At 51.4% G+C, this 55,699-nt stretch carries 62 protein-coding genes (1 of these 62 cut by a window edge); 29 read left to right on the forward strand and 33 right to left on the reverse strand.

Annotation, left to right across the window (positions count from 1 at the left end; all coding sequences use genetic code 11):
* From QLH52_RS16975 to QLH52_RS16985, 3 genes are all read left to right on the forward strand, one after another.
* The coding region (locus QLH52_RS16975) for a hypothetical protein (RefSeq protein WP_319962337.1) at nt 1–367 on the forward strand (367 nt) is incomplete at its 5' end.
* Nucleotides 364–1,245, forward strand: a complete 882-nt coding sequence (locus QLH52_RS16980; protein ID WP_319962338.1) for a LysR substrate-binding domain-containing protein — start codon at nt 364–366, stop codon at nt 1,243–1,245. The genes QLH52_RS16975 and QLH52_RS16980, both read left to right, overlap by 4 nt.
* Nucleotides 1,246–1,673: 428 nt before the next feature.
* Complete coding sequence (locus QLH52_RS16985; protein ID WP_319962339.1) at nt 1,674–2,342, forward strand: laminin B domain-containing protein; 669 nt, start codon at nt 1,674–1,676, stop codon at nt 2,340–2,342.
* 455 nt (nt 2,343–2,797) lie between these two features.
* Here QLH52_RS16985 and QLH52_RS16990 read toward each other — a convergent pair whose 3' ends face one another.
* The 4 genes from QLH52_RS16990 to QLH52_RS17005 all read right to left on the reverse strand — a co-directional run bounded on the left by QLH52_RS16990 (nt 2,798) and on the right by QLH52_RS17005 (nt 5,054).
* Nucleotides 2,798–3,301, reverse strand: coding sequence for a type II toxin-antitoxin system VapC family toxin (locus QLH52_RS16990; protein WP_319962340.1), 504 nt, complete (start codon nt 3,299–3,301; stop codon nt 2,798–2,800).
* Nucleotides 3,298–4,071 carry a hypothetical protein gene (locus tag QLH52_RS16995; protein WP_319962341.1) on the reverse strand — a complete coding sequence of 258 codons (774 nt, stop codon included), beginning with the start codon at nt 4,069–4,071 and terminating at the stop codon, nt 3,298–3,300. The genes QLH52_RS16990 and QLH52_RS16995 overlap by 4 nt, the downstream gene beginning before the upstream one ends.
* A gap of 385 nt (nt 4,072–4,456) precedes the next feature.
* Entirely contained in the window at nt 4,457–4,765 is a 309-nt protein-coding gene (locus QLH52_RS17000) for a helix-turn-helix domain-containing protein (protein WP_026603142.1), read from the reverse strand.
* Complete coding sequence (locus tag QLH52_RS17005; protein ID WP_319962342.1) at nt 4,755–5,054, reverse strand: BrnT family toxin; 300 nt, start codon at nt 5,052–5,054, stop codon at nt 4,755–4,757. Before QLH52_RS17005 ends, QLH52_RS17000 begins: the two co-directional genes overlap by 11 nt.
* A 255-nt stretch (nt 5,055–5,309) precedes the next feature.
* Between QLH52_RS17005 and QLH52_RS17010 the strand changes: the two genes are divergently transcribed.
* Together QLH52_RS17010 and QLH52_RS17015 are read left to right on the forward strand one after the other, a co-directional pair.
* Nucleotides 5,310–5,588, forward strand: a complete 279-nt coding sequence (locus QLH52_RS17010; RefSeq protein WP_319962343.1) for a BrnT family toxin — start codon at nt 5,310–5,312, stop codon at nt 5,586–5,588.
* Nucleotides 5,563–5,859, forward strand: a complete 297-nt coding sequence (locus QLH52_RS17015) for a BrnA antitoxin family protein (RefSeq protein WP_319962344.1) — start codon at nt 5,563–5,565, stop codon at nt 5,857–5,859. The genes QLH52_RS17010 and QLH52_RS17015 overlap by 26 nt, the downstream gene beginning before the upstream one ends.
* A 50-nt stretch (nt 5,860–5,909) precedes the next feature.
* Here the strand turns inward: QLH52_RS17015 and hisD are convergent, their stop codons facing one another.
* Genes hisD through QLH52_RS17050 form a run of 7 tightly spaced genes read right to left on the reverse strand, consistent with a single transcriptional unit; the run spans nt 5,910 to nt 11,553 of the window.
* Nucleotides 5,910–7,211, reverse strand: a complete 1,302-nt coding sequence (gene hisD / locus QLH52_RS17020) for a histidinol dehydrogenase (protein ID WP_319962345.1) — start codon at nt 7,209–7,211, stop codon at nt 5,910–5,912.
* 2 nt (nt 7,212–7,213) lie between these two features.
* A complete protein-coding gene (gene hisG, locus QLH52_RS17025) occupies nt 7,214–7,843 on the reverse strand; it encodes an ATP phosphoribosyltransferase (protein ID WP_205451478.1) in 630 nt (209 codons plus the stop codon).
* A gap of 15 nt (nt 7,844–7,858) precedes the next feature.
* Entirely contained in the window at nt 7,859–9,124 is a 1,266-nt protein-coding gene (murA, locus tag QLH52_RS17030) for a UDP-N-acetylglucosamine 1-carboxyvinyltransferase (protein WP_205451477.1), read from the reverse strand.
* 33 nt (nt 9,125–9,157) lie between these two features.
* Nucleotides 9,158–9,469, reverse strand: a complete 312-nt coding sequence (locus tag QLH52_RS17035) for an STAS domain-containing protein (RefSeq protein WP_033157731.1) — start codon at nt 9,467–9,469, stop codon at nt 9,158–9,160.
* Nucleotides 9,469–9,933: an outer membrane lipid asymmetry maintenance protein MlaD gene (mlaD, locus tag QLH52_RS17040; protein ID WP_033157732.1), complete on the reverse strand. Its 465-nt coding sequence runs from the start codon at nt 9,931–9,933 to the stop codon at nt 9,469–9,471. Before mlaD ends, QLH52_RS17035 begins: the two co-directional genes overlap by 1 nt.
* 1 nt (nt 9,934) lies before the next feature.
* On the reverse strand, nt 9,935–10,717 hold the full coding sequence (mlaE, locus tag QLH52_RS17045; RefSeq protein ID WP_205451476.1) for a lipid asymmetry maintenance ABC transporter permease subunit MlaE: 783 nt from the start codon (nt 10,715–10,717) through the stop codon (nt 9,935–9,937).
* Nucleotides 10,718–10,734: 17 nt separating this feature from the next.
* Nucleotides 10,735–11,553 carry an ABC transporter ATP-binding protein gene (locus QLH52_RS17050; protein ID WP_205451475.1) on the reverse strand — a complete coding sequence of 273 codons (819 nt, stop codon included), beginning with the start codon at nt 11,551–11,553 and terminating at the stop codon, nt 10,735–10,737.
* Nucleotides 11,554–11,697: 144 nt separating this feature from the next.
* Here QLH52_RS17050 and QLH52_RS17055 point away from each other — a divergent pair, with 144 nt between their 5' ends.
* The 16 genes from QLH52_RS17055 to QLH52_RS17130 all read left to right on the forward strand — a co-directional run bounded on the left by QLH52_RS17055 (nt 11,698) and on the right by QLH52_RS17130 (nt 28,539).
* Nucleotides 11,698–12,672: a KpsF/GutQ family sugar-phosphate isomerase gene (locus tag QLH52_RS17055; protein ID WP_171697417.1), complete on the forward strand. Its 975-nt coding sequence runs from the start codon at nt 11,698–11,700 to the stop codon at nt 12,670–12,672.
* Nucleotides 12,673–12,684: 12 nt separating this feature from the next.
* A complete protein-coding gene (gene kdsC, locus QLH52_RS17060) occupies nt 12,685–13,218 on the forward strand; it encodes a 3-deoxy-manno-octulosonate-8-phosphatase KdsC (RefSeq protein ID WP_205451474.1) in 534 nt (177 codons plus the stop codon).
* On the forward strand, nt 13,215–13,781 hold the full coding sequence (gene lptC, locus QLH52_RS17065; protein ID WP_205451473.1) for an LPS export ABC transporter periplasmic protein LptC: 567 nt from the start codon (nt 13,215–13,217) through the stop codon (nt 13,779–13,781). Before kdsC ends, lptC begins: the two co-directional genes overlap by 4 nt.
* Nucleotides 13,768–14,268, forward strand: coding sequence for a lipopolysaccharide transport periplasmic protein LptA (gene lptA / locus QLH52_RS17070; RefSeq protein WP_171697419.1), 501 nt, complete (start codon nt 13,768–13,770; stop codon nt 14,266–14,268). Before lptC ends, lptA begins: the two co-directional genes overlap by 14 nt.
* Nucleotides 14,268–14,993 carry an LPS export ABC transporter ATP-binding protein gene (gene lptB, locus QLH52_RS17075; RefSeq protein WP_205451472.1) on the forward strand — a complete coding sequence of 242 codons (726 nt, stop codon included), beginning with the start codon at nt 14,268–14,270 and terminating at the stop codon, nt 14,991–14,993. Before lptA ends, lptB begins: the two co-directional genes overlap by 1 nt.
* Before the next feature lie 13 nt (nt 14,994–15,006).
* Complete coding sequence (locus QLH52_RS17080) at nt 15,007–16,443, forward strand: RNA polymerase factor sigma-54 (RefSeq protein ID WP_171697420.1); 1,437 nt, start codon at nt 15,007–15,009, stop codon at nt 16,441–16,443.
* 39 nt (nt 16,444–16,482) lie between these two features.
* Entirely contained in the window at nt 16,483–16,773 is a 291-nt protein-coding gene (gene hpf, locus QLH52_RS17085) for a ribosome hibernation-promoting factor, HPF/YfiA family (protein ID WP_020483551.1), read from the forward strand.
* 56 nt (nt 16,774–16,829) lie between these two features.
* Nucleotides 16,830–17,687 (forward strand): RNase adapter RapZ, encoded by an 858-nt coding sequence (rapZ, locus tag QLH52_RS17090; protein WP_205451471.1) that lies wholly within the window; start codon nt 16,830–16,832, stop codon nt 17,685–17,687.
* 35 nt (nt 17,688–17,722) lie between these two features.
* Nucleotides 17,723–19,081 carry a magnesium transporter gene (mgtE, locus tag QLH52_RS17095; RefSeq protein WP_319962346.1) on the forward strand — a complete coding sequence of 453 codons (1,359 nt, stop codon included), beginning with the start codon at nt 17,723–17,725 and terminating at the stop codon, nt 19,079–19,081.
* A 68-nt stretch (nt 19,082–19,149) separates the two neighbouring features.
* Complete coding sequence (minC, locus tag QLH52_RS17100; protein ID WP_319962347.1) at nt 19,150–19,890, forward strand: septum site-determining protein MinC; 741 nt, start codon at nt 19,150–19,152, stop codon at nt 19,888–19,890.
* 21 nt (nt 19,891–19,911) lie between these two features.
* Nucleotides 19,912–20,724 carry a septum site-determining protein MinD gene (gene minD / locus QLH52_RS17105; RefSeq protein WP_033157742.1) on the forward strand — a complete coding sequence of 271 codons (813 nt, stop codon included), beginning with the start codon at nt 19,912–19,914 and terminating at the stop codon, nt 20,722–20,724.
* Nucleotides 20,724–20,978, forward strand: a complete 255-nt coding sequence (minE, locus tag QLH52_RS17110) for a cell division topological specificity factor MinE (protein WP_020483546.1) — start codon at nt 20,724–20,726, stop codon at nt 20,976–20,978. Before minD ends, minE begins: the two co-directional genes overlap by 1 nt.
* A 101-nt stretch (nt 20,979–21,079) precedes the next feature.
* Nucleotides 21,080–21,277, forward strand: a complete 198-nt coding sequence (locus QLH52_RS17115) for a winged helix-turn-helix domain-containing protein (protein WP_020483545.1) — start codon at nt 21,080–21,082, stop codon at nt 21,275–21,277.
* 300 nt (nt 21,278–21,577) lie between these two features.
* Nucleotides 21,578–24,379 (forward strand): glycosyltransferase, encoded by a 2,802-nt coding sequence (locus tag QLH52_RS17120; protein WP_319962348.1) that lies wholly within the window; start codon nt 21,578–21,580, stop codon nt 24,377–24,379.
* A gap of 415 nt (nt 24,380–24,794) precedes the next feature.
* A complete protein-coding gene (locus QLH52_RS17125; RefSeq protein ID WP_319962349.1) occupies nt 24,795–27,158 on the forward strand; it encodes a TonB-dependent receptor in 2,364 nt (787 codons plus the stop codon).
* A 136-nt stretch (nt 27,159–27,294) separates the two neighbouring features.
* The gene (locus QLH52_RS17130) at nt 27,295–28,539 is read left to right on the forward strand and encodes a sialidase family protein (protein ID WP_319962350.1); all 1,245 of its coding nucleotides are present in this window, start codon (nt 27,295–27,297) and stop codon (nt 28,537–28,539) included.
* Nucleotides 28,540–28,599: 60 nt separating this feature from the next.
* On the opposite strand, the gene QLH52_RS17135 is transcribed toward QLH52_RS17130, so the two are convergent.
* Complete coding sequence (locus tag QLH52_RS17135) at nt 28,600–29,496, reverse strand: phosphoribosylaminoimidazolesuccinocarboxamide synthase (RefSeq protein ID WP_319962351.1); 897 nt, start codon at nt 29,494–29,496, stop codon at nt 28,600–28,602.
* Between the two features lie 69 nt (nt 29,497–29,565).
* On the opposite strand from QLH52_RS17135, the gene djlA reads away from it, so the two are divergent.
* The gene (gene djlA / locus QLH52_RS17140; protein WP_319962352.1) at nt 29,566–30,369 is read left to right on the forward strand and encodes a co-chaperone DjlA; all 804 of its coding nucleotides are present in this window, start codon (nt 29,566–29,568) and stop codon (nt 30,367–30,369) included.
* An 84-nt stretch (nt 30,370–30,453) separates the two neighbouring features.
* Here djlA and QLH52_RS17145 read toward each other — a convergent pair whose 3' ends face one another.
* The 14 genes from QLH52_RS17145 to QLH52_RS17210 form a co-directional block, all read right to left on the reverse strand.
* Nucleotides 30,454–30,615 (reverse strand): hypothetical protein, encoded by a 162-nt coding sequence (locus tag QLH52_RS17145; RefSeq protein ID WP_020483539.1) that lies wholly within the window; start codon nt 30,613–30,615, stop codon nt 30,454–30,456.
* A 156-nt stretch (nt 30,616–30,771) separates the two neighbouring features.
* The gene (locus tag QLH52_RS17150) at nt 30,772–31,332 is read right to left on the reverse strand and encodes a YigZ family protein (RefSeq protein WP_319962353.1); all 561 of its coding nucleotides are present in this window, start codon (nt 31,330–31,332) and stop codon (nt 30,772–30,774) included.
* A 1-nt stretch (nt 31,333) separates the two neighbouring features.
* Nucleotides 31,334–32,077, reverse strand: a complete 744-nt coding sequence (locus QLH52_RS17155; protein ID WP_319962409.1) for an ABC transporter ATP-binding protein — start codon at nt 32,075–32,077, stop codon at nt 31,334–31,336.
* Entirely contained in the window at nt 32,074–32,835 is a 762-nt protein-coding gene (locus QLH52_RS17160; protein WP_319962354.1) for an ABC transporter permease, read from the reverse strand. Before QLH52_RS17160 ends, QLH52_RS17155 begins: the two co-directional genes overlap by 4 nt.
* Complete coding sequence (locus QLH52_RS17165) at nt 32,835–33,800, reverse strand: ABC transporter substrate-binding protein (protein ID WP_319962355.1); 966 nt, start codon at nt 33,798–33,800, stop codon at nt 32,835–32,837. The genes QLH52_RS17160 and QLH52_RS17165 overlap by 1 nt, the downstream gene beginning before the upstream one ends.
* Before the next feature lie 347 nt (nt 33,801–34,147).
* Complete coding sequence (locus QLH52_RS17170) at nt 34,148–37,450, reverse strand: EAL domain-containing protein (protein ID WP_319962356.1); 3,303 nt, start codon at nt 37,448–37,450, stop codon at nt 34,148–34,150.
* Between the two features lie 51 nt (nt 37,451–37,501).
* The gene (locus QLH52_RS17175; RefSeq protein WP_033157752.1) at nt 37,502–37,981 is read right to left on the reverse strand and encodes a HugZ family pyridoxamine 5'-phosphate oxidase; all 480 of its coding nucleotides are present in this window, start codon (nt 37,979–37,981) and stop codon (nt 37,502–37,504) included.
* Nucleotides 37,978–38,556, reverse strand: coding sequence for a DNA-3-methyladenine glycosylase I (locus QLH52_RS17180; RefSeq protein ID WP_319962357.1), 579 nt, complete (start codon nt 38,554–38,556; stop codon nt 37,978–37,980). Before QLH52_RS17180 ends, QLH52_RS17175 begins: the two co-directional genes overlap by 4 nt.
* Nucleotides 38,556–38,915 carry a YajD family HNH nuclease gene (locus QLH52_RS17185; protein ID WP_033157754.1) on the reverse strand — a complete coding sequence of 120 codons (360 nt, stop codon included), beginning with the start codon at nt 38,913–38,915 and terminating at the stop codon, nt 38,556–38,558. Before QLH52_RS17185 ends, QLH52_RS17180 begins: the two co-directional genes overlap by 1 nt.
* A gap of 15 nt (nt 38,916–38,930) precedes the next feature.
* On the reverse strand, nt 38,931–39,935 hold the full coding sequence (moaA, locus tag QLH52_RS17190) for a GTP 3',8-cyclase MoaA (protein ID WP_319962358.1): 1,005 nt from the start codon (nt 39,933–39,935) through the stop codon (nt 38,931–38,933).
* Nucleotides 39,936–40,179: 244 nt separating this feature from the next.
* On the reverse strand, nt 40,180–40,506 hold the full coding sequence (locus QLH52_RS17195; protein WP_319962359.1) for a hypothetical protein: 327 nt from the start codon (nt 40,504–40,506) through the stop codon (nt 40,180–40,182).
* Nucleotides 40,506–40,958 (reverse strand): hypothetical protein, encoded by a 453-nt coding sequence (locus tag QLH52_RS17200; RefSeq protein WP_319962360.1) that lies wholly within the window; start codon nt 40,956–40,958, stop codon nt 40,506–40,508. Before QLH52_RS17200 ends, QLH52_RS17195 begins: the two co-directional genes overlap by 1 nt.
* A gap of 105 nt (nt 40,959–41,063) precedes the next feature.
* Nucleotides 41,064–42,329: a hypothetical protein gene (locus QLH52_RS17205; protein WP_319962361.1), complete on the reverse strand. Its 1,266-nt coding sequence runs from the start codon at nt 42,327–42,329 to the stop codon at nt 41,064–41,066.
* Nucleotides 42,330–42,715: 386 nt separating this feature from the next.
* Entirely contained in the window at nt 42,716–43,171 is a 456-nt protein-coding gene (locus QLH52_RS17210; RefSeq protein ID WP_319962362.1) for an arsenate reductase/protein-tyrosine-phosphatase family protein, read from the reverse strand.
* A gap of 86 nt (nt 43,172–43,257) precedes the next feature.
* Here QLH52_RS17210 and QLH52_RS17215 point away from each other — a divergent pair, with 86 nt between their 5' ends.
* From QLH52_RS17215 to QLH52_RS17225, 3 genes are all read left to right on the forward strand, one after another.
* Nucleotides 43,258–43,671 carry a putative toxin-antitoxin system toxin component, PIN family gene (locus QLH52_RS17215; RefSeq protein WP_319962363.1) on the forward strand — a complete coding sequence of 138 codons (414 nt, stop codon included), beginning with the start codon at nt 43,258–43,260 and terminating at the stop codon, nt 43,669–43,671.
* Nucleotides 43,668–43,904: a toxin-antitoxin system HicB family antitoxin gene (locus QLH52_RS17220; RefSeq protein WP_205451455.1), complete on the forward strand. Its 237-nt coding sequence runs from the start codon at nt 43,668–43,670 to the stop codon at nt 43,902–43,904. Before QLH52_RS17215 ends, QLH52_RS17220 begins: the two co-directional genes overlap by 4 nt.
* A 178-nt stretch (nt 43,905–44,082) precedes the next feature.
* A complete protein-coding gene (locus tag QLH52_RS17225) occupies nt 44,083–44,502 on the forward strand; it encodes a DUF1801 domain-containing protein (protein WP_319962364.1) in 420 nt (139 codons plus the stop codon).
* Between the two features lie 38 nt (nt 44,503–44,540).
* On the opposite strand, the gene QLH52_RS17230 is transcribed toward QLH52_RS17225, so the two are convergent.
* A complete protein-coding gene (locus QLH52_RS17230) occupies nt 44,541–45,539 on the reverse strand; it encodes a hydrolase (protein WP_319962365.1) in 999 nt (332 codons plus the stop codon).
* 157 nt (nt 45,540–45,696) lie between these two features.
* Between QLH52_RS17230 and QLH52_RS17235 the strand changes: the two genes are divergently transcribed.
* Nucleotides 45,697–46,770, forward strand: coding sequence for a transglycosylase SLT domain-containing protein (locus QLH52_RS17235; protein ID WP_319962366.1), 1,074 nt, complete (start codon nt 45,697–45,699; stop codon nt 46,768–46,770).
* Between the two features lie 53 nt (nt 46,771–46,823).
* Here the strand turns inward: QLH52_RS17235 and QLH52_RS17240 are convergent, their stop codons facing one another.
* The 6 genes from QLH52_RS17240 to QLH52_RS17265 all read right to left on the reverse strand — a co-directional run bounded on the left by QLH52_RS17240 (nt 46,824) and on the right by QLH52_RS17265 (nt 52,376).
* A complete protein-coding gene (locus QLH52_RS17240; RefSeq protein WP_033157761.1) occupies nt 46,824–47,120 on the reverse strand; it encodes a hypothetical protein in 297 nt (98 codons plus the stop codon).
* Nucleotides 47,121–47,652: 532 nt separating this feature from the next.
* Nucleotides 47,653–49,059 carry an esterase/lipase family protein gene (locus QLH52_RS17245; protein ID WP_319962367.1) on the reverse strand — a complete coding sequence of 469 codons (1,407 nt, stop codon included), beginning with the start codon at nt 49,057–49,059 and terminating at the stop codon, nt 47,653–47,655.
* A gap of 142 nt (nt 49,060–49,201) precedes the next feature.
* On the reverse strand, nt 49,202–49,882 hold the full coding sequence (locus QLH52_RS17250) for a hypothetical protein (RefSeq protein WP_319962368.1): 681 nt from the start codon (nt 49,880–49,882) through the stop codon (nt 49,202–49,204).
* 115 nt (nt 49,883–49,997) lie between these two features.
* On the reverse strand, nt 49,998–51,056 hold the full coding sequence (locus QLH52_RS17255) for a hypothetical protein (RefSeq protein WP_319962369.1): 1,059 nt from the start codon (nt 51,054–51,056) through the stop codon (nt 49,998–50,000).
* 2 nt (nt 51,057–51,058) lie between these two features.
* Nucleotides 51,059–51,376, reverse strand: coding sequence for a hypothetical protein (locus tag QLH52_RS17260; protein ID WP_319962370.1), 318 nt, complete (start codon nt 51,374–51,376; stop codon nt 51,059–51,061).
* Nucleotides 51,377–51,911: 535 nt separating this feature from the next.
* On the reverse strand, nt 51,912–52,376 hold the full coding sequence (locus tag QLH52_RS17265) for a hypothetical protein (RefSeq protein ID WP_319962371.1): 465 nt from the start codon (nt 52,374–52,376) through the stop codon (nt 51,912–51,914).
* Between the two features lie 353 nt (nt 52,377–52,729).
* On the opposite strand from QLH52_RS17265, the gene QLH52_RS17270 reads away from it, so the two are divergent.
* From QLH52_RS17270 to QLH52_RS17280, 3 genes are all read left to right on the forward strand, one after another.
* Nucleotides 52,730–53,317: a Pvc16 family protein gene (locus QLH52_RS17270; protein ID WP_171697442.1), complete on the forward strand. Its 588-nt coding sequence runs from the start codon at nt 52,730–52,732 to the stop codon at nt 53,315–53,317.
* Nucleotides 53,314–54,090 (forward strand): hypothetical protein, encoded by a 777-nt coding sequence (locus tag QLH52_RS17275; protein ID WP_319962372.1) that lies wholly within the window; start codon nt 53,314–53,316, stop codon nt 54,088–54,090. Before QLH52_RS17270 ends, QLH52_RS17275 begins: the two co-directional genes overlap by 4 nt.
* Nucleotides 54,091–54,152: 62 nt before the next feature.
* Nucleotides 54,153–55,699 carry the 5' portion of a phage tail sheath family protein gene (locus QLH52_RS17280; RefSeq protein ID WP_319962373.1) on the forward strand. It continues 631 nt past the right edge of the window, so 1,547 of the gene's 2,178 nt are visible here — the first part of the coding sequence; it begins with the start codon at nt 54,153–54,155; its stop codon lies beyond the right edge, outside the window.

Below are 55,699 nucleotides of genomic sequence, written 5' to 3' on the forward strand. Positions count from 1 at the left end.
TGCGCTGCAGATTTCATTGAAAACATGCGGATCGTTTTCGACGAACATCTACCGCGCTGGAACTATCGGGCTATTCCTCAAACCAACTAATTTCAGGAAGTTATTTTTGGCGGAATCCTTAGCGCGGCTTTTAACGGGTTGCCAACAGGCTTATCCACAGATTTTGTGGGAAAGTTACAGCGGTTGTGGAAATGTGACTATCCGCTTTGGGCAGTATATGCTGCTTGTGCGGGTAACCAAGGACTGCTTAGACTTTATTTTAAGTCGCGGCTTTGGCGGCCGAGGCGCGTTTCTGCGCGATGATCGACTTATAATCGATTGTTATCATTTAAACGATAGCTATTGGCTATTTACGGGGTGGCTATGAATCTGCGGGATTTACATTATTTGATCGCCGTTGCCGACTTGCGCAGCTTTGTGCAGGCTGCCGACCGTTGTTGCATCAGCCAGCCGACCTTGAGTACCCAGATTAAAAAGTTGGAAGACGAATTGGGTATCCAGATTTTCGAGCGCACCAATAAAAAGGTGTTGCCTACCGAGCTAGGCGAGCAGATCGTGGCGTCGGCAAGGCGCATCTTGAAGGAGCAAGACAATATCAAGGAACTGGCTGCGACGGCCCAAGACCCGTTGGCCGGCAATTTGCGCTTCGGTGCTTTTCCCACCCTGGCGACCTATTTGTTTCCGCCATTGGTACCGCTAATCAAGAAAGATTTACCACGCATCCGCCTGATTTTAGTCGAGGAAAAAACCGAGCAATTGTTACAGCAACTTCGCAGCGGGCAGATGGATTGTGCTTTGCTGGCTCTGCCGATTTACGAGGATTTCCTGGAAAGCCAGGCCTTGTTCGACGATGAGTTTTTGCTGGCCGTGGCGGACGGTCATCCGTTGGCGGCCAAGCCGCAAGTCGAGTCAGACGATCTAAACGGCGAACATTTGCTGTTGCTTGACGAAGGCCATTGCCTGCGTGGGCATGCCTTGCAAATCTGCCAAACAATCGGCGCCGACGAAGAACAGGATCTTCGCGCCACCAGCCTGGAAACCTTGCGGCAAATGGTTCGCGCCGGTACCGGCATCACCTTCATGCCACGTATCGCGGTGCGTGACGAACCGGGGCTACGTTATCTGCCATTCGCTGAGCCGGCGCCGAGCCGGAGCATAGGTATGGTTTGGCGCAAGACCAGTGCCAGAGGGGAGCTGATTCGGCGCTTGAGCGGCTTGGTGCAGGATGCTGCTAAGGACATTTAGGTATACACCGCTGGCGTGGCAACTATTTTATTGGCAGTTCGTGATCTGACGGCCAAATGACATTTTCCACGAAAACCTTTGATGTTCTTTTGCTCTGTATGGCAGCCTGTCGGCTGTGGGCGCTCGCTAGAAGTTAATTTGTATTTAGCCGACAAAATGGCGGGCCTTGTCTCGTATGTCCGTTTAAAAGCTGAGATAAGTACTTACTGCGGGATACTGGAGTAATCCCCGCCGGGAAATTACAAATCGTCTAATATTTGCAAGGTCCTTAAGCCTTATTGCGCCTGATAACAGCCTGATGCTTGGACTATTTGAAGGCGGAGATACGAGGCTCGACAAAAATTGCGACTATTTCCACCAATGCCTTGAGCCTTGTGGCGAAGCAAACACGTTGCCCGTGCCGGGCTTTTACCTTGGGAGTACCCATCATGAACAAAAAACAGTTATTACCTGTTGCTATCGCATTGTTGACGTCGCAGCCGATTCTCGCCAGCGTGTCCAGTTCATTCGATGTCGACAGCGAGAACTGGCAAATCGTCAGTTTTGCCGATTTCAGCCAGAACAATTATTCGATCATCGGCCAATACCAACCCAGTCATGTATCAGGTGGTGGCAATCCCGGCAATTATCTGGCCGCCACCGACCCTGACAGCGGCGATTTTACCTTCTCCGCTCCCGCTGCGTTCCTGGGGGCGCAGACCGGTGCTACCGGATTGTCCTACGATCTCACGTATCGCGATGGTGCTGTCAATTGGCAAACCACCGACGTCATGTTAGTTGGCAACGGCCAACGCCTACTCTGGAAACGCGACCCGAATATCGTGCCGGATAGTAGCTGGACTCATATCAGTCTGACTTTTGCGCCCTCCTCGGAATGGCGGTTGGGCAGCACAGGCGGGGTGTTCGCCAGTCAAAGTGATTTTCAAAATGTCCTATCCAATTTGAGTGGGTTGTACATTCACGGCGAATTTACCAACGGTATCATCGAAACCGCCGGCCTGGATAATGTGGTTTTGCAAACGGTGCCGTTGCCGGGGGCGTTTTGGTTATTTGGCGTGGGGGTTGCGGGGTTTTGGTCTTTTAGTCGCAGGGGATAATGCGCTGGGTCGTGGTGTGGTTGTGTCGCTGGTGCGCCGACTGGTTTTGAAGTCGGGTCTCGGCTCGACAGCCGAGTAACTTTCGCTACGAAAACCATCCTTGGTTTTCGCCCTTCGGGCCAGCCTATCGGCTGTTCAAATTCGTTTCAGACGAATTTGTGCTTGGCCAAAGAAAAGGCACCAAAAGAAACGCCATCCGGATGCCGCTTTGGTCTTGCGCTCCGAAGCTTTTGGCGGGGGTTGGCGAAAGGGGGCTTCCTGCCCCTTTCGCCAACGTGCGGCATCCCTGCCGCACCCCTTCGGGCTATTCCCACCAAAAGCTCCGGTGCTCGGCACGGAATGCGAGAAAAAATGTGTGAGGAAGTTTTTACAGTCAGTTTAATGCGTCGCATACTTGAAGAGCAGCCTACGGGGCATTTTGTTTGTTCTTATTGTCAATTTAAAAATTACGCTTTTTAGTCTTCTTCGTCTGTAACGCTAAATATAGATTTCTGACCATCTATTCGAAGCAATGACGGGTCAAAACCGTCGGCTAATTTAATTGCTCTAACATTAAAGTTTCTAGCCTTTTGCAATCGTTCACAGTATTTAAAAAGTGTTGATCCATCTTCTGTCAAGATAAATTGGATGTTTTCATGAGAGGCTTGAGCCATTATCTTTACATCTTCTCGCACCACTGCCCTATTATCACCAGCGTCCTTGGGACCAAGTAGGTTGGATAGTCTCGCAGATTCGATTGAGTGTGTGATATTGAATGGAAGAATCCGAAAGTTTTTCAGTGGCAGGTCGGTAATTGGCTGTTTTATGGCAAACTCTGAAGCGACGATTGCCGATAAATATATTGCTGATCTTTGTTCAACTAGAAATTTATAGTATTGGCCGGCGGTTTTATGATTCGGGCGATTTCGGTCAACCAGAGAAATTAGAAAACCTGTGTCGAGTAGAACAGATATTGTCATGCAGGATTTCCACGCAACTCTTCAATCCACGCTGACGAACTCTGAACATCCGCCCAGGCGCGAGTTCCTTTCTCGATCATAATGTTGAATTCATCATCGTCATAACTGGGAAGATGATTGTCGAATGCGAGTAGCTTTAGCCCTCTCAACTCACCAGTCAGTAGATTTTCTTCAGCGGTAACATGAAGTAATGCTAGGCGATAGAGCCTATTTTGATTATCTTTTGCTAATAAGCTTTGTGTTGATGCAACGGTTAATATTTCTCCGTTTTCAAGCTCCAAATGAACGTTTGCCTTAGTCTTTCCGCCAATATCAACAATGGTTCCGTGCAAATATTTTTCCACATGAACCCACGCGCCTTCTGGTCTGAAATAATTTGACGTTGAATCAATTGCAAAAATCATTTGAGATGATGCGTCTTTAATCGAATAGTGCCTGTTGGGGTTTTTTTGAGCTAAAGCTTGCCATTTTTCTACAATCCTGGCTCGTTTAGCATCAATAAAGCTAAGTGCGTCTCTATGCTGTAAGTGTTCGATGTCATTCCACAATGTGCCTACAGCAAGCAGTCCAGAAGCTACTAAAGCCAGCGAGCCTTGCTCTATAGACACTATTGTTTTAGAAATGTCGACGTCACGATTTGAGCCTTTTAGAAAATCGCCAACGTCCTTTTGAAATTCAGCCAACAAGGACAAGGTCACGTGTGCTGGCGTAACCTCATCATCTCCGATGCGGTCACTAATGGCAAATCGTAACTGATCTGATGGGCTCACGGTTATTACCTTTCAATCTGAGAACGGTTCATGGATTCTTGGTGGTTGAGTTCAAAAAACTCAGCCGTAGCAGATACTACAAGCTTAGATTATTAAATCTAAAAACGTTCGCTTTCGGCAATCTATATTTTTGCGTACTCACTTGCAGCGCCTTGCTTATGGATGAGCTGACCGATCAATATGTGTGTCTTTGTTGCGCGTTCCGCAGCTAAGAACTACATTTTGGAACTTTACCTCTGTATATAGTTTTCCGTTCAAATTCGGGGTGGTTATGTTCCTGTTATTCCTCCCCGAGCATCCCAGCTTTTGGCCTAGAAAAAGTATGTATCGCGATTGCAGGCCTGAAACCGACATATAAAAATCCATCGCGAAAACGACACAAAAATTAGTCTAGCGCCGCCAAAGCCGCTTCCGGTGCCCTGTCCAATACTTTCAGCAACGCCTTGGCCGCTCCGGTGGGTGAGCGTTTGCCTTGTTCCCAGTTACGAATCGTCTCAAGCGATACGTCAATCCGTTTGGAGAATTCGGCTTGGCTCAAACCCAGGCGGTTACGGACTCGACGGGCGAAGCGGGCAGAATCCAGCATCGCATTGGTTTCGTCCTGGGCAATTTGTTGGGCTATATCGGCTTCCGTGGTGGTATCGATACGAGCAGGATCGACGCGGCCAACTTCTGAATCCGGTTCAATTGTCATGCGTACTATTTTCATAGAATTTGATCTCTCGTTGATTGGCTTTGCGGGCCGAGATAATCCGAAGGGACTCTGGGCGTGGGGTGTAGACCACGACAAATAGGCGCTGGTGAATCATTCCCATCAGTTGATACCTGTCTTCGCCGTAAACGCGGCGGTTATCGGCTCGAACCAGTCGATTGGGGTCAAAAAACGCCTTGGCCGCATAGGCAAAATCGAATCCACGTTCCCGAAAACAGGTTTCGCTTTTGGTGTCGTCCCATTCAAAGTGCATGGGATCAGTGTAGTTCATTGGCCTAGTGAGAGCAAGGTCGATGTGCTTTAGGTAGAAACTCTAAAATTGGCTTGCTGGTTTATGATTTTGCGAAGGGTTTGTCCTGTTATTTCGCACTGAGCATCGAAGCTTTTGGCCCCGCAAAAGAGAGTATTTCGGCCGTCGGGCCCAGCCCCGACTTCTAAAGAACCCCGTTGCGATAGCGATACAAAATTACTTTTCGTATAAACAAAAACTTGCTCTAACCAGTTTTTGTTTATACATTAATGCCTCATGATCATCGAGTTCGATCCTGTAAAAAACGCCAGAAACATCATCGAATGTGGCTTGAGCTTCGAGCGAGTGGCAGATTTTGACTGGTCTAGCGCCATTGCAACGGAAGATGTTCGTAAAGATTATCCAGAGCGACGTTTTGTTGCGATTGGTTATCTTGATGGGCGACTGCATGTCCTATGTTTTACTCCCGTGACCGGTGGAATCCGCGTCATTAGTTTCCGAAAAGCAAATTTAAGAGAGGCCCGCAAATATGGCAGAACCATTACCGTTAACTGATGCAGGCGGCGAAGTCCGAAATCTGACCGAAACCGATTTTAAACAAATGCGCCCCGCCGGCGAGGTGTTTGCCGAGTTATTTGGGACGGAGCAGGCGGTTGAAATGCTTAGGCCTAAAGGTGGCCGGCCACGTAAGGATTCACCGAAAGTATTTACCGGGATTAGGTTGGATGCAGAGGTGCTGGAGGCGTTTCGTGCTACCGGCAAAGGCTGGCAGACTAGGATGAACGATGCCTTGAAAGAATGGCTGAAGGATCATTCGCCAGCATAATTTGCAGGCCGGAAATACTTTCGCTTATCCGGCCTCCGCGAGTTTGTTGATTAAATCCTAAATTCCGCCGACCGAGCATGCGCAGTAAGACTCTCGCCCCGCGCCAACACTGAAGCAATCTTGCCCAAGTTCTGCGCGCCAACCGCTGAGCAATTGATCAAACTGCTGCGCTTTTGGAAATCGTAAACCCCTAAAGGCGATGAGTAGCGGGCCGTGCTGGAGGTGGGCAGGACATGGTTCGGTCCGGCGCAATAATCGCCCAGCGCTTCGGCGGTGAAGCGGCCCATGAAGATGGCGCCGGCATTATGAATTTGCTCGCACAAGGCTTCCGGTTCCGCTACGGACAACTCTAGATGCTCCGGGGCGATGCGGTTGGCGACTTGCGCGGCTTCGGACAAATTAGCGACTTTGATGAACGCGCCGCGACCGGTCAAGGATGCGCGGATGATGTCGGCGCGTTCCATGTCTGGGAGCAATTTGTTGATGCTGGCTTCCACTTGCTGCAGAAACGCGGGATCATCGCTGATTAAAATGGCCTGGGCGTTTTCGTCGTGTTCGGCTTGCGAGAACATATCCATCGCGATCCAGTCCGGGTTGGTCTGGCCGTCGCAGATGATCAAAATTTCGGAAGGTCCGGCAATCATGTCGATACCGACTTGGCCGAATACCAGTTTCTTTGCGGTGGCGACATAGATGTTGCCGGGGCCGACGATTTTATCCACCGCCGGAATCGATTCGGTACCGTAAGCCAGAGCTGCAACCGCTTGGGCGCCGCCGATGGTGAATACGCGGTCTAAGCCGGCCACGTGCGCCGCCGCCAATACCAGGGCATTGGTTTCGCCGCGCGGGGTGGGGACGACCATGATCAATTCGCCGACGCCGGCGACTTTCGCCGGAATCGCGTTCATCAAGACCGAAGACGGATAAGCGGCTTTGCCGCCCGGCACGTAGAGGCCGGCTTTATCCAATGCGGTGACTTTTTGGCCCAGTACGGTGCCGTCTAGCTCGGTGTATTGCCAGGATTGCAGCTTCTGATGCTCGGCATAAGCACGGACGCGGTCGGCGGCGGTTTGCAAAGCAATGGCTTGGGTGCTGGGTAAAGTATCCCAGGCCTGTTGTAATGCAGCTCGGTCCAGTTCCAGTTCGGAGGTGGCTTTAAACGCGGTGCCGTCGAAGCGGTTGGTGTATTCCAGCAAGGCTTTGTCGCCGCGCTTTTTTACGTCGGCGATGATGTCCAATACCCGTTTGTGTATCTCTAAATCATCGCTGGCATCCCAGGCTAAACGGGCTTGCAATTGTTTGTCAAAGTCGATTGCCGCGCTATCTAGGCAGAGCATTTTGATCGCAGTCATGATTACGCCCTCTGGGCCAACGTGGTTTCGAACTGGTCGATGAGCGCTTGAATGGCTTGATGTTTCATTTTCATCGCTGCTTTATTCACCACTAGTCGAGAGGTGATGTTGGCGATTAGTTCCCGTGGCTCCAGGCCGTTGGCTTTTAGGGTGTTGCCGGTATCGACCAAATCGACGATGCAATCGGCCAATCCGACCAGCGGCGCTAACTCCATCGAACCGTAGAGCTTGATGATTTCGGCTTGTATCCCCAGGTTGGCGTAATAACGCTGTGCGGTTTTGACGTATTTGGTGGCGACCCGCAAGCGGCCTTTCACTTCCGGGGCATTAACCGGGCCGGCGGTCATCAAGCGGCAACCGGCAATGCCTAAATCCAAAGGTTCGTAAAGGCTCTCCGCGCCGTGTTCCATCAACACGTCCTTGCCGGCGATGCCCAAGTCCGCTGCGCCGTATTCCACAAAGGTGGGAACGTCGGTGGCGCGGATGATCACCAACTGCACGTCGGGGCGGGTGGTTTGCAGAATCAGCTTCCGGCTCTTGTCCGGATCGTCGATCGGCGTGATGCCGGCCTGTTCCAGAAACGGCAGGGCTTCTTCGTAAATACGGCCTTTGGATACGGCAATGGTCAACATGGTTTTGCTAGTAATTTAGTTAGGAACGCGGCGAATGGTAGCGCCCAGTTGTGACAATTTTTCTTCGATATGGTCGTAGCCACGGTCGATATGGTAAATCCGATCCACCAGGGTTTCGCCCTCTGCGACCAGAGCGGCTAAGACTAGGCTGGCAGAAGCCCGCAGATCGGTAGCCATGACCGGCGCTGCTTTCAATTGTCCGCTGCCTGTACAAATGGCGGTATTAGATTCCAATTTGATTTGTGCGCCCATGCGTTGCAGCTCCTGCACGTGCATGAAACGGTTTTCAAATACAGTTTCGGTGATCAGGCCTACGCCTTCGGCGACCGAATTTAGCGCGGTAAATTGCGCCTGCATGTCGGTCGGGAAAGCTGGATAGGGCGCGGTGCGCACGGTGACGGCTTTTGGACGCTTGCCGTGCATATTCAATTCAATCCAATTCTCGCCGCAGGTGATGTCGGCGCCAGCTTCTTTTAATTTGACCAATACCGCGTCTAGGGTATTGGGGTCGGTGTTTTTCAGTTTGACGTGGCCGCGGCTAATTGCGCCTGCCACCAGATACGTGCCGGTTTCGATGCGGTCGGGGAGGATGTCGTAATGCAAACCTTCGACGCCCAGTCTTTCCACGCCTTCCACTGTTAAAATATCGGTGCCGACGCCGGTGATTTTGGCGCCCATTTTATTTAGAAAATGCGCCAAATCGGTGACTTCCGGTTCTTTCGCGGCGTTTTCGATGATGGTCACGCCTTCGGCCAGTGTGGCGGCCATTAGAATGTTTTCGGTGCCGGTCACGGTGACTTTATCCAGCACCAGATGGCAGCCTTGCAAGCGTTTGACCTTGGCGTGGATATAGCCGGCTTCGACGGTAATGTCGGCGCCCATTTTCAGCAGCGAGTCGATGTGAATATCTACAGGCCGTGTGCCGATGGCGCAGCCGCCGGGCAACGAGACATACGCTTCGCCGAAACGCGCCAGCAAGGGGCCCAATACCAGAATCGAGGCGCGCATGGTTTTCACCAGCTCATAAGGCGCTTCGTATTTGTGAATGGTGCTGGTATCGACTTCGATGTTCATTTTTTCGTCGACGGTCAGTCCCACGCCCATTTGTCCCAACAATTCCATGGTAGTAGTAATGTCGTGCAAATGCGGAATGTTGCCGACGCTGACCGGCACATCGGACAACAAGGTGGCGGCAAGAATAGGCAGGGCGGCGTTTTTGGCACCGGAGATTCTCAGTTCGCCGTGTAGCGGTTGGCCGCCGGTAATCAGTAATTTATCCATGGATTTTTATTGGTTTGTAAATTGGAATGCAGCTTAATGCGTGTGGGTTGCAAAATATTCGGTTTCGTCCAAGCCGCTGAGTTTGGCCAATGCCAGCAGCTGAGCCGGAATGTTCTTGAAGGACAGCTTGACCCGGCCCATCCGGCTGAGCCTGATCCATTCGATCATCAAGGCCAGGCCGGCGCTATCGGTGGTCTGGACTTTAGCTAGATCGATGCACATGCTGTCCATGCCTTTCAGAAACTTGAAGGATTGCAAGGTTTGTTTGTCGATGCTGGCAAAAGTCAGGCTGCCTTCCACGGTAAAGTGGCCGGGCGACTGTTCGGTTAATGTCAGCTTGGACATTATTTGCCTTCCGCTTTGTTCAGCATGAATTTGCCTATCATTTCTTCCAGCACGATGGCGGAGCTGGTGATGTCGATGGTGCTTTTATCCTTTAAATATTCGTCCGACGAGCCTGGGTCCAGGCTGACGTACTGCTCACCCAGCAGGCCTGCGGTATAAATGCTCACGCCGGAATCGCTGGGTAGATTGTTGTATTGCGATTCGATGCGCATTTCCACGACCGATTCGTGGCTGTCCTTGTCCAGCCTGATTGCGGATACCCGGCCGATGCGCACGCCGGCAACCGACACCGGGGATTTGACTTTTAGACCGCCGCTGTTTTGAAAATGGGCGATGACCGTGTAGCTGTCGTCGCTGCTGTAGCTGCCGAGATTGCTGACTTGCAGCGCCATGTAAAACAAGGCGGCGATGCCGCTGGCGACAAAAAAACCGACCAGAGTATCCTGGGTTTTGGAATGCTGCATGTTAAATGTCTCCAAACATGAGTGCGGTTAAAATGAAATCGAGGGCCAGTACCGAGAAGGCCGAATTGACCACAGTGCGGGTGGTGGCGCGGCTGACGCCTTCTGAAGTGGGGATGGCATCGTAGCCTTCGAACAAGGCAATCCAGGACACTACGAAGCCGAACACCACGCTTTTCAGCACGCCGTTGATGATGTCTTCTTGAAAATCGATACTGGCCTGCATTTGCGCCCAAAACGCGCCGTCATCTACGCCGAGCATACCCACGCCGACCAGATGGCCGCCCATGATGCCAATGGCGCTAAACAAGGCGGCAAGTAAGGGCATGGACAGAAAGCCTGCCAAAAAACGCGGGGAAATGATGCGTTTGATCGGGTCTACGGCCATCATTTCCATGCCTGACAGTTGTTCGGTGGCCTTCATCAAGCCGATTTCGGCGGTCAATGCCGAGCCTGCCCGGCCGGCAAACAATAGTGCCGACACTACAGGGCCTAATTCGCGTACCAATGAGGCAGCCACCATCACGCCCAGCGATTCCTCTGCGCCGAAGTCGGACAGAATATTAAAACCTTGTAAACCTAAAACCATGCCGACGAACAGGCCGGAGATGGTGATAATCAAAAATGACAAAACCCCTACCGAATACACCTGTTTGATCAGCAGGTTGGGGCGTGGCAGCACGTCGCTAATGCCGGTCAGCGTGTGGCTCAGAAAAAACGAAGCGCGGCCGAGCTTGGCAAAGCTGCTGCGCGTGGCTTTTCCCAGATTTTGCAGGAATTGAAACATGGTTGAATACAAGGTGGTTATTTGCTCGCCAGCAGATCGTCTAGGTAATCAGGCGCCGAATAGTGAAAGTGTACAGGGCCGTCGGCATCACCGTGCATAAACTGTTGCACCCACTCCGAATCGGATTGTTGTAATTCTTGCGGGGTGCCTTGGCCGATGATTTTGCCTCCCGACAAGACATAGATGTAATCGGCGATGGCGGCGGTTTCTTGTACGTCGTGCGAGACGATGATACTGGTCAGGCCCAGAGTGGTGTTTAGCGCCTTGATCAAGTGTACCAGCGCGCCCTTGGAAATGGGGTCTTGGCCGGTAAACGGTTCGTCGTACATGATCATTAGCGGATCCAGAGCGATGGCACGTGCTAAAGCTACCCGCCTGGCCATGCCGCCGGACAACTCGTTGGGCATTAAATGGCGGGCACCGCGCAAACCGACGGCGTGCAGTTTCATCAATACCAAGGTGCGAATCATCGATTCCGGCAAGTGGGTATGTTCGCGCATCGGAAACGCCACATTGTCATAGACGCTCATATCCGTGAGCAGCGCGCCGCTTTGAAACAACATGCCCATGCGTTTGCGCAATTCGTAGAGTTCCCGAGGTTTCAGGCGGTGAACATTTTGCCCGTCCACGTGGATTTGGCCGCGATCCGGGGTTAACTGGCCGCCGATCAATTTCAACAGCGTGGTTTTGCCGGTGCCGCTGGGGCCCATGATGGCCGTGACTTTGCCGCGCTGAATCTCCAGGCTGACAGCGTCGAAAATTTTCCTGGGGCCTCTGGAAAAGCTCAAGTTGCTAATCGAAACGATATTGTCTTCAGGACTTGCGCTATTGGCCATTTACCGGAATCAAAAGAGTTTTTGGATTGGGAACAGGCTATTTTCTATGACTGGCCGAGAATAAGTCAATGACTTGGGGTGAAAAGTCGGTTAATAACATGCAATAATGGTTCCTTTTTGTTTGGGTGCGTGGAGTTAATTTCCGTGGGTTGTGATCAAGACATACAGGCGTTGGCGTTGGCGGTGATTCAGACCGAAATGCAGGCGGTTGCCGGCTTGGCTGCACGCATCGATGAGCAATTTGTCAGTGCCTGCCGGTTGCTGCTGGCTTGTAAAGGCCGGGTGGTGGTTACCGGTATGGGCAAATCCGGGCATATAGCGGGTAAAATTGCCGCCACGCTGGCCAGCACCGGCACCCCGGCTTTTTTTGTGCATCCAGGCGAAGCGAGTCACGGCGATTTGGGGATGATTACCCGGCAGGACGTGGTGCTGGCCTTGTCCAATTCCGGCGAAACCGAAGAAATCCTGACGATATTGCCTATTATTAAGCGACTCGGCGTGCCGCTGATTGCGTTGACGGGTAATCCCGAATCGGCCTTGGCTCGGTTTGCCAGCGTACACATCAATGTGGCTGTCGAGCATGAGGCTTGTCCGTTGGGTTTGGCGCCGACTGCCAGCACCACGGCGGCATTGGTCATGGGCGATGCGTTAGCCGTGTCACTATTGGAAACCAAGGGTTTTACCCGCGACGATTTTGCTTTATCGCATCCAGGCGGTAGCTTGGGTAAGCGCTTGTTGTTGCAGGTTAACGACATCATGCACCGCGGCAGTGAAGTGCCGGTGGTGACGGATAGTGTTTTAGTGAGCGATGCCTTGCTGGAAATGACCGGCAAGAAGCTGGGCATGACCGCAGTGGTCGATGGCGAAGGCCGGGTCGCCGGGATATTTACCGACGGTGATTTGCGGCGCATGTTGGAAAAAAATCTGGATGTGCATGCGACACGCATCGCCGAAGTCATGACGGGTCCTTGTAAAGTGATCGATGTGAATATGTTGGCGGCGGAAGCCATGCAAATCATGGAAAGTAAAAAAATCAATGCCCTGCTGGTCGTCGACAGCCAACAAAAATTGTTGGGCGCCTTGAATATGCACGACTTGCTGCGGGCCGGCATAGTCTGAGAGTGACGAGTGATGTTCGATTTAACCCCCCAATTACTGAGTGCTGTTAAGCGGCTAAAGCTGTTGATTCTGGATGTGGATGGCGTGCTGACCGACGGTCGTTTGTTTTTCGACGATAACGGCAAAGAATACAAATGTTTTCACGCGCGCGACGGGCATGGCATTAAATTGTTGCGTCAGACTGGTGTAGAAGTGGCGGTGATTTCCGGCCGCAAATCCAATTCGGTCGCGCTACGCATGCAGAGTCTTGGAGTCGAGCTTGTCTACCAAGGTCACGAGAACAAGCGCGCGGCATTCGCGGAAATTTTGCAGCGTCTGGCGCTAACGGCGGAACAAGTGGCTTATGTAGGCGACGATATTCTGGATTTGCCGGTGATGCGTCAAGTGGGTTTTGCGGTGGCAGTGCAAGATGCCAATTTCGTGCTAAAGAATTATGCTCATTGGCAAACACAGACAGCCGGCGGTTTAGGCGCGGTTCGGGAAGTATGCGATTTAATCATGCAAGTCCAGGATAGCTTTGACGGCGTACTGCAAACCTATTTATGACCGTACTGAAAAATCTACAGATTTTTATTTATGTTGGCTTGGCCGCATTGTTGTCATGGTGGCTGGTACAGCTGAATGAACAGCGTGACGCCGAAATGAAAATTGTCGAAAATAGCCCGGATTTTTTTAGCTTGGGTTATTTCAAAAAGGAAATGAATATCGACGGTGTGCCGAAAAGCGAATTGGCCGCGGAAAAAATGCAGCACTTTAAAGCCGACGGCAGCACGCATCTGGAAAAGCCGGTGATGACTTTGTATAACCCCAACCAGATGCCTTGGCTAATCAAGGCCGACAGCGGCGTGATGGCGGTGGACGGCGATAATTTGCAACTTAACGGTAGTGCTTATATCAACCGGGAAGCCTCGAAAACCAATTCGGCGCTGACCATCAATACATCGGATTTGCGAGTAAAACTCGCCAGCCATTATGCGGAGACACAGGCGTGGACGGAGATCATCAGCCCACCCAACAAAACGGCGGGAGTAGGAATGGAAGCGACTTTTGTTAGTCCGATTCACCTGAAATTGTTGTCCAAAGTGAAAGGTCGCTATGAAATTAAGTAAAATGGTCGGTGTAGGCCTGTTATTCTCGGCGCGGATGGCGTTTGGTCTGGAGTCGGATTCCGAACAACCCATCTATATCGACTCGGATAATGCGGTTTACGACGAAAAGGCGCAGATCAGCACCTATACCGGCAATGTGGTCGCTACGCAGGGGACGATCAGAATCGATGGCGACAAATTGGTGGTTTATCTGAAAGATGGCGCGATTATCAAATTGATTGCTACAGGTAAACCGTCGCGATTCAAACAGTTGCCGGCGGTGGGCAAGGAAGAAATGCACGGGGAGGGCTTGATCAACGAATTTTACCCCGACCAGAATTTGCTGAAATTTATGAAAAATGCCTCGGTCTGGCAGGGCGATGCTAAACAATCCAGTGAGTATATCGAGTACGATACCAAGAACTCCTTGCTGAAAGCTGGTGAAGCGCAATCCGACGGCAAGCGCGTGCACTCGGTGATTAAACCCAAGCCTAAGCAGGCGCAATAATGGCGCGATTGGTTGCGGAACAGCTGTTTAAACGCTACAACAATCGAAATGTGGTCGATGGGGTCAGCCTGAGGGTGGACACCGGGGAAGTCGTAGGTTTGTTGGGTCCGAACGGAGCCGGGAAAACCACCAGCTTTTACATGATGGTGGGCTTGGTCAAAGCCGATAGCGGCGAGATTTTTTTTGACGAGCAGCGCATCACGCATCATCCGATGCACCGGCGCGCGCGCTTGGGAATCGGTTATCTGGCGCAAGAGGCTTCGGTCTTTCGTAAATTGAGTGTGGCCGATAATTTACGCGCGGTATTGCAGATTCGGGTCGATTTGACCGATGGGCAAATCGAGTTGTTGATCGATGAGTTATTGACAGAGTTTAATATCAACCACTTACGTAATCAGGTGGCGCTTGGTTTGTCAGGTGGGGAGCGGCGCAGGGTGGAAATCGCCAGGGCGTTGGCTAGTGAGCCGCAATTTATTCTGCTAGACGAACCGTTTGCCGGCGTCGATCCTATTTCGGTGCTGGAGTTGCAAAAAATCATTGCGCACTTGAAGCATCGCGGTATCGGGATTTTGATTACCGAGCACAAAGTGCGGGAGACTTTGGAGATTTGCGATCGCGCTTATATTTTGAACAATGGGAAGGTTATCGCCGAAGGCCAGTCGCGCCAGTTGGTGGATAACGAAGAGGTGCGTAGAGTGTATCTGGGCGAGAAATTTAGTTTATGAAATTCGAATAGTCATGAAGCAATCTCTACAACTCCGTATCGGTCAGAGTCTGACCATGACGCCGCAATTGCAACAGGCTATTAAGCTGTTGCAGATGTCGACTTTGGACTTACAACAGGAAATTCAGCAAGCCTTGGAATCCAACATGATGTTGGAGATCGACGAAGAGGAGCTGCCTAATCTGGAGTTTCGCGATAAAAAACTCGAAAACACCGATCAGCAAACCAGCGAAGGCTCGCAAACCGATATGCCGGACGAATTACCGGTCGATGTCAGTTGGGACGATGTCTACGAAAGCTCTTTGCCCAGCGGTGGCGATGAGGGCGATAGTCCGGAATTCGAGGCCTTTCGCGGCAAATCCGAGTCTTTACGCGATCATCTGGTTTGGCAGCTGGAGCTGATTCCGATTTCTGACCGCGATTATGCGATAGCTACCGCTATCATCGACGCGATTAACGATGACGGTTATGTGACCAGCGAATTGGCGGATATTTTTCAGGGACTCCAGGATCAACTGGAAGGCTTGGAAATGGATGAAGTCCTGGCCGTGTTGCATAGGGTGCAAAACTTTGATCCCGTCGGTGTGGCGGCGTTGGATTTGGCTGACTGCCTGGGTTTGCAATTGCAACAGTTACCGGCTACGACGCCTTATCGGTCGGAGGCTTTGGAGTTTGTGCACAGGCATTTGGATTTGTTGGCCAGTTGCGATCAAGCGCGCTTGATGAAGAGGATAGGGATGACCGAGGATGTATTAAAGGGGGTGCTGGCGTTAATCAGAACCCTGGATCCCAAGCCTGGCGCTCGCTTGCAGGATTCGGATGTCGAATATGTGGTGCCTGATGTGTTCGTCGCCAAAGTCAACGGACAGTGGCTGGTTAATCTGAACCCGGAGATAGCGCCCAAATTGCGCGTCAATCCTTTTTATTCTGGGATGATCAAACGCGCCGACAATAGTCATGACAATGTCAGCATGAAAAACCATCTGCAGGAAGCGCGCTGGTTTATTAAAAGTTTGCATAGCCGCAACGACACTTTGTTGAGAGTGGCGAGAAGCATCGTCGAAAAACAAGGCGATTTTTTCGAGCACGGCGCGATTGCGATGAAGCCGATGGTATTGCGCGATATCGCCGAGGAATTGGAATTGCACGAATCCACCATCTCCAGGGTCACCACGCAAAAATACATGCACACTCCACACGGTGTGATCGAATTTAAATATTTTTTCTCCAGCCATGTCAGTACCGATGGCGGGGGAGAGTGTTCGGCGACCGCAATTCGGGCGCTGATAAAAGAGTTGGTCGGCAGTGAAAACCCGGCCAAGCCATTGAGCGATAGTAAAATATCGGACTTATTGAATGAGAAGGGCATTAATGTCGCGCGCCGCACCATTGCCAAATATCGGGAAGCGATGTCCATTCCTTCAACCAGCCAGCGGAAAAGGCATATTTGATCAATCTGGAAGAATAATTTTTAAAAACAGGAGTATTCCATGCAAGTCAGTATCACAGGTCATCACGTAGAAGTCACCGAAGCATTAAAAGCCTACGTGGATGAAAAAATCAGCAAAATCAAACGTCATTTCGACAATGTCGTTGATGTTCACGTCATTTTGACCGTTGAGAAATTGGAGCAAAAAGCCGAAGCGGCGGTACAAATCAGCGGTGCCAAACTGTATGCCGAAGACGTACAAGAAGATATGTACGCGGCTATCGACAACATGGTCGACAAACTCGACAGACAAATCGTCAAACATAAAGAAAAAAATCAAAACCATCGTTAATTATGGGCTTGCGCGGTACAGGGTGAACGCGATTTTCGCTCTGTATCGTTTTGCATATGAAACTAGTCATCGTCAGCGGCTTATCGGGATCGGGTAAAAGTATCGCGTTGGATACTTTGGAAGATTGCGGCTATTACTGTATCGACAATCTTCCCGTGACCTTGCTTGAGGATTTTGTCGATCATGTCATGCTGAAAGACCCGGCGACCTATAGTAAAACCGCTATCGGTATCGATGCCAGAAACCGTAACCAGAAGTTAGCCGATTTCCCGGATAGCCTGACTTTTATTCGCAGCAAAGGTATCGATTGCGAACTGGTTTTCATGGAAGCGGATGAGAGCATCATTCTGAAGCGCTACAGTGAAACGCGCCGCCGCCATCCGTTGACCACCGAAAGTAGGCCGCTGCGCGAGGCTTTGGAAATCGAACGGGAAATGCTGCGACCCCTGGCAGCTCGTGCCGATATACTTATAGATACCAGTTTCACCCACTATCATCAGTTACGGGATTTGCTGAAAAACCGTTTGGGCGAAAAAGGCAAAAGTTCTTTGTCGATTTTGTTTCAGTCTTTCGGTTTTAAATACGGTATCCCGTTGGATGCCGACTTCGTGTTCGATGCCCGCAGTTTGCCCAATCCCTATTGGGCGCCGGAGCTGCGAGGATTGACCGGTAAACACGCCGAGGTCATCGATTTTTTGCAGAATGAAGTGATCGTCAAAGAGTTTCTGCATGATATAGGTTATTTCATCGGTCGCTGGGCGCCGCGCTTCGAATCGGATAATCGCAGTTATTTAACCATAGCGATCGGCTGTACCGGCGGGCAACATCGTTCGGTTTATCTGGTCGAGGCATTGAGTAAGCACTTTCAAACTATTACTCCTAACGTTATCGTCAGGCATAGGGAATTGCGTTAACGCAATTGCCTGGCCCAATTTCTTGGTTTTTACCCATGACATCAGCAGCAAAGCTTGAAAATACCGAGCATCTTTTAGATCGCGCCATCGAAGTGCTGACAAAAGACTCTCTGATCGAGATTAGGAACCTAGTGCGTTCCTTATACCCGGCGGAAGCGGCGCATATTCTCGAGTCATTGGAGCCGGAACTGCGAGCCAAGCTGTGGGCGTTGATTCCGCCCAGCGTGATCGGCGAAATTCTGGTCGAGATAAATGTCGAAGTGGGTAGCAGCTTGCTGAAAATTACCGACAGGAAAGATTTGATTGCCGCAACTGAATCCATGGGCCATGACGGTATGGTCGATCTGCTGCATGTATTGCCTGAGCCTTTGCTGTCGCAAGTGATGGAATCTATCGGTGTACATAACCGCAATCGCATCGAAAAGGCGCTTAGCTATGACGAGCATACCGCCGGCGGCTTGATGTCTGACGATGTGTTAACCATTCGCGCCGATGTAACGCTGGATGTCGTGACGCGATATTTGCGCTTGCGCGGTAATATGCCGACTGCAACAGACAGTCTAATCGTGGTGGATCGCAAAGAGCAGTTTCAGGGCTTGTTGCCGATTAATCAATTGTTGACCCACGACCCGCATACCAAAGTTGAGTCGATCATGGATACCCGTAGCTCAGGTATTCCCTACGGTATGCCTAGCCGGGATGTGGCTGGTTTGTTCGAGCGCCGAAAATTGTTGTCCGCGCCCGTGTTAGCCAATGACGGTAAGGTTTTGGGGCGCGTCACTATCGACGATGTCGTGGGTTTGATTCGCGAAGAAGCCAATCACTCCTTAATGAGCATGGCCGGCTTGAGCGAAGAGCAGGATATGTTTGCGCCGGTATTTAGTAGTGCCAAGCGTCGTGCGCTTTGGTTGGGCGTGAATTTGCTTACCGCATTCTTGGCGGCTTCAGTCATCGATTTGTTTGAGGCTACTATTCAACAGATCGTCGCATTGGCGGTATTGATGCCGATTGTAGCGTCTATGGGGGGTATCGCCGGCAGTCAGACTTTGACACTGGTTGTCAGGGGCTTGGCCTTGCGACAAGTCACCACCGGTAACGCCGTGAGTTTATTGTTTAAAGAGGTCTCGGTCGGCCTGCTAAACGGCTTGGTTTGGGCTTCTGTGGTGGCGGTAGTGGCTGGGCTGTGGTTCCACAATCCGCATATCGGTATGTTGCTCGGCGTGGCGATGATGATCAATTTAGTGTGCGCGGCTTTGTCCGGCGTGGCGATTCCGGTGTTGTTGGATAAGATCGGTGTAGACCCTGCGCTGGCTGGCGGTGTGTTGCTGACCACAGTTACCGATGTGGTTGGATTCATGGCCTTTTTGGGCTTAGCAACCTTGTTTTTACTGTAAGGAACTGTGCTTTTTGTCACGGAAAATGATAGTATTTCGGGCATTCAGTAGCGGATTTTCCAAACTCGATGTCAACCGGCGCACCTACTTCGCAAAAAATAGCTTTGGAGTTTAAAAGCACGTCACTGACCGTGCCGGTGTTGCTGCTAGCCAGTAACGACATCTCTCTGATCGATCAGCAGCTCAAGGAAAAAGTGGTTCAAGCTCCCGAGTTTTTTAAAAACTCGCCCTTGCTGATCGATCTGCAAAAACTTAACGCTCAAAATCTGCCAATTGATTTCACCGAAATAGTCACTATCGTCCGTCAGCACGGCTTCATGCCGATAGGGGTACGCGGGGGTAACGAACATCAGAACGGCGACGCCTTGGCTATGAATTTGCCCCAGCATTCCCTGCACGGCAGCAATGTGCCCTTAGTCAATAAAGCACCGGCAAAAACCTTGCCGACACCGGTTGCGGAAGAGCAAAAGCAAGCTAATCAGTCAATTGAAAATAAGTTGGTGACACAGCCGATACGCTCGGGCCAGCGGGTTTATGCCAAAGGCGACTTGATCGTCACAGCAACCGTTAGTGCCGGCGCGGAAATCATGGCGGAAGGTAATATTCATATATACGGATCCCTGCGCGGACGAGCGCTTGCCGGCGTGCTGGGTAATGTCAATAGCCGTATTTTTTGTTCGGATTTGCAAGCCGAACTGATTTCGATAGCCGGCATTTACCAGCTCAGCGACGATTTGAGCAAGTATCCAGCACACAAGCCCGTACAGATCAGTCTGGATAACCAGACGCTGATTATCAAAGATATTTAAGCTTTTCTTGGAGGAACAACATTGGCCAGAATTATCGTAGTAACATCGGGAAAAGGTGGTGTGGGCAAGACCACAACCAGCGCTGCTATCGCGATGGGCTTAGCGAAGCGCGGACATAAAACCGCTGTGATCGATTTCGATGTGGGGCTGCGTAATCTCGACTTGATCATGGGATGCGAGCGTCGCGTTGTTTATGATTTGGTCAATGTGATCAACAACGAAGCCACCCTAAATCAGGCCCTGATCAAGGACAAGCGTTGCGACCAGTTATTTATATTGCCGGCATCGCAAACCCGTGATAAAGATGCTTTAACAACGGAAGGTGTCGGCAAAATTCTGGAAGAGTTGTCTAAAGACTTTAAATACATCGTTTGCGACTCTCCGGCAGGAATAGAGCGCGGTGCTACACTTGCCATGTACTTTGCTGATGATGCATTTGTGGTAACCAACCCGGAAGTCTCCTCCGTTAGGGATTCGGATCGTATGCTGGGTATCTTGTCCAGCAAATCGCGCCGCGCCGAGAATGGCGAAGAGCCGATCAAGGAGTATTTGTTGTTGTCGCGTTATTCGCCGGATCGGGTGAAATTGGGCGAGATGCTCAGCGTTGACGATGTACAGGAAATTTTGTCGCTACATTTGTTGGGCGTTATCCCTGAGTCCAAATCGGTGTTGAATGCGTCAAACTCAGGCACACCGGTCATTCTCGACGAGCAAAGCGATGCGGGTCAGGCTTATGCAGACATCGTGGCGCGTTATTTGGGCGAAACCAAACCACATCGTTTTATTGAGGAAGAGAAAAAGGGCTTATTCAGTAAGCTATTCGGGAGCAAGTGATGAGTCTCTTAGATTATTTCAGATCCTCGAAAACCAATACGGCATCGCTGGCCAAGGAGAGATTGCAAATTCTGGTCGCCCATGAGCGTGCATCCAGAAATCAACCGTCCTATTTGCCCGAGTTGCAGCAAGAATTGCTGGCGGTGATCCGTAAATATGTCAATGTCGGGCAGGATGCCATTACCGTTAATTTTGAACAGGATGGAAACCAGGAAACCCTGGAACTTAATATTGTGCTGCCTGATGAGCGTTAGTTGTGCTGACTAGCTTTTGCCGCAGTTTGTGTTGCGTAAGGCTGGATAGCACGACTAAAACCCCCCGATTTTTTTTGTTGTTTAAATGATGAGGAGTTGAAATGGTGGATACAATTGGCGAAGCAGCTGGAGCAGTCTGGCAATACTTGCATACGCATGGCGAAGCTAGCGTTAATAAAGTCACGACCGAAACCGGCTTGGGTAAGAACGACGTCCAGCGAGCGATCGGTTGGCTGGCTAAAGAAGACAAACTGAATATTGAAATGAAAGGCCGCGTAGAAACCCTTTCATTGAAATAAAAGTTTTCCCGCAACCTGCTTAAGGTTGAGCTAAGCGTGGCGACATTCAATACCGGCTCTTTGCCGGTTTGAGCGTCGCCGGGGTTTGCCCTTGGGCGGGTTCCTAAATGCCGCTGTGTTTTGTTGGTAAATCTGTTACCTGACAGGAATGCGTGGCCCGCTTAGACTCGCGCCAGGCGCTCTGTCGAAATCAGATACCGTAAACGCATTTAAATTTGCCGACGGAATGGCTGCGTAATGCCGTAAAAATTAAAAAATACTGATTCTAATAACCCTCTAATGCGGAGTCTTTCTGTCGAAATGAAAGCCAAAATTGCCACATTTTTCACTTTGGTGCTACTGGTTGTCATCAACCTGGGTATCTGGTCTTACGTCAATAATCCGTTAAAACTGCCATCCTGGAGCGATACCATGATGGGGGTGACCTTTAACCCCAAGGGGCGCGATTTCAATCCTGCCGACGGCGTATTTCCCACCAGAGAACAAATTCAATCCGATCTGGAGTTATTGTCCGGTAAAGCCCATTCGATAAGAACCTATACCGCGCTGGAGGGGATGGAGGTTGTGCCTGAGTTGACAGCCAAGAATGCGATCAATCTGGCGATGGGCTGTTGGGTGGATTTGGTTGATGACGATAGCGCCGAGGATGATCCGCAAAAAAAGTTAGAGAACACGCAGAAGCGGCTGGATAAAAATCAGCGCGAAGTCGAAAGCCTAATCAACCTAACCAATCAATATCCAAAAACCATTGTTCGCACGCTGGTGGGTAACGAATCCTTGTTACGGTACAGAAACAAGGTTAGTGGACCTATCGCACAGAAAGTCCGTCAGGAATTTTCCGGTTCGATGAGCGAGCAAGATTTGCAGCTGAAAATCGAGGCTGATGTTAAGGCGGAAGTGGCCGGCAAAGCCAACGAACTGATCGAGTACGTTCGCGAAGTAAAAAAACGCACCTGGAAACCGGTTAGTACGGCTGAAACCTGGGATATATGGGTAGCAAACCCGGCCTTGGCGGCAGAAGTCGATTACATCGCTGTGCACATTCTGCCCTATTGGGAAGGTGTGCCGGTCGATTTACCCAAAGGTGCGGAAGGCGATAACGCAGTCGAATATGTGTTCAAGCGTTATTACGAATTACAGCAGTTGTACCCTAACAAAACCATCGTGATCACCGAGGTGGGTTGGCCGTCCGACGGTCCTCCGCAAAAAGCTGCCACTGCTTCGTTGGCGAATCAAGCCAAGTTTTTGCGCGAGTTCCTGAATCGCGCGACTGCCGAAAACATTATTTACTATGTGGTTGAAGCGTTTGACCAGCCGTGGAAGATCAAGCTGGAAGGTACGGCCGGTGCTTACTGGGGCTTATTCAATGCTGATCGTCAGCCTAAGTTCCCGATGGAAGGTGACGTACTGGCCAATCCAACCTGGCGTAACTGGGCTAGTGGCGCTGCAGTACTCAGTATTATCTTGATGGCGGCCTTCTTGTTTACCCGTAAGAGCTTGAAGCTGCCGGGTAAATTTTTCTTCGGTATCGTCGCCAACTTGGCGGCGTCGGTATTGTTTTGGTCGGCATCGATTGCCGCCGCTCAATACCAAACCAGTTTTTCGGTGGTGTTCTGGGCGATTTTGCTGATGATGCAGGCCATGGCGATATTGGTGTTGCTGACCGAGAGTTTAGAAATTGCCGAAGTGATTTGGCATCGGAAAGGCAGACGTACCTTCCAGCCGCTGACACCATCGGCCGATTTTCGTTATCCAAAAGTTTCGATCCATTTGCCGATCCACAACGAGCCGCCGGAAATGGTGCGCAAAACTTTGAATGCACTGGCTAAGGTTGACTATCCGAATTATGAAGTCTTAGTCATGGATAACAACACCAAAGATCCGACAGTTTGGCAGCCGGTGCGTGACGATTGCGACCGCCTTGGCCCGAAGTTCCGCTTCTTCCATCTGGATAACTGGCCCGGTTACAAGGCCGGTGCGATCAACTACGCATTGACCAATACCGCTGAAGATGCCGAAATCATCGCGGTCATCGACAGCGACTACATTCTGAACCCCGATTGGCTGAAAGCGATGGTGCCGTATTTCGACCAGGAAAATGTTGGCTTTGTGCAGTCGCCGCAGGATTACCGTGATTCTGGTCAAAGCACGTTCAAAGATATTTGCTACTGGGAGTATGCAGGCTTTTTTAATATCGGCATGGTGCAACGTAACGAATTCAACGCCATCATCCAACACGGCACGATGACCATGGTCCGCAAGTCGGCATTCGACAAAGTTGGTCCGTGGGGCGAATGGTGTATCTGCGAGGATAGCGAATTGGGCTTGCGTCTTTATGAAGCGGGTTACGACTCGGTGTACTGCAAGGAGTCTTTCGGTCGCGGCCTGATGCCGGATACCTTCTCCGGCTATATGACGCAGCGTTTCCGCTGGGTATACGGCGCGATGCAGATCATCAAAAAGCATTGGCGGCATTTCTTGCCCAACAAAAAGTCTTCACTTACTTCGGCGCAGCGTTATTACTTTGTGGCTGGTTGGCTGCCTTGGTTTTCTGATGCGCTGGCGCTGCTATTTACCGGTACCAGTTTGATATTGACCGCGCTGATCGTGTCGGATCCTATTCATAGCGAATTGCCGGTAAATGCCTTCCTGTTGCCGACCATAGGCCTGTTTGCATTCAAGATTTTGCGCGGTTTGTGGTTGTACAAAGCGCGGGTGGCTTGTTCGATGCTACACGCATTAGGTGCGGCTTTGGCGGGTCTATCGCTGACGCATACCGTGGCACGGGGTACCTTGCAGGGCTTGTTCACCTCTGGCAAACCCTTCATGCGGACGCCGAAATACGAGCAGCAAGGGCCGTTGGTGGCCGGGTTGTTGATTATTTGGCAGGAGTTGTTATTGCTGACCTTGTTGCTTGCCGGCATCCTGGCGATGCGCTCTATCGAACATTTCGATAACTTGAGCGGCAGGTTGTGGATGGCGGTATTGGCGGTGCAATCCGTACCTTATGTCGCCACGCTGCTGACGATTCTGATCAGCGTTGCGCCTAATTATTTTCCAGGCAAAAAACTCTCTGCCGATGAGTTAGACGCGGACGAATAAGTACCGCTTGCTTGGTATCCGAAGACCCTTGTCGGCTGAAAGGCTGGCAAGGGTTTTTTATTTAGCGGGTGAGGGCCGGTTCCAGTTGCTACCTGAGCTGTTGTCGCTGTTTTGAGTGTCAGCATCAAAACAATGGATATGGCGGCGAATAAAATAAACTGTGTTATATGGCTTATTTTTAGTGAGTCATTTGCCGCATAAATGAGTGGTTGTAGTGGCGTATTTGATGATGTGTTGTATTAATTGATTGATAAAAAAGCACAATTGTATTTAGGGTTATAAATTGCTTGTATCTACAAATGGCTGTTTTAAAGTGTGTGAGATCACCAGAAACCGTTGGTGTTTTAAATAGCGCTTTTGCCGACAATTAGTCCTTAGCAAGAACAAATCGCATACCTTCGCAATTTTTAAACCTATGAAACACGCAAAAATCAAACTTGGCGCCAAGCCCTATTTAATGGGGGCGATGCTGCTCACGGTGTTACCGGGAGTCTCTGCGACCGAAGATGGCAAGACAGACAACAAAACCGGTAGTAATCAAACCGCAATATTGCCGGAAATGACGGTTACTGCCGAAAGCGGAAAAGCCGCTACGCAAACGGCTACCGAAAAATACAAATTGCCTGCTGTGACCGAAAGCGTTACCCGCGAGAAGATGGAAGATACCATCAACGTGATGAACACCGAGGATGCGATCAAGTATTTGCCTAATATTCTGGTGCGCAAACGGTATATCGGCGACAAGGAAATGCCCGTGGCTATGCGTACTTCCGGGACCGGTTCCAGTGCGCGCAGCTTGATTTATGCGGACGGCATTTTGCTATCGTCGTTGCTAGGCAATAACAACGGCATGACCGGTTCGCCGCGCTGGAATATGGTCTCACCGTCAGAAATTGAGCGGGTTGATGTGATGTACGGACCGTTTTCCGCAGCCTACGGCGGTAACTCGATAGGCGGTGTCGTTGATATTACGACGCGGATGCCAGAGAAATTCGAGGCAGGCGGCGGCGTGCAGTCTACTTGGCAAGAATACGATGTTTACGGCCATACCGATGTCTATGACTCCCAGCAGTACACGGCCAATCTAGGTAGCCGACACGGCGATTTTTCTTGGCGCTTTGACGTCAGTCATTTGGATGCGCACAGCCAGCCTATCAGTTATACATATCTTCCCACTAGTTCCGGCACGGGTGGCGTACCCGTTACCGGCGCCGTCGGCGATGTCGATAGAAGCGGCTCCCAAAGAATCTTTGCCATAGGCGAAGGCAATATCAGGCATACGGTGCAGGATAATTTTAAGTGGAAGCTGGCTTACGATATTACGCCGACGCTGAAAGCTTCGTATACATTGGGTCTGTGGCAAAACGACGAAAGCGGGGGCTTCAATAGCTACTTGCGCAGTGCCACTACCGGGGCTCCGGTTAATAGCGGCATCATCAATATGAACGGACGAAACTACAACTTGGGTTCGACGTTTGCCGAGAACGATTACCAGCAGATGCATTGGTCGCACGGTATGGCGCTGAAATCGAACACCGGCGGTATTTTCGATTGGGAATTGACTGGCAGTGTGATCAATTATGGTCAGGATGAGCAACGCGCGCCCACGGTTGCGCCCAATCTTGCGGCTGCGGGTGGTGCTGGAACGCTTACCAGCCTAAACGACACCGGTTGGCATACTGTGGATGCTAAAGGTATATGGCGTCCGGATTCCGCATGGGGACCGCATCATGTCAGCTTTGGGTTTCATCATGATCTTTACGAATTAAACAACCAACAATATGTAACCTCCAATTGGATCTACGGTGCACCAGTCCGCTTAAATACCAATTCGCAAGGCAAGACCGAAACCAACGCGGTCTGGATTCAAGACGCATGGACATTTGATCCGGATTGGACGTTGACCTTGGGCGGACGTTTGGAGAACTGGAACGCCTTCGATGGCACTAACACCGGTTCAAACGGCAGAACGATCAATCAGTCTAACCGCAGCGATTTAAGATTTTCGCCAAAAGCCTCGCTGGCCTGGAAGCCGACTGATAGCTGGAAATTTACCAGCTCTATTGCTCAGGCTTACCGTTTCCCAACGGTGACAGAACTGTTCCAGGGTACCAATATCACCGTCAGCGGCACCTCAAATATTGTGAATCCCAATCCAACGCTAAAGCCTGAAGAGGCATTGTCTTCCGAGCTTTCCGCGCAATATTTTCTGAGCGAAGGTTCGTTGCGTTTGAGCTTATTCCACGAAAAAGTCTACGATGCCATCTACAGTCAAACGACTTTCAGTCCTGTCACTAACTCGACATTATCATATGCGCAGAACATCGACCAGATCAGCACCTACGGTTGGGAGTTTTCCGGCGAGCACAGTAATGTCGTTATCGATGGCCTGGATTTGTCGGGTAACGTGACCTGGGCGAATTCGCGCATCGATAAAAATGCGGCCCTGCCTGCGTCTGTCGGCAAGTATCAGCCCAGAGTGCCGGAGTGGCGCGCTAGTGCCACGGCCACATATCATGTGACTAAAGATTTTACGTCCTCTATCAGTGGACGCTATAGCAGTCAACAATATGGGCAAATCGATAACAGCGACGTCAATCCGGATACTTACACCGGCACCGGCAGCGCGTTTTTCGTTGTGGATACCCGTGCCAAATATCAACTGACCAAGCAACTGACGCTTTCAGCGGGTATCGACAATATTACCAACGAAAAATATTGGCTGTTCCATGTGTTTCCGCAGCGCACCTATATCGCAGAATTGAAATTTAACTATTAAGCGGTTATTGAATGTATCCAGCCAGGATAGGGCAGAGCGCACCTAATCCTGGTCGTGCGTTAAATGACACAGTTTAATTTTTCCCGGTCAAACGGGTAAAAATGTTCGTAACTTTCCGGACACTTACTAAAAGACGATGATGAAATTTCAACTCCCTTTGGCAATGGTTGGCTCGTTGATTTTGACTGCATGTGCCAACGAGCCGATTACAAGTAAGCAAGGCGCTGAGGCGGCTAAGCTTGAACAGCATACCGACCAAAAAGCATTGTGCGCTGATCTGCAAACCAGTCCGGCAATTGGATGTTCCGAGACGGTCACCGCGACTTTTGACAATAGCGGTGCGCTGTGGTTGGCTTGGGTGGTCCGTGATCGTATCTATGTGCAATCGTCTACCGATAAAGGTCGGAGCTTTTCCGCACCGGTTGCGGTAAACGCCGAGCCGGAAGCTATTGCTGCGCGCGGTGAATACCGGCCAAAAATCAAACTCGATGCGCAAGGCAATATCTACCTGACCTGGACCCAAAATTTGGAAAAACGCCATACTGGCAACATTCGCTTCAGTCGCTCGACGGACGGCGGCAAGAGTTTTTCCAAGCCGGTGACGGTCAATGACAATCTGGACGTGATCGGTCACCGTTTCGATGCGCTGGCGGTGGGGAAGAATGGCGAGATTTTTGTGGCTTGGCTGGATGCGCGCGACAAGGAAAAAGCCAAGGCCGCTAAGCAAGAGTTTGCAGGTACTGCCGTGTATTACGCCTGGTCGGACAATGGCGGCAAAAGCTTCTATCCCAACAAAACCGTGGCGCCGCATAGCTGTGAATGCTGTCGTTTGGGTGTGGAAATAGATGCCGACAATTTGCCGGTGGTGCTGTGGCGGCATGTTTATGAAGGCAATATCCGCGATCATGCGCTGGTTAAATTTAAGGATTGGCACACCCCTGGAGCGGTGCAGCGCGTCAGCCAAGAAAACTGGAAAATCGATGCTTGTCCGCATCATGGCCCGGCCTTATCAGTTGCCGACAATGGTGTTTACCATTCGGTATGGTTCAGCGGAGCCACTGATAAACAAGGCTTGTTTTACGGCCACTCCAAGGATGGCGGCCTAAGTTATTCGCCGGCCTACAGTTTTGGCAATCAAGGTGCCAAACATCCCAACGTGTTTGCCAAGGGCGAGCAGGTAGTGGTGGTCTGGTCGGAATTCGACGGCAGCCATAATCTGTTGCAGTTGATTAAGTCTAATGATGGCGGACTGAGTTGGTCGCAACCCGAAGTCGTCGGTAAAACGGCGGAAAGCGCGGACGATGCTTTTCTGTTGAGCGATGGTGAGAGTGTTTTTCTATCCTGGCAAACCGCGCAGGGTTATCAATTCAAGCCGATTTAGGTTTTAGTGATCCAAAGCCATCCCGCTAGTCGCGCGGTATGGCTTTGGCTGAACGGCTCTTCAATTTCCGATCAGTTTCAACTCGGCTTCCCGATATTTTTCCGCGCATTTTCTGCTAACTTCTTCCGGCAATTTCGGACCAGGCGCGGTCATATTCCAATCCAAGGTTTCCAGGTAATCGCGCAAATATTGCTTGTCGAAGCTGGGTGGGCTGATGCCGACTTGATATTGTTCGACCGGCCAAAAGCGCGAGGAATCGGGGGTCAAGGCTTCGTCGATTAAGTACAATGCGCCGTCTTCGTCCAGACCGAATTCGAATTTGGTATCGGCGATGATGATGCCGCGTTCGCGGGCGTAATCGGCGGCTGTGGTGTAGAGCCGTAAGCTGGCGTCGCGCACCTTGCCGGCCAGTTCCTCTCCCATCAACGCCACCGTATCGGCGAAGCTGATGTTTTCGTCATGGGTGCCCATTTCGGCCTTGCTGGACGGCGTGTAAATCGGCTGCGGCAATTGTTGCGCCTGTTGCAAGCCGGCCGGCAATTCGATACCGCACACCGAGCCGCTGTTTTGATAATCTTTCCAACCCGAGCCAATCAGATAGCCGCGCACGATGGCTTCCACCGGCAGCGGTTTCAGGCGTTTGACGATGATGGCTCGGCCTTCCACTTGCGCTCTTAGAGTGGAATCGGGAATCACGTCCGTCAGCGTCAAGTCGTCGCTTAAATGGTTGGGAATAATATCGCGCATTTTTTCGAACCAGAAATTGCTCACTCTGGTCAACACGCGGCCCTTGCCGGGAATCGGATCGGGCATGATCACGTCGAACGCCGACATCCGGTCGGAGGTGACGATCAGTAAATGTTTAGCGTCGATTTCGTACATGTCGCGGACTTTGCCGCGGCCGAGCAATTTCAAGTACGGCAGGGAAGATTCGTAAAGTGCGGCGGGGGCATTCATAATACGTGTGTGGAGTCAGTGAAAAGTGGCTGCAATTTTATCATTAAACCTGTTGAGGGTAGGAAACGCATGAGTTGGCTTGGGAAGTTGGTGGGTGGGGCGTTTGGATTTATGTTGGGCGGGCCGCTGGGCGCGATTTTCGGTGCGTCGGTGGGGCATCAGTTCGATACCGGGCTGGACGGAATGGCTGGCGAGTCATTTAATCCCGGCGACCAGCAGCGCGTGCAAATGGCGTTTTTCACTGCGACGTTCGCGGTGATGGGCCATGTCGCTAAGGTGGATGGCCGGGTTTCCAATGAGGAAATCGGGCTGGCTAAACGGGTGATGGACAATATGGAGCTCAGTCCGGAACTGCGCGAAGCCGCGATTCAACTGTTTCAGCAAGGCAAGCAGACCGATTTTCCGTTGAAGGAAGTGCTGCGGCAATTTCGCGTGGAATGTCATCGCCGGACTAACCTGGTGCGGATGTTCGTGGAAATCCAGATTCAAGCGGCGTTTGCCGACGGCGTTTACGATGCCAAGGAAGAAAAGCTGTTGTTGGATATTTGCGCGCAACTGGGCTTGTCGCGTTTCGAATATCAGATCATCAAAGGGCAAGTACAGGCACAACATCGTTTTCAGCAGTCGGGTGAACAGTTTCACGAGGCCAAAGCCGGCTCGTCAAAACTGGAAGACGCTTATGCGGTGTTAGGCGTCTCCGGGACGGCGGATGATGCTGAAGTGAAAAAAGCCTATCGGCGCCTGATGAGTCAGCACCATCCGGACAAGTTGGTGGCCAAAGGTCTACCCGAAGAAATGATGCAGATGGCCAAGCAAAAGACTCAGCAAATCAGGAAAGCCTACGAAACGATACGCGAAACAAGAGGATTTTAAAAAGAGCCCGCCTGCTACGGAGGCGGCGGACGGGCTTGAAATAAACAGATTAACTGCTTAACAACGAGGGAGGTACAACAAAACTTAAGCGCGAAACGAGTCGCTAAAATCCAGATTGCTGGCGATGGTTGCAGCGCCGAATAGCATGGTGGAGATGATGAACTCGCCAGACATGAAGCCAAACACGCCGGTGGTGAAAAACAGGCCGGTGAGTACGTCTTTATACAGATTGTTCGATTTGTTCATTTTTGCTCCTAGACTGAATACAGTCGATACCAATGAAGACGACTTCAATATAAGCTTTATTTTTTTATTTACAATACCGGCTATAGTGGATTGCTTGTTTCTTTTTTAGAAACAATATTGAAATAAAGTTGTCATCTAGGCTTGCTATAAGCTGTTTTAATCGAGGAATGCGCTAAGCGCGGACAGATTGCTCTTGGGGAGTTTGACGGTCAGTCTTACCGAATCGGAAAAATCCTGACCGATAATGCTGCCGTCCAGTTTTTTTAACTGGTATTCCAGCGCTTGTAGTCGGTGGTAATCCAGATTTAACGTCAGCTCGGCGAATTCAATGTATTCGACAATGTCCGCAGCTTCTATGACTTGCTTGGCGACATTGCCGTAAGCGCGGGTCAAGCCGCCCGCACCCAGTTTTACCCCGCCGAAATAACGAATCACCGCCACCACCAGATTGATCAGTTGCTTGCCTTCCAGGTGCTGAAAGATCGGCTTGCCGGCGGTGCCGCTGGGTTCGCCGGCATCGTGAAAACGGCAGATCAGACCGTCCGGCGATTGGATACGGTAGGCGTAAACGATATGGCTGGCGTCTGGGAAACGCTGATGCAAATCCTTTAATAACAACAAGGCTTCACGCTCGGTCTGGCAAGGGCTGATGATGCCGATGAAGCGGGATTTCTTGATGATTTCCTCCACTTCACAAGTCTTGACGACGACACGCACCTTACAACAGCCCGTTAATCGCTGGATGCTGGTTCAGCAAATGCTCGCGAAACGCTTCGATTTGCGCTTCGTCGTTACGCAGTTCGCGCGGAATGTTTACCGGAATATCGCTGACAATCCGCATCGGCGGCGGCGACAGGAAAATCAAGCGGTCTGCCAACGCAATCGCTTCGCGTAGATCGTGACTGACGAACAATACCGTATGCGGCCGCTGTTGCCACAATGAATACAATAAATTGCGTACCTGCCGGGCGCTGGGCGCATCCAGTGAGACGAAGGGTTCGTCCATCAGCAGAATGTCCGGATTAATGGCGAAGGCGCGGATAATGGCTACCCGCCGCTGCATGCCCAACGACAAACGTTCCGGATAAACCTGCTGCACGTCGCTCAGTTGCATGTCTGCCAATAAGGAGTCGATCAAGGCGGCGGGCGGCGTTTGCTCAAATACCACTTCGATATTTTGCCGGACGGTATACCAGGGCAGTAATCTGGGATTCTGAAACACATAACCAATTCTGGCAGTTGTAGCTTGGCGGCCTATTTGAATTTGGCCCTGATAGTGACTATCTAGTCCGGCAATCATATTCAGCAAAGTGGTCTTACCGCAGCCGGATGGGCCGAGCAGGCAGACGAATTCGTTACGGCCTACGCCGAGTTGTAAATCGGCAATCGCTTGGTGTTGGCGGTCTTCGGCATGGCCGGAGCGATAAGTTTTATCCTGGATGCTGATGGTAATATCGTTCACCGCCGCCACCGTAAAGCCTTGCGGTCCAGCGGCCGCAGCAACAGCCATTCGATCAGTTGGATGACTGCAACGAAGGCAAAGGTATAAGCCAGCAGGCTGGCGACATCGAACAATTGAAAAAACAGATGCAGCTGATAGCCCATACCGTTGCTGCGGCCGAGCAACTCCACGACCAAAATGATTTTCCAGATCAGCGCCAGACCGGAGCGCGTGGCCGCCATCACGAACGGATGCAATTGCGGCCAGATCACATGCGCCAAGGTTTTTTTGCGGTCGAAACGGTAGCTTTCCGCCATTTCCAATAAGTCCTTGTCTAGCGCTCGCGTGCCTTCCCGAATCGTGACGATCACATTCGGCAGTTTGTTAATCACCACCGCCAAAATCGCCGCTGACTCGGCCAACCCGAACCAGACATAGCAGAGAATAATGGTGACTAAAGCCGGGATATTCAGAAATATCACCAGCCAGTGGTCGAAAAACGCATCCAGGGTTTTATTATTACCCAGCGTCACCCCTATCGCGCAGCCCAATACCATCGCAATCGAGAAGCTGACCAGCAGCCGCAGCAGAGTTACCCCTAAATGGTAGGGTAGTTCGCCGGATTGAGTTGCTTGCCAAAATACCTGGGCGACCTGGAGCGGATAGGGTAATGTTGGGCTGTGGACCAAGCCAGCCGCCAGCTGCCAGATGCCTAGCAGCGCTAACAGCGATAGCAGTGTGACGGCAGACTGGTTAAGTTTAAAAGTGCCCGTCAACATTAGTCAGCCGACCAGAACGTCCCCGCTTGTATTTGTGCCGATTGGCCGGTCAGCTTGTTATTGCTGAGTTGATGCAGCATCGTATAGATTTTTGCGGCGGCGCTTTGTTGGCTGGCGCCCCATTGTTCCACGCGGCCTTGGCAGTAACGCTCCCGGAGTTTTTGTTGTTCTTTCGGACTGGCGGCGTCGGTGAGCGGCAGGATTTTCTGCCATTCCGTATCGGAGCTGCACAGGGTGTCGTGGGCTTGCTTGCTCAGGTTCAAGAATTGTTTGAACGCTGCTTTATGTTGATTGGCCCAGTCCTGTTTGAACACATAACCGATGCTGGGTACTGTCTCGCTAATGCCGAGTTGGCGGATGATCTCCTCGCCGCTCAACAGCGCCCGGTAACCTTGCGCTTCCAGATGCGCGGCAAATTGCCAGAAGGTCAGCAAGGCATCGACGCGCTTTTCGAGTAGTTGCTGGCTCAGTAATGGCGGCGCGCCGTAGATTTTTTCCACGCCGGTATTCAGGTCCACTTGCTGTTGCTGTCCCAACGCTTGTAACAGCAGCCAGTTCTTATCCAGTTCGCCGCCGGCTATGCCCAGTTTTTTGCCTTTTAGATCGGCCAGCGATTTGATCGGGCTATCGGCCGGTACCAGGAGGACGCCGGAAGTGTCGGAAAACGGGTAAAAACTCAAATTGGTGCCGGTGCTGCGCATGCTGGACGTCCAGATCCAGTCGGAGACGATCACATCGACTGAGCCAGCTTGCAGCGCAACCTTACCTGCTTGCTGATTGGCAACCGCGATGTTTTCCACGTTGAATTTTGCATTGTCCAGTAGTCCTTGGTTGCGCATCGCCGCGAGTTCCCAGTTTAAGGTGCCGGCGGCCATAGCGCCTATGCGGATAGTGGGTTTTTCATCGGCGTTGGCAAATTGCGGCAATAAAGCAGCAATGGCAAACAGGCAAGTTTTTATATTCATCTGCAAAGTCCCTAGTCGGATGGTTAACGCAACGATTTTAACGCAGCCGCCCCCAATACGAGAATGTTTGTCGGATTTGTTTGGAGCGGAATGCGTTGTCCAAGGTTTAAGGGCAAACCGTTTGACCGATATTCCCAAAAGCCCGAGGCCACTAGACCACACGAGTAACCAGGGGTTCCGGCATGGCGGGGCTGGGAGGAATTTAGTGCCTAGGTTAAAACAGCTGATTAGCAAGCTGCGCTACAGCCGCAAAATCGGCCTTTCGGCAAGGCATGCGGATAGCGCTGGGCTTACCGATTCGGGAATATTAAAAGCTGTGGCGTAGACATTTCCCGTGGCTTAACAGCCTAGGACGCAGTGGGAAGTAATCTGTCTTCCCGCTCAAATCTGGCGGCGGCCACCGGCCGGCCGGTGTAATAGCCTTGGTAGGATAGGCAGCCTTTATCACGTAAGAAGATCATTTGTTCCTGGTTTTCCACGCCCTCGGCAATCACGTGTAAACCTAAGTTTTTAGCCATATTGATAATGGTCTCCACAATTACCGCGTCGTTGGGGTCGCTGGCGATGTCGCGGACGAAACTCTGATCGATCTTTAATTGGCTGATGGGCAATTTTTTTAAATAAGACAGTGAGGAATAGCCGATACCGAAATCGTCGATCGAGGTTTTTACGCCCAGGGTTTGCAAATCGCGCATTTTTTCCACGGTGTCGTCTATGTCGCTGATGACGCAGCCTTCGGTCAGTTCGATGACCAGACGCTCAGCTGGCAGTTCGGCGTCGATCAAAATGCGTTTTACTTGGTCGACAAAATCGGCCTGGCGGAATTGCCGGGAACTGACGTTGACCGCCACATGATGAATAGGCAGGTTCTGCGCGTCCCACACCTTGATTTGCCGGCAGGCCTCGCGCATCACCCATTCGCCTATCGGCAAAATCAGCTGGGTATCTTCGGCAATGGGGATAAATTCCGCCGGGGAGATCATGCCCTTTTCCGGATGCTGCCAGCGGATTAGCGCTTCGGCGCTGATTACTTTGCCGAGGTGATCGACCTGCGCCTGATAGTGCAGTAAAAACTGCCGCTGTTTCAGCGCCTGACGAATCTCTTTTTCCAAGGTTAAACGGCGGTCGGCCGTTTCCTGCATCGACGGACGGTAAAAACTGATGCCGTTTCGGCCGCTTTCCTTGGCCCGGTACATCGCCGTATCCGCCTGTTGGATGACCGCTTCAGGCTGTTCGGCTACCTCTGGAAACAGGGTCACGCCTATGCTGGTGGAAAAGTGATGTTCGCTGCCCTGAACCGTGAAAGGTTGATTGATGGTGTGCAGGATTTTTTCCGCCAGCATCGCCGCGTGACTGGTCGCTTGCGACAGTTGCGAGTAGCGGCCAGGCACCATCACGATAAATTCGTCGCCACCCAGCCGGCAAGCGGTGTCTTCGTCGCGGATAATGGATTTGAGGCGTTGGGCAACCTGGATCAGCAATTCGTCGCCTACTTGATGGCCGCGCGAATCGTTAAGGGTTTTGAAGTGATCCAAATCCAGAAAAAACAGCGAACCGTAATAACTTTGGCGTTTGGCGGCAGCGATCTCCTGTTTCAGGCGGTCCAGCAGCAAACGTCGGTTCGGCAAGCCGGTCAGCGGGTCGTAAAATGCCAGTTCATGGATTTCCCGCTCGGCGGCTTTTTTCTCGCTGATGTCAGAAAAAATCGCCACATAATTCAGTAGTTGGTCGTGCTCGTCCCGGACGCAGGTAACGGTTAGCCATTCCGGAAACACGTCGCCGTTTTTGCGCCGATTAAAAATTTCGCCCTGCCATTGGTTATCCTTGGCCAAGGCTTGGGTCAAAGTTTGAATAAATCCGGGAGCTTGATGGGTCGACGACAGAAAATCCGGTTGCCGGCCAATCACTTCTTCCGCGCTATAACCGGTGATTTTGTTAAAAGCATTGTTGACGCGCAAAATTGCCCCATTGGCATCGGTGACGATAATGGCCTCGTGCGACTGGAATGTGGTTGCGGCGATGCGGAGTTCGTTTTCCTGCTGTTTACGGCGTTCGATCTCGGTATTCAGCGCTTGGTTGCTACGCAGCAAATCGCGGGTTTTTAGGGCCACTAAATCTTCGATGCGGGCGGTGCGTCCGCTCATCAGCATTAAACCGAAGCTGGTCAGGCCGCAGAGCAAAAAGCTCCCGGACAGCAGCCACCAAACCGTCCAGGGATTTTGTTGCGTATAAAACTCCGGCAGCGGTTTATATTCAAGCGTCCAATTCCGGTCGGCGACCGCCAGCGATTGCCGCTTGCTTGGAAGGAAGTAATGCGTTTTCGATTCAATGCCTTCGGGAGTGCTGCGGTATAACAGCTGGTCTTGATCATAGATCGCTACCGACAAACGTGTGCTTTGTAAGCGTCCGGACAGTTCCTGAATCTCGTTGCTTAATTTAAAAACATTCGAGACCAATCCGACAAAAAACTGTTGACGCTGGGCGCTGGTGTTTAGTGATTTTCCTTTGAGATAAATCGGGGAGTAGATGGCGAAGCAGGGCTGTTTGTCGTCGCAGACCATGCCGTCCGTCACCACCGTTTCGCCGGAATTAATCGCTTTTTGGATTGCTGCTAATAGTTTTGGGTTGCTGGCAACGTCGAAACCAATGTTTTGCTGGTTGCCGAAGGCGTAAGCAATGGGTAAATAAACATTCCGCTTACCAGCCGGTATCAATTGCTGATTGCGGTTGTGCTCGTGAATGGTGGTTTCTGTCTGTTGTTCGAATGCGCTGCGGTCTTCGGCATTGACTCTGGGTATCCATTCCAGTGCCTCCAGCTCGGGATGTTTGCTGAAAATGGTATGGGCAAATAGCCTGAACTCGTTGGGATTGACCGATTCCGAGCTGTCGAACAAGGCTTTCAATAACTGATTATTCAGAATATCGTCGCTGAAATGTTCCTGGAGGTTGGTATGGGTCAGATTAATCTGGTTGTCGAATAGCCCATTGAGGCGTTGATTTTCCAGATTGCGGCTGTAGACGAAGGCGATGACCACCAACAATAGCGAAATCGATAACGGATAGGCCACGAATTTTTGCCGTTGCCGCCAGATATGCCGCGGGGTACCGATAAACAACAGTAGCAAGGGCGCGAAGATCACCGTACCTATTGCATCGCCTATCCACCAGGTACACCAGTTCAGGCCGATTTCTTCCACATCGATGGTGTCGAAAATGTACAGAAAACTGGTGCCGACGCTAGCCGATATTAAGCAACTGGCAATTGCCAGCAAGAAAAACCAGACGACATGCCGATCTTCCATCAACGGATTGTGTCTGCCAATCCAGCGGTTGATCAGGGACGCTCCGAGTAAGGGCTGGGCGATGGCGCCGACGCTGGCGGCGGCGCCAACCCAAATCGGTGTAAACCAATCTTCCGGGGTGGCCAGATCGCCAAAAGCGTAAATTTGCGTACCCAAGCTGCCGATGATCAGACCCGGCAATAATTTGGGGCCATAACCAAGCAGCGCGGCCAGAGCGATACCCGCTGACGGCCAGATTGGGCTGGCATGGCTGGGCTGCATCGCCAGCATATGCCCGAGATAGCCGCCGATAAAATAGGCCAGGGCCAAGGCGCTGTTCAATAGAAAAAATCTAAAAGCTGTCGGCATGATTAAACAGGCGGACTTTGGTTCTCGCCGAGGCGGGGCGAAGCAATCGCTTTAGTGAGTTGCGGGCAACAGAACGCCATTCTCGACATCCATGCTAAATGCTTTGCCAAAGCCGGCGACATATTGGCCGCGCAAAGGCGTCAGTGCCAGTAAATGAAAATCCGCTAGGGAGCGTAAAACCGCGACTGTTTCGCCGAACCGCTGTTGCAGCTTATCTAACAACTGGGTATATGCTGCGTGGGTTTTGTCGATTTCACCAACCTCACATTCGATTACCAAACGGCGTCTGGCAAACGGGTTGACCGCTTCGGCCTCGGGTTCGATAAACATGATGGATGCTTGACGTTGGCGCAGCATATTGCCGGTATGCCGGGCCAATTGGCTGACGTAGATGTAATAAGTATTTTGGTAATCCAGAAACGGCGCATAGCTGACTTCGGCTGTCCCGAGCTCGGAACTGCTGGCGATTATCAGGCTTTGGCTGTTGGCAATTAAAGTCCGGTAATCGGCGGCTAGCGGTTCGGAACTCATGGTATTGTGGTAGCAGTCAGTTGCGCGTGGCGGAAGCAATCGACGGTGTGATCGTTGACCATGCCCACCGCCTGCATATAAGCATAGCAGATGGTTTTGCCGACGAATTTAAAGCCGCGTTTTTGCAGGTCTTTGCACATGCTGGCCGATTCCGGGGAATAGGCCGGTATTTGACTATGGCTCAGCCAACTATTTTGCCGGGTTTCGCCATCCACAAAGCGCCAAATGTACTGATCGAAACCGCCGAATTCCTGTTGTACCCTTAAAAAAGCCTGGGCGTTGCTTACCGCGGATTCAATTTTCAGGCGGTTCTTGACGATGCCGGGATTTTGCAGCAATGACGCCAGTTTTTTGTGATCATAAGCGGCGACCTTAAGCGGATCAAAATGATCGAAAGCAGAGCGGTAAGCCTCGCGTTTATCGAGAATGGTTCGCCAACTGAGGCCGGCTTGCGCGCCTTCTAGCACCAGAAACTCGAACAGCTTTTGCTCATCGTGCAGCGGCACGCCCCATTCGTGATCGTGATAATGCTCTTCGTTGGTGCTATTCAGCGCCCACACGCATTTGCCTGGCATCAGTCTTTTTTCATCAGGTTTTTCAAATCGGCGAAGGGATTGAAGGTAGCGGCAGGCGCTTTGCCTTCTGAAGTAGCTTTGCCACCGTAACGCACGTGTTCTTCAAAGCGTTGATGTTCGTTGTCGTGGCAATACAGGCACAGCAACTCCCAATTGCTGCCGTCGGGCGGATTGTGGTCGTGATCGTGATTGATGTGGTGGACCGTCAATTCGCGCAGGTTTTTATGATCGAATTCTCTTGAGCAGCGTCCGCAAATCCAGGGATAGAGTTTTAAGGCTTGCTCGCGGTAGCCTTTTTCCCGCTCTTCCTTGTAGCGCCGGGCTTCGGCGACGATGTGATAGGCTTTGTTATCCGACATGAGGTCCTCCGTTTGTCAGCCGCCGGTGGCGTTCATGTGCCGCAAAATAACCGGCTGTTCGTGAATATTGAATTCGTGTTTTTCCGGTTTGATTTGCATGGCCTCGACGATGGCTTGTTTCAACATCGCTTTGTCGCCTGGGTGGTCTCTCACAACCTGTTTCAGATCCACCGAATGTTCGTTGCCCAAGCAGAGCAATAAACGGCCCTCGGCGGTCAGGCGCACCCTGTTGCAACTGCCGCAGAAATTGGCGCTGTGCGGCGAGATAAAACCCACTTTGCTTTTACTGTCGGCTATCCGGTAATAAGCCGAAGGTCCGCCGGTCGAGTCGGTCACGGCTTCCAGGGTAAAGCGTTGTTGCAAATCCTGTCGGATCAAATCGCTGGGATAAAACGCGGCGCCGCGATGATGGTTGTCCACCGCGCCCAGCGGCATTTCTTCGATAAAGCTGATGTCGATGCCATGCTCGACGGCAAATTGCACCAGATCGCAGACTTCCTGGTGGTTGCGGTTTTTCAGTATCACCGCGTTGAGTTTGATGCGCTGAAAGCCGGCGGTTCGGGCTTTTTCTATGCCTTTCAGCACTTGCTGCAAATCGCCGGTTCGGGTTAGCTCCCTGAATTTGACCGGGTCCAGGGTGTCCAGGCTGATGTTGATGCGTTTCACGCCGGCGGCTTTCAAGTCATCGGCCATTTCGGCCAGATGCGAGCCGTTGCTGGTCATTACCAGTTCATTCAAACCCGGTACGCGCCCCAAGTCTTGCATTAAGCCTAACGCACCTTTACGCACTAGCGGTTCGCCGCCGGTAATCCTGATTTTGCCGACACCTAGTTCGACGAAGGTTTCGCAGATAAAGCGGATTTCCTCTAGGCTAAGAATATGGCTGCGCGGCAGAAACGTCATGTCCTCGGCCATACAGTAAACGCAACGAAAATCGCAGCGGTCGGTAATCGATACCCGCAGGTAGTTGACCACTCTGCCAAAGCGGTCTATCAGTTGCAACGGTTTGCTAGGCGCCATTACATTCGAACAGAAAAAATAAAGGAAGAAAATAGTAACACAGCACCGCGCTGTGTCATCGCCGATTGCGTAAAGAGTTGACTTGATGTGAGAAGTTCCAGGACGGGACGGCGCCAAATAGTCTGGTTAAGATTTAAAGCTCGTTAAGTGCCAGAATTTTTAATGGGCTTTTTGATCGGCTGCCGGCCAGGTGGAGCGGACTGAAAAATCCGCTCCTGACTTTTGGCAAACAACGCGCGTTTTCCTATGCCGGTTCTAATGCAAATGCGGCTAATGCCGACGCATCTAAATAATACAATTGATAGCTGCCATCGGTTGCCAGTGCCAATATGCCCAATTGTTCCGTAAAAGCCGCTTTACGGCCTTCGCTGCAAATGCCGAGCAATTGTGAAGGTGAGAAGGTATGTCGGTAAATACTGCTGCTGTCGCGATTGTAGACACCGGCATCGCCTATGACCATTCCTCCCGTATTGGTCAGCGCTGCCTGGCTTTCGTCGTTACATGCGGTGGCAATGGCTGAGGATTGAGTTCGGTAAAAAACGGATCGGGTTCGGGGACAGGCACCGGCCATTACCTGTCGACGATTATTTCCGGGATTTTTAAAATTACCGAGTCGGGTATTTTTCTAATCGACCACCATATTCGGTCCACTTCACAGATATGCACACGGGCATTGCAGATGCCTCGGTCTTGCGACATATCGCCCATGTTGAAATTTTTGATGACCCGGCCGCGAATACGGCAATGACGTAAATGCCAAAGGCTTGATAGATACTCCGGAACAATTAAAGCGGACAACTCTCCCCGCGGTTCGGCATTCAATACGGCTTCGTAGGGTTTGAATTTTTCAAGGCCGGCTATTGTGGTCACACTGTCGATTTTCTTATCGGCAGCCGGTGCGATAAATACCCGCAATTCGCGCGGATTTTTACTGTGGTTTTTGAATTCGACGGCGCCTTTTTGTACGGGATTTTTTTCCAGTAAATTACCTCTCCTGGAAAACAGGAAAGCCACCAATGGCATTTCCTCTTGCGGGGGCGCTTTCAAAACCCACGGGTATTACGAGTTTTTCTCGTGATTTGATCATGACTGCATCCTCTTGGCTGATGAGATGGAATAGGGCGTGGTTTAATCGGCAATAACCGGGGCGGGCGGGCAGCAACGGTATTCTTGCGACTTTTCCAGCAATTCGATTTGCTTGCGCAGCAAATCATTTTCCAGTTGCATCCTTTCTTTTAGTAAAGGCTCGCAGACATCGCATTCATCCAGACAGCCCTTGACGATGATGCCGGGGGTAGGCAATGAAAATTCCATTTCGAACTCGATGGTTTGCTTGGTTTCTTGGGAAACCTTGCCATCCTTGTCGATCAGGTTTTTTGCCAGCAATTGGCTGTCGACTTCTTTTATCGCTTTGGCTCTAGTCTCCGCATCCAATGGAACGCCGAAATTTTGGTTAGTTCTGAACGGAGAAACCGTATCCTGATTAATGTTGCTGGCCGTCTCGCGGGCATTTAGGCTGACCGCTTTTAGCGCGCTGGTGGCTGGAATGTCCTGAGGAACCAAGGCTATCGGTAGGCGCGTGCCTCCGGGTTGCAGCACCCCGCCTATCGGCGCGTTGTCGTCCAGCACCCGTCTTTCTATCGCAACCAATTCGAATTTGATTTTTTGCTTTTTATTGAGCCGATAAAACAAATAAGACACGGCGTGGCATTTATTAAAATTGGTAAATTCGCGCGCTGATGCCTCGAAATGGTCTTCCGATTCTCCCTCGATATGTGTACGGCTGCTGACTTCGCCAATGGAAAGCGAATAAGCTTTGTGGGTAGCGCTGACGGCTTGCGAAGCCGAACTCTGTACATGCGTTCTTTGTTGATTCAGATAATCTGCGATTGAACTGCTATTGTGGTTCCCGCTGGCATTGGTACTGGCGCTGGCGCTTAAACTAAAAGGATTGATACTGCCGTCGGCATCCCCGTGGAAATCCCAATGGCCCTCTGATGAATTGGACGCATGCCCCGATTGGGCGGCGGATGAATCGGCCAGGTATTTTTGGGTGGCCGTCATAAAATATTGGTCTTCGGAAATTTGTTCGCTGCGATAACTTAGCTTTGTCTCGCTGTCGTAACTAAAGCGGCTTCTTCTGTCCGTTGTGGATAAGCGGACCTTTTCGCCCGGTAGCAGCGTAGTGCTGTAAACCGGATCGCCTAGGGTTAATCCCAGGGTGCAGCGCGAGTATTTAAAATGCAGAATGACTTCCACATTGACGCTGCGGCGGTTGTTGGCGGCCAGTGCTGTCGGATAAGTCAGCACCCGGCTAAAATTGATTACGTCGCAGTGGTCGTCTTTAATTAAGTCAGGGCAGCATGGAATGGCTGATGCGTTTTGAGTTTCCATAGTCGTTCTCCGTCATGAGTGGTTAAGTGTTTGGGGCATGACGAATTTATAACTGCGGCAGTCTGGCGTCTGTGACTTAATACCTTGAGAACCAGTGCATCAGTTCACCCCCTCTATCATTTCCAAGGGTGTTGAAACGCGCAGTTGGCCTCGACATTCAAAGGAACCGAACCGGTCAGTTGGTTGCGTTTTGAGAACCTAATGGCTCAGCAGGGCGTGAATCTGCAACATTAGATGAGTGGCAGTCTTAGAGATTGACGTTCCGCGCACGTCAACGCTTGTTGATCGAGATTTTCGCAAACGGGTATTGACTTGAATCTGCTGGATGGGTCCAGGTTAGGATGTGGCGTACGGCTCCAGCTTGCACAGAAAGTGTTTTTGCTTCCTTAGCTTCTCGAATTATCGGTCAGGCGCCGTATTAGTGCCAATACCGCCGCTTCTATCTGCGGCAAGGCCTCGCTCGGATGGACGTCTTCTATATCGTCTACCTGCCAGTATTCCACGCGATCCACCCAGTTTGGGAAGCGGCTATGCAGCAAGGGTTGATGCTCGGTTTGCTTCAAGGCGATGATGTGGCTGGCGGCGGCCAAGTCGTGCTCGGTCAGCGCAATGGGCGCGCGGACGGGCTCGATGGGGATCTCCCGCAAAGCCAAGCCATGCCGGGTATGCGGCGAAATCGGCCCGGCATCGTCCTTCAGCAATTCGATAGCCAGCCCGCGAGAAAACGCTCGCCACGGCAGTTCGTATTCCGGCGCATGATGATTGAACAAATACTCGGCAAACCGGCTGCGGTAGTAGTTGCCGGTGCAGAGGAATAGGACTTGGGAGTGAGTGTTTGTCATAAAACTCCTTTTGGCTAGGCTGTTTGCATGAGAGCAGGCAGTAAAGAATTTGTTTGAGTCATTATAATGGTGATACCGTATGTGGTATGCTTGAGATTGTACTGGATACCAATGTTCTGTTCGCCGGCTTGTATTCCGCTAACGGCGCATCCTTTAAATTGCTGGAGCTTTTAGCCGGTGGGCAGTTGCAAACAGCCATATCGACACCGCTTTTGTTCGAGTATGAGGACGTTTTGAAACGCAACCGTTCCATGCTGCAACTGACCGATGCTGAAGTAGACATAGTACTCGATAACTTGAGCGCGTTTAGCCGTCATCAAAAGGTGTATTTTTTATGGCGACCTTATTTGCCGGACCCGAAAGATGATTTAGTCTTGGAGTTGGCCGTTGCTGCCCGAGTAAACACCATTGTTACCCATAATTTAAAAGATTTTGCCCGTATCGAAAAATTCGGCGTCGAAGCCATCACGCCAAAAACCTTGCTGGAGCGTCTACCATGAGTGCATTAAGTCTGAGATTGCCCGATTCCATACACCGCCACATCAAGGAACTGGCGAGTAAGGAAGGTGTATCGATCAATCAATTTATTGCCAGCGCCGTTGCCGAAAAAGTGTCGGCCATCGCCACCGAAGACTACCTGCAGGCCCGTGCCGAACGAGCCGACAAAGCCGCTTTCCAGGCCGTTTTGGCCAAGGTGCCCAAACGTGAGCCTTTGGCTGGGGATGAGTTTTAGCGTTGGCGGGCAGCATAGGTAGATTAGCTGTTTCTGTAGAAAGTACTCCGAACTGGGGCTGATTGATTGGATCGATGACTTAAATCTGCTGAATGACTAAGCTTTTATATTTAGCTTAAGTTGACGGCATTGGTCTAGCGCTGATTTAACCCAACAAGTCCAAGGTTCTTTGCCCTTTATGAAGCATTTTCTAAATACGACCGTCAAGGCAGTCTTCGACGGCTATCCTCCGGAAATTCGCCGGAAAATGCTGGTGCTTCGCGAAGCGATCTTTGCTGTGGCGGCTAGCGAGGGTGTCGGACAGCTTGAAGAAACTTTAAAGTGGAGCGAGCCTGCTTACATGACCGCCGAAATCGGATGTGGCAGTACGATCAGAATGGCATGGAAGAAAGAGAAACCTAACCAATACGCCATGTATTTCATCTGTACGACGAATTTGGTTGAAACCTTTCGGACGCTATTTCCGCACCAGTTTAAATACGAAGGCAATCGGGCGATTGTCTTTCAAGAAACCGAAGACGTCGAAATGGATAGTCTGTCAATTTGTATCGCTATGGCCTTGACCTATCATCGGAACAAGCGACGAAAGCAACCGTAGGTGCGGAGCCGGCTTCAAGTTTCTTCGCCAAGAGTATTTCACCTTGCCGTTAGCGAAGGTAGGTGTTGCCGTAGAAATCTACCAATCCGCGCCTCCAGCCAATACGCCGGCCTGAACAATCCTCCGCTCACAAATCCCACATGCCCGCCGCCGGCGCACACTTCCAGTTGAACCTGATCGGATAATTCCGTGGCGGTCGGCAATACTCGTTCGGTCATGAACGGATCGTCGTTAGCTTGCAAAATCAAAGTTGGGACGCGGATATGCTTTAAAAATTGCCGGGAACTGCTGCGCCGGTAGTAATCGTGGGCGTCTTTAAAACCGTGCAGGCCGGCCACGACTTTGTCGTCGTATTGCCAGAACGATTTGATGCCGGAAAGATCGCCTAATTCTGCGATCCGTTCGGCTTGTTCGTGCTGGCCGATGCCTTGCAAATGCTTGAGCTTGACGCGCATGTACTGTTTCAACTCGCGCAGTAAATAGTCGCGATAGAGTTTTGAGAAACCACGATCAAGCTTGTCGGCGCATTCGTTTAACAACAACGGCACGGATACCGCTACCGCCGCCGATAACCCAATCTTATCGCCTTGTTCGCCCAGCCATTTTAATAAGACGTTGCCGCCCAGGGAAAAACCTATCGCCGCCATCGCCCGGTCCGGAAAACGCTGGCGCAAGGTCTTATATAAAAAATCGATATCCTCGGTTTCGCCGGAGTGATAGCAGCGCGCCATCCGGTTCATCTCGCCGCTGCACCCACGAAAATTCAGCGCCACGCTGGCAAAGCCGGCGGCCAGCAAACTGTGTTGTAAACCCTTGATGTAACCGGAACGGCTGCTGCCGGCCAGGCCGTGCAACAGAATCACCAGCGGCCGGCCGCCGTTATCGACCCAATCGATGTCCAGAAAGTCGCCGTCCGGCGTGTCCAGCCGTTCGCGGCGGATGCCAGCCGGTGGCGAGATGCGCCGCAAAAACGCCGGATAGATCGTCTGCAAATGCGGGCTGTTCAGCCACCAGGCCGGGCGGAAAGCGTTGTGCATGGTTGTGGACCTGCTTTATAGTAGTGGTTGAGCGATGGTTTGAAAGAGGAATATACCTTTTGTACCGCTAAACGCCAGTGCGCCTTTGCGGCGGATGTATTGCTCTTATCCGTCTGAGATTTTCCAAATTTTTTCCAACCCTGTTTCACTGTTCTTGATGAGTCGGCCCATTCCTATCCCCAAATCGCTGGCTAAAGCGGTCCCGCCTAGCCGGGCAAAAGCCGGTGCGGGGCGTAAGCCTGGCAAACCGCGCCGCAAAGCCAAATCTCTGCGCAAACCAAAGTGGTGGCTGATGGTTGTGGAAGGCTTGGCGTTGATGATTGCCGCTGTACTGGCGACGATGTTCGTACTCGGTTACTCGGCCAGTTGGCTATCCGGCCCCGGTTTTTTTACCAGTTTGCTGCCGTTCGCGATTGGCGTGGTGATCTTGATGTTGGCGGCGGCGGCGCTGTTGCTGGCTTGGTCGCGCTTGCGCGGCTGGCTGCATGGCCGATTGGATTATTTACCCGCCGCGTTGGCCGTGGTGCTGGCCGCTTCGACCGGTTGGTTTGTGATGCACGGTGGCTACACCCAAGTTTTTACGCATTTTCGCACCTTAGTCGGCGGCAAGCAGGAAGCCGAAAAAGTCACCCTGGCGCATCAAGTGTACGCGGCTTATCGGCGCCACGGCATAGGCGGGTTGCAAAAAATGATGGTGCGCGCCGATGCCTTCAATCCGGCAATCGAGGATGCGGCCAAGGCTTTTGATGTCGATGTCAATTTGCTGCAAGGCATCGCCGCGACCGAGTCCTCGTTTATGCCGCGCGACAGTTTTGATGGCGGCAAAGGCTTGTTTCAGATTACCGCCGTGCCCAAAGCCATTACCCGCGAAGCTGCCGACGAACTAGACGTGGAGGAATTGCAAGTCAACGATCCCAGGCATAACGCCTTTGTCGCCGCCGCTACCTTTAAACATTATCTGCAAGAAATGAACGGCGATTTGTTTTTAGGCCTGCTGGCTTACAACATTGGGCCGCGCAACGGCGGCTTGCGTTTTATCATGCAGCAATACGGCGCTACCGATTTTGTGACCATGCAACCCTACCTGCAAACTCTGCCGCGCGACTACCCGATTCGGGTATTGTCTTATGCCTTGGCTTTCAAGCTATATCAGAAGGACGGCAAGCTGCTGGCCTATGAAGAAGGCGATAACGCCATGCGGATTCAGCAGATGGGGATCCCCGGTTTGTAGGTTTGCTGCCTGGTTCTGGCCTCTAGCGGGTAGCCGTCGGGTAGCCGTAACAGTCAGGAAAATTTAACGATAATATCCTGTTGGATATGGCGCACCCTGTGATGGAGCTTTTCCGACTTAACCGGGATGTGTCGCAATGGATCATGCTGGCGCATCACAAATTCACGAATCGCTTCATCGTTCCAGGACTGATGGTTGTCATGCACCATACGCAATACAGCATTCAATTTATTGGCGGTGTAAATCACATCGTCTTCGTTATCGTCATAATCCGAGTGTATCAAATCTTTTATGGCGTACTTAACTTGAGCAAGGGCATTATTGGCATCGAATGATGTGGCCTGTCTCATGATTATTTCTCCGGCTTTCAGTTTGTGTTGGCGGCTACTATCTCCTCAGGTCCTTAAATTAAACTTAATAAATGACGATTGAACGACATGCTGCCGACAGCATCGAGAAAATAGTCGATGGCAGGGATTGACATAGCGCTGTATCAGCAAACACGGCGTTATTGCTGCAACAGCGCTTCAAGAAAAGCTTGTGATACGAATTGGTGTTTGGATTGGTGTGAAACGGTCTAATAAATCCGGATATCTCGAAAGGCAGAATTTATACCGTCAGTAGAGGTAACGATGAGTAACGACAAAAACACAAGCGCGCCAAATACAAGCTGGCATTCAAACAAGATGCAACCAGGCTGGTTCTTGAAAAAGGTTACAGCCAACAGCAAGCAGCCGGTCATCTGGGTATATCATTAAGTGCTCTCCCCGCTCGAATTCGAGCGGGCATTTTTTAGAAACGCTGTCTAAACAGGTGTCCGGCTTTTGTTGGTCATTACAACCAGTATTGGCCTCACCATGAATCACAAGTACAGTGGTTAAATCAGATATCTTTACCAACCTTCACGTCTTTGAAACTTTCCGGATCAGTTTTTTCAGTGAGTTGGAATACCCCTTCGCCAACGTGTCTGCGCATTTGAACTTCTATCATCAAGGTTTGATTGGGTTCAATATAGCTTTTCAGCGCGTCGAAAGTGCCCTTATATTCCGCGGCTGTGTAATAAGCAAAACCCGACTGCGGTCTCACGACGATTTTGATGCCAAATTCGCCTTTACTCGGATCTTTATTAAGACCTTTATTCAAAATATCATAATCGACATAATAGGTTAATTTACCCGGATTATTACTATTATGCTGCCTATCAACGAAGAATCCCTCGGGCAGGTGATTTTCGTCATAGTTGGGGCCGCCGGTAAATAACACATCGTAGTCCGATAGGTTATTACCGCGATCATCAATCAAGCGGAATACCAGCATGCAATATCTGCCGGTCTTGAACGTGCGTTCGACTAAAAATAGTTCTTTTATCTTTTCGATGCGTTCGTCTTTTTGAGTTTGTGCTGTGAGTTTGTCGAAATCCTTCACCGCCGCCGCATAGCTTGCCGAATCTTGAACGGCCAAACACTTTAAAATCGCGTCGACAGTGGGGTGAGTCTGTGCGCTATCGGTCGCTTTTACGCTGCGTAATATGCCTATCTTGTCGCCGGAATGCGAGCGTCCTGGCAAGATTCCCAATGCTGTTTTTGCCGGGCGGCTCTGTTTATCCACCACCAAACCGCCGTCGGTCTGAGCCAGACGAAGGAATCCGTAATTCATGTTGGCTGCCGTTATCCTGACCACGCCATCAGAGCCGGCCTCACCGGTGTAAGAATTGAGATTGTCATAAAAGGAGCGGTCGATACGCTGCCCCGTCAAGGTAAAAACATATAGCCCATCGGCGGTGCAGTCGTATTCCAGCCATTGTCGGTTTAAGGCCCAGCTTTGGTCACTGCCGAGTTCCAACCAGTCTAAGACACCAATACCCGGCTCGACACCTTCGGTAAAAAACTTCATTCTGGCCAGTTTGCCTTTGCCAAGTTGCGCCAGCGCCGAACCGTGGTTAGCCGGTGCCAGCATGATCAAGTGGCTCATCGGGCATTGTGGGAATTTGTGTTCGTAATACTGGCTCAGCCAATCCCTGACCACCGGACCGCCGGTCGAATGCGTGATGCAAACGAATTTCTCCCCTGGTTTTAGCCTCGATAACACTTCAGTATTGACCGCATGCTGCATACCGCGGGCAATGTCGTCGATCTTAACTTCGTCGGCGAAACTGACATATTTGGCCAACCTCAAGTGTTGCACTTGAATATTCAACTGTCCAGCGACCGAGGATTGCAAGGCCAGCGGCAAGCCACCGTAAGTATCGGTATTGGTGACGCTCCAGCCATGTACAAAAACGATTAACATAAATTGCTCCTTTTATTATTTGATGGCGGTTGAATTATTACTGTTCTATCCTGCATTACTCGGCGGTGGGAGTTTATTGGTCTAATAACAGGCCATTATTTGCTGCATTATTGCTCCCCGGTGAAAACTATCGCCTTTACAATCAACGGCTTTTTTTGCGGGGCTTGCTTAGCGGTCTGGCTTGAGGTGGTTGATCCGGCGTTTTTTCTTTAATGACCGGAGCCGGCAGCAACAGGTCATCAGGATTGACGGCATGGTCATTATCGGCAACCTTGCCGCAATCGACATAGCGGCTTGAAGTATTGTCGACATATACTTGCAAGCTGTTGTTAGCGGCATAACTTTCCTGATCCGAACAGCTTGCCGACTGAGTAGGGCCTACAACAACCAAGGTGCCGGGCTTGAGCTTGCATTTGGTGACCCAACGCAATTCGTTCCACTTCTTACAAATGGCGTTTTGCGCCCGATAGTGGTCGACGTTACCCGACGGCCGCTCGGCGGACCACCAGGCTCCGATGCGGTTGCTGCCACCGTATTCGTTGATGCCTTTATCGGCACCATCCCATAAGCGGTACACCTCAATGTCTTCCTTGAGCTTCAGTAATACACCGGAGGAAATCCCGCCTTGGCCTTCTTTCATAATGGCATGGGATAGGATGTCCTGCTTACAATCCTTCTTGCAGGAGGCAATAACTTCTACCTTCCCCATCATCGCCGCGGGAAGGAATAACGGCTGTCGTTGCTCGCAATTACAAGCCACGAGCAAAGCCATACCCAAAAACCAAGTAATCGAGCGATACGATTTCGAAAATGTCTGACGCATTGACTTTGCCTTTTTTGGAGTTTAATTGCTTTCGGCGAGAAGTATCTTATTTAGACTCTATTAAGCTGAAGCCCGGCCTTTTGTATTTGCGAAAACCTTCTTTGGCGCAGAACAATCAGCTTTTCTTTGTAACCTCACCCGTTATGGTCGTTTCTGCTTTGCCGATTAAAGCCGGTAATACCCGTTCGCTAAAGCCGGCGGCGAAGGCCAGAAAAAACCGTAGCGCCGGGGTATTGACTAACTCCTGGCCTAAAATCAGGTGTCCGTCGATGGCAAGCGAAGTCAGCGCTCCGGCGGTGGCGCCGAGAATGGCGCGCGATAAGGCTTCCGTGAACAAACCCAATTGCCCTGATCGCGGATCAAGCCCTATCTGTTGGGTCCTGGAAATCGCCGACACCAATGCACCAATGGTGCCGGCACCTAATGCCAACATGGCGTGAGCATGGCCTTGTCCCCATTTTTGCATACATAAGGTCGTTACATCCGGCCAACAAGAAAGGCTGAAATGCGGCAAAAAATTAGCCAAGATGACCGGCACTAAAAACCAAAAGATAAACCAAGGCCGGCATCTTCGGTCTTTCGCCAGCGTGACCTGTTTTCGGGCTTCATCGATTACCCGCCCCCAATCTTCCTGTTTGCCGCCGTTCATGGCAATCGCCGCCGCTTCTCCCAGCATCGCGCGAATACCGATTAATTCGCTGGACGCTTGAAAAGGCAAGGACAGCGTTGCAGAGTCTGCATCCGCTTGAGTGTTACGAAAAAAACTCGGAAATTGCCAAGGTTTGCCGACTTTCTCCATCAGGAAATTACTGTCGGTTTCAATTTGGGTAATATGGGTTTGCAGCAAGGTAAGATTATCTAAATCCGCCGGCGGACTCGTCCACCACCATTGAATTTCGAAATTCTGGTCCAGATAAATAATATAGCGGGTACTCTTACGGATAATCAGCTGAATCTTCCCCAACATCCAGGGGTCGGTATCATCGGGTTTTAGTTTCGAGATAGCGCGTATTGCCACTAGATAGGCATCTTTAACCTCTTGCGGCGCTTCGATGAGAGGCACGCGGCTGCCATCCGCCTTAATCCCTTCAATTTGCCGCCAAGCGCTAATTCTAGCCATGGCGTCGGTAAATAATTGTTGGTCGCTGATACTATTTTCAGTCGTGCTGACCATGGTTATCTCTTAGGATTATCAGGCGAATAAAAATTGGTCGAGACTTGCGCTTTCGCGTCTGCGGCCAGTCGCCGCAATTCGCTGGCCAGGCGTTCATGTTGGGCGGCATATTCGGCGGCAGGCCCGAAAAAGGCTGCATCCGCAGCGACAGCGATACTTTGGTAAGCCTGGCTCAACCGTAAACACTCTGCTTGATATTCCTCGCATTTCAATGCCTTATGAATCGTTGTCAACACTGCAGCCAAGGCGGCCAGAAATGAAACCAGCGGCATCGAATAGCAAAAAACAGTAATTTGATATTGCACTTCCTTAGCTGACAAAACGGCCGCTGTTATCGACGAAAAAACTGCCGGGACCACGACAAAACATAGATTCGCCCACCATAGCCTATTCAGGCGAATTCTATAGGCTTCGGATAAGGCAACTGACCGATGTTTAGTCTGTTCAAACCATAAACAAAAATCATCTTTCATCGCAATATTTTCCAGATATTTTAGATGGCAAGTATCAGTATAATTTCGATCCCAACGTCAATTAGTCTAGTGAAGCTTCTACATTTTTGTATTCTATAAAATGTACTAGTACGAAAGTACTGGATATTCAAGATACTAAATCGCTATGTTATAGCCGAAATGATGTAGTAGTGATGGTTGATTAGTAGGTATGTGAACAGCACTCCAGCGCTCGTGATTCTGTTGAATAGATCCAGCAGCTGAGTCAGTTTTTCACCACAATCCTGCCATTCACTACCTTAGTTTGTTAGCTTGTTGAATGTCGTAAACTGGCCGATAGTCCCTCCAACACAGACACAAGCATTCAAACCTCCAAGCAATTTTTTCTCCGTGTATGCGCGCATCATTTATTTCTACTGCCCAGCAGATAATCAAACCCCGGCCAGGTGACGCACCAGTTGCCGGAGCCTGGCTGGATGTGGTGTTGGTAATGCCAGGGTAAATGCTGTTTAGCCCAGTCAGGGTCGAGATGGGCTTTGCGGTGCAGAATGTAATAAAGCGTCAACGAGCCGTATAGACCCATCACGAAAACCGGCCAATACCAAATTAGCGGTAAATGCACCATGACAATGGCGGCCAATACCGCCAACTCCTTGGTTTGCGCATTCCAGGTCGATAAGTCCAAATGGCGATAGCCGGGATCCAGCATCTGGTGTTTAGCGCAGATCGTATGGTGTTCATACCAATGGTAGGCCCAGATGCTGCCTGGCTGTTTGCCTAAACGATGCAAGATGAATTTGTGCATCAGCCATTCGCCGAGATTGGCGTACAGAATGGCTAGTAAAAGTTGTAGGCTCACTGAGATCATGGTTCGGCTGGGGCTGATGGTTTGTAGTGGGGATTATCTTCACCCGGTTTGCCGTGCTCGGCATAGTTGTTTTATTTCCTGCTCCTTTGGTCGTGTACTTTTGGTTCCAGCTCTTACCATTTTCCAAATGGTGTTCCATTTTTAATCCGATTTTAATGACTTCTGCACCAGCAATTTCCAAAAGCTCTGCTAAAAATTAATACCATTATTTGATTGAGGCACGGAATTTAGCCGGCCAGTTTGCTGTAGATCGCTTTTTTCGGTTTTTATTCGCAGATGGCTTCACAAAATCGACTTGCGTACAGTAGACCTATGTACTAGGCTATGCTACCGCTCAAGTGGGGGGAGGAGAAATGGCTTCGTACCGGGGAGTGACCGGCGCGCTGTTGGCGTTGGAATCGTTCTTGACCAGCAGATTACCTGCCGAACTGAGCAGCGAGCCCACCAATGCCCAAGCAAAACTGCTGGGTAGCGCCGACATTGCCAATATCCTCACCGGCAACCTGCTGGGTATTTACCTGCATCGCATCACCATCGATCCTCACGGTCGGCAGCGCACCTTCGCCCCGCGCGGTTCCGACCAAAACGCCCCGCAAGCCGAACTGCCGGTCAATCTGCATTTCCTGTTAATCGCCAACGCCGCCAGCGCCACCATCGAAGCCGATCTTTTGAGTTGGGCCATGGTCGAGCTCGCCAACGAATGTCAGCTCGACATCTCGCATATTCAAGACATCGACGACGAATGGGGCCAGGCGGAAGTACTGAATATTGCCCCGGACGAGATGAGCACTGAAGATTTGATGCGCATCTGGGATGTGTTCAAATCGCCTTACACCAGTACCGTACCCTATGTGGCGCGCACCGTGCGCCTGCGGCTGCGTCGGCCGCGTACGGAAGGTCCGCCGGTTAGTACGCGGGTATTTCCAGGAGGCACGGTATGAAAGCCGTCAAGGTTCTGGAAACCAATATCCTCTACGCCAGCGACGTGATTTATTGGTTGGACGGCAGTAGTGCCGCACAGGAAGCCGATATGCGGCGGCTCAGTGACGCCGTTGTGTTGCAACTCGATACCCGCCCCGCCGATCTGCAATTTTTACACACGCCAGGCAAAACAGCCTTGTGGCGGCGCTCGGCCGGCAAAACGGTGCAAGGCGCGCCCAGCGAGGCGGATAAGCTGCGCCCGGCTGAAGCGGCATACACCATCGCCGGTTCGGTGGCGGATAGTCAAAGCCGCTATATCCCGCGCCGTTTTGCAGTTCAAGCCGGCAATGCCGCCGGGCACAGCTTGGTGCTTTATCCGACCCCTTTCGGTACCAAGCTCGGCCGCGGCGGTGGTTTGCGCGGCACGCTAAGGTTTACCGGCAGTAATGCACCGGCCGTCTGGGCATTGCTGACGCTGACGGTCAATCTGGGCGTCGGCGGCAATTTGATCTGCCGTGCCCAAGCCGACGCCAATGGCGATTTCATTATCGCGATGCATCGCCTGCCGCCCTTGCCGGAAGGCGTAACCGAATACAACGCGACACTGAGCATTGCGGCCTCGGCTGCGGCCAGCGCTGCGCTACCGGTCGACCCGGCCGACTTGCAGCCGATGTTGCTCGGCGCTATTAACGCTAACAGTTTTGCCGCCGCACTGGCCCTGACCTTGGTGCCGGGCGATTTGAGTTTAATCCGGTCCTTTAATCGGGATCATCTTGCCGTTCAACCCAATTGAGTCATCCATGAGTTGAGTTCGTCCTTTAAACGCTGGTCCACATAAAAATTAAGGAGGGGAGCATGCCTGAATATCTTGCACCGGGTGTGTTTGTAGAAGAAGTTAGCTTTCGCGCCAAATCGATCGAAGGGGTGGGGACCAGCGTCACGGCGGTGGTCGGTCCTACCCGTTTCGGACCGTTGCGGGGCAATCCCGAGGTAGTGACTAGCTTTGGCGAATTCACCCGCATCTACGGCGACATCCAAAATCTGACGCTGGCCGGCGCATCGGTGCTTAACCATACTGCGATTGCCGCGAAAGCCTTTTTCGACGGCGGCGGCAAACAACTCTATGTGTCGCGGGTCGGCAATTTTCCGCAAAACGCGCCGGGCATATCAACGCGGTCCGTGCCGAATGTGTTGAGTTTCAGCAGCCGCTTTCCCGGAGCGATGGGCGATTTCACGCTGGAACTCCTGTGGCGCGATAGCGAAAATCTGTTAAAGACCGAGGCCACTTCGGCGCCCGCCGAAGGCGAAGTGGTGTTTTTGAATGCCACCGGCCTGACCAACGCGGTGCGCTCGGCGGGCATCGCCGCGCAATTCCCCGACGAACGCTTTCCTTTAAATATCCGCGCCCTGGTGCGCCGGGAAGGCGATCATTTCGTCATCGTCAATAACCGCTGCGAACTGGATACCGCCGACGATGTGGCGGCGGGCGGTACCGCCTTGCGGCCCAACGGCCAGGCCGACGGCAGTCAGGGCGTATTGATGACGGCCGGTTTGGTAAACGGTCCGGGCGTTGCAGTCAGCTACACCCGGGTGTTTGCGAAAAATCCCAGCAGCGGGTCCTTGGCTAACGGCACGTCGGCGGTGTTAACCCTGAGCGCGGAAACCAACTTGTCGGTGTATACCGGCGCGGCGCATTGGGGCACCCTGACCGCGCTGCGCGGTACGCTGAATGCGGCCGGCAGTGAGTTTGTGGTGGACGGCGGCGGTTTGAATGTGGGCGTCAATGCCGACATCACCTTGCCGTTGGCGGCTTTGGCTGCTGCACCGAATACGGTGCGGGCGGTGGTGGTGCAGCGCAACTTCGATATTGCCGTACATGCCGGCGGCCGTGACGGCCCGGTAATTTACAGTTACGGCGACATTTCCAGCGCCCCCGATGCAAAAAACAGCCTCAGCGCCATAATGCCCGTGACGCCGGACAAGCGTTACGACCAATTGACCAGTCCGGTCAGTTGCACCCTCAGCCCCGGTATCAGCGGCGCCGATGTGGTGGCAGCCTTGTACAGCTTGTTCGAGTCGGATGGCTTAAATCCCGGCCCCATGTCGGTTCAAGGTCCGCGTTATTTGATTAATCTGTCCGGTGGCAGCGACGGCAACGTGCCCGGCGCCGTGCAATACGGCGGTGTGGAAGACGAGGTCAACGGCAGCAGCGGTTTCGTGGCCTTGGAAAATATCGAGGATGTTTCCATCGTGATGACCCCGGCTGCGGCGGCAGACGCCACTAATCATCAAGCCATCGTCGCCGAGGTGCAAAAACACTGTCTAAAAATGCGTTACCGGGTCGGCATCGTCGATAGCCGCGACGGCATGGCGCTGTCGGAAGTGCGCGAGTTTCGTTCCAA

Source organism: Methylomonas defluvii (genome assembly GCF_033949435.1).
Taxonomy (GTDB): Bacteria; Pseudomonadota; Gammaproteobacteria; order Methylococcales; family Methylomonadaceae; genus Methylomonas; species Methylomonas defluvii.

Excerpts from the sequence above, each read along its gene's own strand:
- QLH52_RS16980 (WP_319962338.1), top strand. The coding sequence starts at position 364 with ATGAATCTGCGGGATTTACATTATTTGATCGCCGTTGCCGACTTGCGC.
- QLH52_RS16985 (WP_319962339.1), top strand. The coding sequence starts at position 1,674 with ATGAACAAAAAACAGTTATTACCTGTTGCTATCGCATTGTTGACGTCG.
- QLH52_RS16990 (WP_319962340.1), bottom strand. The coding sequence starts at position 3,301 with ATGACAATATCTGTTCTACTCGACACAGGTTTTCTAATTTCTCTGGTT.
- QLH52_RS17000 (WP_026603142.1), bottom strand. The coding sequence starts at position 4,765 with ATGACAATTGAACCGGATTCAGAAGTTGGCCGCGTCGATCCTGCTCGT.
- QLH52_RS17005 (WP_319962342.1), bottom strand. The coding sequence starts at position 5,054 with ATGAACTACACTGATCCCATGCACTTTGAATGGGACGACACCAAAAGC.
- QLH52_RS17010 (WP_319962343.1), top strand. The coding sequence starts at position 5,310 with ATGATCATCGAGTTCGATCCTGTAAAAAACGCCAGAAACATCATCGAA.
- QLH52_RS17015 (WP_319962344.1), top strand. The coding sequence starts at position 5,563 with ATGGCAGAACCATTACCGTTAACTGATGCAGGCGGCGAAGTCCGAAAT.
- hisD (WP_319962345.1), bottom strand. The coding sequence starts at position 7,211 with ATGACTGCGATCAAAATGCTCTGCCTAGATAGCGCGGCAATCGACTTT.
- hisG (WP_205451478.1), bottom strand. The coding sequence starts at position 7,843 with ATGTTGACCATTGCCGTATCCAAAGGCCGTATTTACGAAGAAGCCCTG.
- murA (WP_205451477.1), bottom strand. The coding sequence starts at position 9,124 with ATGGATAAATTACTGATTACCGGCGGCCAACCGCTACACGGCGAACTG.
- QLH52_RS17035 (WP_033157731.1), bottom strand. The coding sequence starts at position 9,469 with ATGTCCAAGCTGACATTAACCGAACAGTCGCCCGGCCACTTTACCGTG.
- mlaD (WP_033157732.1), bottom strand. The coding sequence starts at position 9,933 with ATGCAGCATTCCAAAACCCAGGATACTCTGGTCGGTTTTTTTGTCGCC.
- mlaE (WP_205451476.1), bottom strand. The coding sequence starts at position 10,717 with ATGTTTCAATTCCTGCAAAATCTGGGAAAAGCCACGCGCAGCAGCTTT.
- QLH52_RS17050 (WP_205451475.1), bottom strand. The coding sequence starts at position 11,553 with ATGGCCAATAGCGCAAGTCCTGAAGACAATATCGTTTCGATTAGCAAC.
- kdsC (WP_205451474.1), top strand. The coding sequence starts at position 12,685 with ATGTTCGATTTAACCCCCCAATTACTGAGTGCTGTTAAGCGGCTAAAG.
- lptC (WP_205451473.1), top strand. The coding sequence starts at position 13,215 with ATGACCGTACTGAAAAATCTACAGATTTTTATTTATGTTGGCTTGGCC.
- lptA (WP_171697419.1), top strand. The coding sequence starts at position 13,768 with ATGAAATTAAGTAAAATGGTCGGTGTAGGCCTGTTATTCTCGGCGCGG.
- lptB (WP_205451472.1), top strand. The coding sequence starts at position 14,268 with ATGGCGCGATTGGTTGCGGAACAGCTGTTTAAACGCTACAACAATCGA.
- QLH52_RS17080 (WP_171697420.1), top strand. The coding sequence starts at position 15,007 with ATGAAGCAATCTCTACAACTCCGTATCGGTCAGAGTCTGACCATGACG.
- hpf (WP_020483551.1), top strand. The coding sequence starts at position 16,483 with ATGCAAGTCAGTATCACAGGTCATCACGTAGAAGTCACCGAAGCATTA.
- rapZ (WP_205451471.1), top strand. The coding sequence starts at position 16,830 with ATGAAACTAGTCATCGTCAGCGGCTTATCGGGATCGGGTAAAAGTATC.
- mgtE (WP_319962346.1), top strand. The coding sequence starts at position 17,723 with ATGACATCAGCAGCAAAGCTTGAAAATACCGAGCATCTTTTAGATCGC.
- minC (WP_319962347.1), top strand. The coding sequence starts at position 19,150 with ATGTCAACCGGCGCACCTACTTCGCAAAAAATAGCTTTGGAGTTTAAA.
- minE (WP_020483546.1), top strand. The coding sequence starts at position 20,724 with ATGAGTCTCTTAGATTATTTCAGATCCTCGAAAACCAATACGGCATCG.
- QLH52_RS17115 (WP_020483545.1), top strand. The coding sequence starts at position 21,080 with ATGGTGGATACAATTGGCGAAGCAGCTGGAGCAGTCTGGCAATACTTG.
- QLH52_RS17120 (WP_319962348.1), top strand. The coding sequence starts at position 21,578 with ATGAAAGCCAAAATTGCCACATTTTTCACTTTGGTGCTACTGGTTGTC.
- QLH52_RS17125 (WP_319962349.1), top strand. The coding sequence starts at position 24,795 with ATGAAACACGCAAAAATCAAACTTGGCGCCAAGCCCTATTTAATGGGG.
- QLH52_RS17130 (WP_319962350.1), top strand. The coding sequence starts at position 27,295 with ATGATGAAATTTCAACTCCCTTTGGCAATGGTTGGCTCGTTGATTTTG.
- QLH52_RS17135 (WP_319962351.1), bottom strand. The coding sequence starts at position 29,496 with ATGAATGCCCCCGCCGCACTTTACGAATCTTCCCTGCCGTACTTGAAA.
- djlA (WP_319962352.1), top strand. The coding sequence starts at position 29,566 with ATGAGTTGGCTTGGGAAGTTGGTGGGTGGGGCGTTTGGATTTATGTTG.
- QLH52_RS17145 (WP_020483539.1), bottom strand. The coding sequence starts at position 30,615 with ATGAACAAATCGAACAATCTGTATAAAGACGTACTCACCGGCCTGTTT.
- QLH52_RS17160 (WP_319962354.1), bottom strand. The coding sequence starts at position 32,835 with ATGTTGACGGGCACTTTTAAACTTAACCAGTCTGCCGTCACACTGCTA.
- QLH52_RS17165 (WP_319962355.1), bottom strand. The coding sequence starts at position 33,800 with ATGAATATAAAAACTTGCCTGTTTGCCATTGCTGCTTTATTGCCGCAA.
- QLH52_RS17170 (WP_319962356.1), bottom strand. The coding sequence starts at position 37,450 with ATGCCGACAGCTTTTAGATTTTTTCTATTGAACAGCGCCTTGGCCCTG.
- QLH52_RS17175 (WP_033157752.1), bottom strand. The coding sequence starts at position 37,981 with ATGAGTTCCGAACCGCTAGCCGCCGATTACCGGACTTTAATTGCCAAC.
- QLH52_RS17180 (WP_319962357.1), bottom strand. The coding sequence starts at position 38,556 with ATGCCAGGCAAATGCGTGTGGGCGCTGAATAGCACCAACGAAGAGCAT.
- QLH52_RS17185 (WP_033157754.1), bottom strand. The coding sequence starts at position 38,915 with ATGTCGGATAACAAAGCCTATCACATCGTCGCCGAAGCCCGGCGCTAC.
- moaA (WP_319962358.1), bottom strand. The coding sequence starts at position 39,935 with ATGGCGCCTAGCAAACCGTTGCAACTGATAGACCGCTTTGGCAGAGTG.
- QLH52_RS17195 (WP_319962359.1), bottom strand. The coding sequence starts at position 40,506 with ATGGCCGGTGCCTGTCCCCGAACCCGATCCGTTTTTTACCGAACTCAA.
- QLH52_RS17200 (WP_319962360.1), bottom strand. The coding sequence starts at position 40,958 with ATGCCATTGGTGGCTTTCCTGTTTTCCAGGAGAGGTAATTTACTGGAA.
- QLH52_RS17205 (WP_319962361.1), bottom strand. The coding sequence starts at position 42,329 with ATGGAAACTCAAAACGCATCAGCCATTCCATGCTGCCCTGACTTAATT.
- QLH52_RS17210 (WP_319962362.1), bottom strand. The coding sequence starts at position 43,171 with ATGACAAACACTCACTCCCAAGTCCTATTCCTCTGCACCGGCAACTAC.
- QLH52_RS17215 (WP_319962363.1), top strand. The coding sequence starts at position 43,258 with ATGCTTGAGATTGTACTGGATACCAATGTTCTGTTCGCCGGCTTGTAT.
- QLH52_RS17220 (WP_205451455.1), top strand. The coding sequence starts at position 43,668 with ATGAGTGCATTAAGTCTGAGATTGCCCGATTCCATACACCGCCACATC.
- QLH52_RS17225 (WP_319962364.1), top strand. The coding sequence starts at position 44,083 with ATGAAGCATTTTCTAAATACGACCGTCAAGGCAGTCTTCGACGGCTAT.
- QLH52_RS17230 (WP_319962365.1), bottom strand. The coding sequence starts at position 45,539 with ATGCACAACGCTTTCCGCCCGGCCTGGTGGCTGAACAGCCCGCATTTG.
- QLH52_RS17235 (WP_319962366.1), top strand. The coding sequence starts at position 45,697 with ATGAGTCGGCCCATTCCTATCCCCAAATCGCTGGCTAAAGCGGTCCCG.
- QLH52_RS17240 (WP_033157761.1), bottom strand. The coding sequence starts at position 47,120 with ATGAGACAGGCCACATCATTCGATGCCAATAATGCCCTTGCTCAAGTT.
- QLH52_RS17245 (WP_319962367.1), bottom strand. The coding sequence starts at position 49,059 with ATGTTAATCGTTTTTGTACATGGCTGGAGCGTCACCAATACCGATACT.
- QLH52_RS17250 (WP_319962368.1), bottom strand. The coding sequence starts at position 49,882 with ATGCGTCAGACATTTTCGAAATCGTATCGCTCGATTACTTGGTTTTTG.
- QLH52_RS17255 (WP_319962369.1), bottom strand. The coding sequence starts at position 51,056 with ATGGTCAGCACGACTGAAAATAGTATCAGCGACCAACAATTATTTACC.
- QLH52_RS17265 (WP_319962371.1), bottom strand. The coding sequence starts at position 52,376 with ATGATCTCAGTGAGCCTACAACTTTTACTAGCCATTCTGTACGCCAAT.
- QLH52_RS17270 (WP_171697442.1), top strand. The coding sequence starts at position 52,730 with ATGGCTTCGTACCGGGGAGTGACCGGCGCGCTGTTGGCGTTGGAATCG.
- QLH52_RS17275 (WP_319962372.1), top strand. The coding sequence starts at position 53,314 with ATGAAAGCCGTCAAGGTTCTGGAAACCAATATCCTCTACGCCAGCGAC.